This window comes from Jatrophihabitans sp. YIM 134969 (assembly GCF_054456675.1).
On record NZ_JBTJEQ010000036.1, the window covers coordinates 1 to 51,624 of the forward strand.

Annotated in this window: 43 protein-coding genes, 1 tRNA gene and 1 pseudogene; 27 read left to right on the top strand and 18 right to left on the bottom strand. The window is 72.3% G+C overall.

The genetic code is table 11. The features are described from left to right. Positions 1–614, bottom strand: a 614-nt coding sequence (locus ACXR2U_RS17210; protein WP_458826295.1) for a hypothetical protein, incomplete at its 3' end; no start/stop codon positions are given. Between the two features lie 72 nt (positions 615–686). Between ACXR2U_RS17210 and ACXR2U_RS17215 the strand changes: the two genes are divergently transcribed. The 6 genes from ACXR2U_RS17215 (at position 687) to ACXR2U_RS17240 (ending at position 6,700) form a co-directional block, all read left to right on the top strand. Then, a complete protein-coding gene (locus tag ACXR2U_RS17215; RefSeq protein WP_458826296.1) occupies positions 687–1,520 on the top strand; it encodes a DUF3097 domain-containing protein in 834 nt (277 codons plus the stop codon). A 197-nt stretch (positions 1,521–1,717) separates the two neighbouring features. Then, complete coding sequence (locus ACXR2U_RS17220; RefSeq protein ID WP_458826297.1) at positions 1,718–1,999, top strand: twin-arginine translocation signal domain-containing protein; 282 nt, start codon at positions 1,718–1,720, stop codon at positions 1,997–1,999. A 13-nt stretch (positions 2,000–2,012) separates the two neighbouring features. After that, a complete protein-coding gene (locus tag ACXR2U_RS17225) occupies positions 2,013–3,512 on the top strand; it encodes a DUF4331 domain-containing protein (RefSeq protein ID WP_458826298.1) in 1,500 nt (499 codons plus the stop codon). 32 nt (positions 3,513–3,544) lie between these two features. Continuing rightward, positions 3,545–4,750: a hypothetical protein gene (locus tag ACXR2U_RS17230; protein WP_458826299.1), complete on the top strand. Its 1,206-nt coding sequence runs from the start codon at positions 3,545–3,547 to the stop codon at positions 4,748–4,750. Positions 4,751–4,916: 166 nt separating this feature from the next. Continuing rightward, positions 4,917–5,381, top strand: coding sequence for an NfeD family protein (locus ACXR2U_RS17235; protein ID WP_458826300.1), 465 nt, complete (start codon positions 4,917–4,919; stop codon positions 5,379–5,381). Further along, on the top strand, positions 5,378–6,700 hold the full coding sequence (locus tag ACXR2U_RS17240; protein ID WP_458826301.1) for an SPFH domain-containing protein: 1,323 nt from the start codon (positions 5,378–5,380) through the stop codon (positions 6,698–6,700). Before ACXR2U_RS17235 ends, ACXR2U_RS17240 begins: the two co-directional genes overlap by 4 nt. 44 nt (positions 6,701–6,744) lie before the next feature. On the opposite strand, the gene ACXR2U_RS17245 is transcribed toward ACXR2U_RS17240, so the two are convergent. The 6 genes from ACXR2U_RS17245 to ACXR2U_RS17270 form a co-directional block, all read right to left on the bottom strand. Next, complete coding sequence (locus ACXR2U_RS17245) at positions 6,745–8,010, bottom strand: GNAT family N-acetyltransferase (RefSeq protein WP_458826302.1); 1,266 nt, start codon at positions 8,008–8,010, stop codon at positions 6,745–6,747. Between the two features lie 2 nt (positions 8,011–8,012). Beyond that, on the bottom strand, positions 8,013–8,978 hold the full coding sequence (locus tag ACXR2U_RS17250) for a DMT family transporter (protein WP_458826303.1): 966 nt from the start codon (positions 8,976–8,978) through the stop codon (positions 8,013–8,015). Positions 8,979–9,048: 70 nt separating this feature from the next. Beyond that, on the bottom strand, positions 9,049–10,122 hold the full coding sequence (locus tag ACXR2U_RS17255; RefSeq protein WP_458826304.1) for an ABC transporter ATP-binding protein: 1,074 nt from the start codon (positions 10,120–10,122) through the stop codon (positions 9,049–9,051). Beyond that, positions 10,119–10,958: a molybdate ABC transporter permease subunit gene (gene modB / locus ACXR2U_RS17260; RefSeq protein WP_458826305.1), complete on the bottom strand. Its 840-nt coding sequence runs from the start codon at positions 10,956–10,958 to the stop codon at positions 10,119–10,121. Before modB ends, ACXR2U_RS17255 begins: the two co-directional genes overlap by 4 nt. Then, positions 10,955–11,770, bottom strand: a complete 816-nt coding sequence (modA, locus tag ACXR2U_RS17265) for a molybdate ABC transporter substrate-binding protein (RefSeq protein WP_458826306.1) — start codon at positions 11,768–11,770, stop codon at positions 10,955–10,957. The genes modB and modA overlap by 4 nt, the downstream gene beginning before the upstream one ends. Before the next feature lie 27 nt (positions 11,771–11,797). Beyond that, the gene (locus ACXR2U_RS17270; protein WP_458826307.1) at positions 11,798–12,211 is read right to left on the bottom strand and encodes a TOBE domain-containing protein; all 414 of its coding nucleotides are present in this window, start codon (positions 12,209–12,211) and stop codon (positions 11,798–11,800) included. A gap of 97 nt (positions 12,212–12,308) precedes the next feature. On the opposite strand from ACXR2U_RS17270, the gene ACXR2U_RS17275 reads away from it, so the two are divergent. Continuing rightward, positions 12,309–13,346 (top strand): LLM class flavin-dependent oxidoreductase, encoded by a 1,038-nt coding sequence (locus ACXR2U_RS17275; protein ID WP_458826308.1) that lies wholly within the window; start codon positions 12,309–12,311, stop codon positions 13,344–13,346. A 26-nt stretch (positions 13,347–13,372) separates the two neighbouring features. Here ACXR2U_RS17275 and ACXR2U_RS17280 read toward each other — a convergent pair whose 3' ends face one another. After that, entirely contained in the window at positions 13,373–14,230 is an 858-nt protein-coding gene (locus ACXR2U_RS17280) for an alpha/beta fold hydrolase (RefSeq protein WP_458826309.1), read from the bottom strand. Between the two features lie 63 nt (positions 14,231–14,293). On the opposite strand from ACXR2U_RS17280, the gene ACXR2U_RS17285 reads away from it, so the two are divergent. Then, entirely contained in the window at positions 14,294–14,905 is a 612-nt protein-coding gene (locus tag ACXR2U_RS17285) for a TetR/AcrR family transcriptional regulator (RefSeq protein ID WP_458826310.1), read from the top strand. On the opposite strand, the gene ACXR2U_RS17290 is transcribed toward ACXR2U_RS17285, so the two are convergent. Beyond that, positions 14,906–15,640 (bottom strand): CPBP family intramembrane glutamic endopeptidase, encoded by a 735-nt coding sequence (locus ACXR2U_RS17290; RefSeq protein ID WP_458826336.1) that lies wholly within the window; start codon positions 15,638–15,640, stop codon positions 14,906–14,908. A gap of 155 nt (positions 15,641–15,795) precedes the next feature. Here ACXR2U_RS17290 and ACXR2U_RS17295 point away from each other — a divergent pair, with 155 nt between their 5' ends. From ACXR2U_RS17295 to ACXR2U_RS17310, 4 genes and pseudogenes are all read left to right on the top strand, one after another. Next, entirely contained in the window at positions 15,796–17,061 is a 1,266-nt protein-coding gene (locus ACXR2U_RS17295; protein ID WP_458826311.1) for an NAD(P)/FAD-dependent oxidoreductase, read from the top strand. After that, a pseudogene (locus ACXR2U_RS17300) lies at positions 17,058–17,735 on the top strand (DUF1365 domain-containing protein); the annotation flags it as partial. The gene ACXR2U_RS17295 and the pseudogene ACXR2U_RS17300, both read left to right, overlap by 4 nt. An 84-nt stretch (positions 17,736–17,819) precedes the next feature. Then, a complete protein-coding gene (locus ACXR2U_RS17305) occupies positions 17,820–19,160 on the top strand; it encodes a class I SAM-dependent methyltransferase (protein ID WP_458826337.1) in 1,341 nt (446 codons plus the stop codon). A gap of 97 nt (positions 19,161–19,257) precedes the next feature. Then, the gene (locus tag ACXR2U_RS17310) at positions 19,258–20,133 is read left to right on the top strand and encodes a DUF1295 domain-containing protein (protein WP_458826312.1); all 876 of its coding nucleotides are present in this window, start codon (positions 19,258–19,260) and stop codon (positions 20,131–20,133) included. 28 nt (positions 20,134–20,161) lie between these two features. On the opposite strand, the gene ACXR2U_RS17315 is transcribed toward ACXR2U_RS17310, so the two are convergent. From ACXR2U_RS17315 to ACXR2U_RS17330, 4 genes are read right to left on the bottom strand one after another with little or no spacing between them, the layout of a single operon-like run. Beyond that, positions 20,162–20,962: a hypothetical protein gene (locus ACXR2U_RS17315; RefSeq protein WP_458826313.1), complete on the bottom strand. Its 801-nt coding sequence runs from the start codon at positions 20,960–20,962 to the stop codon at positions 20,162–20,164. Next, the gene (locus ACXR2U_RS17320) at positions 20,959–21,546 is read right to left on the bottom strand and encodes an RNA polymerase sigma factor (RefSeq protein ID WP_458826314.1); all 588 of its coding nucleotides are present in this window, start codon (positions 21,544–21,546) and stop codon (positions 20,959–20,961) included. Before ACXR2U_RS17320 ends, ACXR2U_RS17315 begins: the two co-directional genes overlap by 4 nt. Positions 21,547–21,593: 47 nt before the next feature. Next, entirely contained in the window at positions 21,594–22,901 is a 1,308-nt protein-coding gene (locus ACXR2U_RS17325) for a citrate synthase (RefSeq protein WP_458826315.1), read from the bottom strand. A 44-nt stretch (positions 22,902–22,945) separates the two neighbouring features. Further along, positions 22,946–24,418: a diacylglycerol kinase family protein gene (locus ACXR2U_RS17330; RefSeq protein WP_458826316.1), complete on the bottom strand. Its 1,473-nt coding sequence runs from the start codon at positions 24,416–24,418 to the stop codon at positions 22,946–22,948. A gap of 44 nt (positions 24,419–24,462) precedes the next feature. On the opposite strand from ACXR2U_RS17330, the gene ACXR2U_RS17335 reads away from it, so the two are divergent. Genes ACXR2U_RS17335 through ACXR2U_RS17345 form a run of 3 tightly spaced genes read left to right on the top strand, consistent with a single transcriptional unit; the run spans position 24,463 to position 28,174 of the window. Continuing rightward, positions 24,463–25,665: an acyl-CoA dehydrogenase family protein gene (locus ACXR2U_RS17335; protein ID WP_458826317.1), complete on the top strand. Its 1,203-nt coding sequence runs from the start codon at positions 24,463–24,465 to the stop codon at positions 25,663–25,665. Between the two features lie 2 nt (positions 25,666–25,667). After that, entirely contained in the window at positions 25,668–26,510 is an 843-nt protein-coding gene (locus tag ACXR2U_RS17340) for a DUF72 domain-containing protein (RefSeq protein ID WP_458826318.1), read from the top strand. A 41-nt stretch (positions 26,511–26,551) separates the two neighbouring features. Next, positions 26,552–28,174, top strand: coding sequence for a cyclic nucleotide-binding domain-containing protein (locus ACXR2U_RS17345; RefSeq protein WP_458826319.1), 1,623 nt, complete (start codon positions 26,552–26,554; stop codon positions 28,172–28,174). An 81-nt stretch (positions 28,175–28,255) separates the two neighbouring features. Here the strand turns inward: ACXR2U_RS17345 and ACXR2U_RS17350 are convergent. Continuing rightward, a tRNA-Leu gene (locus ACXR2U_RS17350) sits at positions 28,256–28,340 on the bottom strand. A 307-nt stretch (positions 28,341–28,647) separates the two neighbouring features. Between ACXR2U_RS17350 and ACXR2U_RS17355 the strand changes: the two genes are divergently transcribed. The 4 genes from ACXR2U_RS17355 to ACXR2U_RS17370 are packed head-to-tail and all read left to right on the top strand — an operon-like array spanning position 28,648 to position 33,749. After that, entirely contained in the window at positions 28,648–29,802 is a 1,155-nt protein-coding gene (locus ACXR2U_RS17355; RefSeq protein WP_458826320.1) for a hypothetical protein, read from the top strand. Between the two features lie 58 nt (positions 29,803–29,860). Continuing rightward, a complete protein-coding gene (locus ACXR2U_RS17360) occupies positions 29,861–31,204 on the top strand; it encodes a M20/M25/M40 family metallo-hydrolase (RefSeq protein WP_458826321.1) in 1,344 nt (447 codons plus the stop codon). 23 nt (positions 31,205–31,227) lie between these two features. Next, positions 31,228–32,802: an ATP-dependent DNA ligase gene (locus ACXR2U_RS17365; RefSeq protein WP_458826322.1), complete on the top strand. Its 1,575-nt coding sequence runs from the start codon at positions 31,228–31,230 to the stop codon at positions 32,800–32,802. A 17-nt stretch (positions 32,803–32,819) separates the two neighbouring features. Continuing rightward, positions 32,820–33,749: an alpha/beta hydrolase gene (locus ACXR2U_RS17370; RefSeq protein ID WP_458826323.1), complete on the top strand. Its 930-nt coding sequence runs from the start codon at positions 32,820–32,822 to the stop codon at positions 33,747–33,749. A gap of 110 nt (positions 33,750–33,859) precedes the next feature. Here ACXR2U_RS17370 and metH read toward each other — a convergent pair whose 3' ends face one another. Together metH and ACXR2U_RS17380 are read right to left on the bottom strand one after the other, a co-directional pair. Beyond that, positions 33,860–37,657 carry a methionine synthase gene (metH, locus tag ACXR2U_RS17375; protein WP_458826324.1) on the bottom strand — a complete coding sequence of 1,266 codons (3,798 nt, stop codon included), beginning with the start codon at positions 37,655–37,657 and terminating at the stop codon, positions 33,860–33,862. Between the two features lie 49 nt (positions 37,658–37,706). Beyond that, the gene (locus ACXR2U_RS17380) at positions 37,707–38,636 is read right to left on the bottom strand and encodes an isocitrate lyase/PEP mutase family protein (RefSeq protein WP_458826325.1); all 930 of its coding nucleotides are present in this window, start codon (positions 38,634–38,636) and stop codon (positions 37,707–37,709) included. Between the two features lie 154 nt (positions 38,637–38,790). Between ACXR2U_RS17380 and ACXR2U_RS17385 the strand changes: the two genes are divergently transcribed. From ACXR2U_RS17385 to leuC, 8 genes are read left to right on the top strand one after another with little or no spacing between them, the layout of a single operon-like run. Then, the gene (locus tag ACXR2U_RS17385) at positions 38,791–39,435 is read left to right on the top strand and encodes a GntR family transcriptional regulator (protein WP_458826326.1); all 645 of its coding nucleotides are present in this window, start codon (positions 38,791–38,793) and stop codon (positions 39,433–39,435) included. 52 nt (positions 39,436–39,487) lie between these two features. Next, positions 39,488–41,554, top strand: coding sequence for a hydantoinase/oxoprolinase family protein (locus tag ACXR2U_RS17390; protein WP_458826327.1), 2,067 nt, complete (start codon positions 39,488–39,490; stop codon positions 41,552–41,554). A gap of 11 nt (positions 41,555–41,565) precedes the next feature. Next, positions 41,566–43,434, top strand: a complete 1,869-nt coding sequence (locus ACXR2U_RS17395; protein ID WP_458826328.1) for a hydantoinase B/oxoprolinase family protein — start codon at positions 41,566–41,568, stop codon at positions 43,432–43,434. Continuing rightward, positions 43,431–44,108 (top strand): isochorismatase family protein, encoded by a 678-nt coding sequence (locus ACXR2U_RS17400; protein ID WP_458826329.1) that lies wholly within the window; start codon positions 43,431–43,433, stop codon positions 44,106–44,108. The genes ACXR2U_RS17395 and ACXR2U_RS17400 overlap by 4 nt, the downstream gene beginning before the upstream one ends. Beyond that, complete coding sequence (locus ACXR2U_RS17405; protein WP_458826330.1) at positions 44,105–45,139, top strand: ABC transporter permease; 1,035 nt, start codon at positions 44,105–44,107, stop codon at positions 45,137–45,139. The genes ACXR2U_RS17400 and ACXR2U_RS17405 overlap by 4 nt, the downstream gene beginning before the upstream one ends. 54 nt (positions 45,140–45,193) lie before the next feature. Further along, positions 45,194–46,402 carry a sugar ABC transporter substrate-binding protein gene (locus tag ACXR2U_RS17410; protein ID WP_458826331.1) on the top strand — a complete coding sequence of 403 codons (1,209 nt, stop codon included), beginning with the start codon at positions 45,194–45,196 and terminating at the stop codon, positions 46,400–46,402. An 11-nt stretch (positions 46,403–46,413) separates the two neighbouring features. Next, positions 46,414–47,961: a sugar ABC transporter ATP-binding protein gene (locus ACXR2U_RS17415; RefSeq protein ID WP_458826332.1), complete on the top strand. Its 1,548-nt coding sequence runs from the start codon at positions 46,414–46,416 to the stop codon at positions 47,959–47,961. Continuing rightward, positions 47,958–49,391, top strand: a complete 1,434-nt coding sequence (gene leuC / locus ACXR2U_RS17420) for a 3-isopropylmalate dehydratase large subunit (RefSeq protein WP_458826333.1) — start codon at positions 47,958–47,960, stop codon at positions 49,389–49,391. Before ACXR2U_RS17415 ends, leuC begins: the two co-directional genes overlap by 4 nt. Here the strand turns inward: leuC and ACXR2U_RS17425 are convergent. Together ACXR2U_RS17425 and ACXR2U_RS17430 are read right to left on the bottom strand one after the other, a co-directional pair. Next, positions 49,381–49,623, bottom strand: a complete 243-nt coding sequence (locus ACXR2U_RS17425; RefSeq protein ID WP_458826334.1) for a DUF5703 family protein — start codon at positions 49,621–49,623, stop codon at positions 49,381–49,383. The genes leuC and ACXR2U_RS17425 overlap by 11 nt on opposite strands. Then, a partial coding sequence (locus tag ACXR2U_RS17430; RefSeq protein WP_458826335.1) for a hypothetical protein occupies positions 49,607–51,624 on the bottom strand: 2,018 nt, incomplete at its 5' end. The genes ACXR2U_RS17430 and ACXR2U_RS17425, both read right to left, overlap by 17 nt.

The following is a 51,624-nucleotide window of genomic DNA, read 5'->3' on the forward strand; positions in this document are numbered from 1 at the left end:
AGCACGGCCCGCAGCCGTCGCGCCTGCGCGAGCAGCGCCACCGCCGGACCGGGGTGACCCGGCGGCAGTTCCACCTGGTCGCCCGCGCGGCGTGCACCCGCCAACGCTGCCGGGTCGGCCCCGGCCGCGAGTGACTCGCGGGTGAAGATCCCGGCCGTCTCACGCATGGCCGCGCCGAGTTCGACCTGGGCCTCGCGCACGGTGAGGGGGTCCGGGCCGGCCTCGCCGACCTCGAAGGCGTGCCAGAGCAGCAGTTGGCCGGAGCCGACCGCCTCCGGCACCAGGCCGAGACCGCCGCCCACCAGCGCCTGGCCGGCGTCGAGCGCCGCCGCGGTGAAGGCGGGGTTGTCGGCCGGCAGCCCGCGGACGTCCCCGGGGACGGGCAGGACGACCCGGACGCCGGTCGCGCCGCGTCGGCGCCACGCGAGCAGGACCTCGGTGAACGCGGCCTCGCCGACGTCGCGGGTGTCGCCGGTGACCCGGTGGGCGCGCACACCGGGGATGGCCGCCAGCAGGTCGTCACCCGCCGCCGTCCCGCGCAGCCACGCGGTGACCCACGCGGCGAGCACCCCGATGTCGGGGCCGCGCGCGGTGAGGGTGCGTTCGTCGATCACCGATCCAGGATGCCTGACGCCCGCGGCGCGTCGGGACGCTCGCCCCCGCGCCGCCGCCTAGCGTGGCCCGACGTGCGTTACGCCGACGACGTCCTGTCCCCGGGAGCCCGCGATCCCCGCCGCCGTACCGTCCCGACCGTGCCGGCCGACCCGGGGACGGTCGTCGAGACGGCCGACGGCCGGTTCTGCGGCGCGGTCGTCGCCCTGGGGCGCGCGGTCGCGGCGGGGGAGAAGCGCGACGTCGTCACGCTGGAGGACCGTGACGGCCGTCGACGCGACTTCCCCCTGCTGCCCGCGGCGTTCCTGCTCGACGGTGCGCTGGTGACGCTGGTACGCCCCACTCCCGCCGCCGCGCCGAAGGGTCCGCGGGCGCGCACGGCGTCGGGGTCGTTCGCGGTCGCCGGTGCGAGTGCCCGTGTGGCGCGCGGCAGCCGCATCTGGGTCGAGGGCGTCCACGACGCCGCACTGCTCGAACGGATCTGGGGTGACGACCTGCGGGTCGAGGGCGTGGTGGTCGAACCGTTGTCGGGCATCGACGACCTGGTCGAGCACGTGCGCGAGTTCGGCCCCGGACCCGGACGCCGACTCGGGGTGCTCGTCGACCACCTCGTGCCGGGCTCCAAGGAGTCGCGCATCGTCGCCGGGGTCCGCAACCCTCACGTCCTCGTGAACGGCCACCCGTACGTCGACATCTGGCAGGCCGTCACCCCGCGGGCGCTGGGCATCACGGCGTGGCCGGTCGTGCCGAGGGGCGTGCCGTGGAAGGACGGGATCTGCGCCGCGCTCGGAGTTTCCGACCCACGGGAGATGTGGCGCCGGGTGCTCGGTGCGGTGGACACGATGCGCGACGTCGAGGTGCCGCTGCGGCGCAGCGTCGAGGAGCTCATCGACTTCGTGACGGCCTGATCGTCCCCACTGCTGCCAGGTCTTGGCGACAAACGTCCGCGGGCCTCGAAACCTGGCAGTGATCCGCCAGAAATCTCGGCAGATTCCGTGTTCTGATCCTTCTGGCGTCCGTCCCCCGGAAGGTGGGGCCGGCCGTTCCGTCCCCCTGTCGCCCGTCGACCGGGGCTCGCCGTCCCCATCCGAAGGGATCCACCCGCATGGAACACCTCTCCCGCCGGTCGCTGCTCGCGACGGCGTCCGCCACGGCCGCCGCCGCCGGCGTCGCGGCCGTCGTCGGGTCACGCACGAACGAGGCCGACGCCGCCCCGGCGCCGGCCGCCCCCGCCCCCGCCGCTGCCCTCACCGCGCACGTCGTCGCGCGCGTGCGCGACCTGCGCACCGGTGAGGTCGACCTGTTCCTCGGCGAGAAGGAGGTCACCGTGCGTGACTCCTCCCTCGCCCACGCCATCGCCCGCGCTGCTCAGCAGCACACCGCCTAGGAGAGCGCAGGACATGTCATCGCACCGCGAAGCCCCGGAGATCTCGAAGGACCCGGCGGCCGACAGCACCGACCTCTACGCGTTCGTCAGCCCCGACAACCCCGACACCGTCACGATCATCGCCAACTACGTGCCGCTGCAGGCACCGGACGGCGGCCCGAACTTCTACGAGTTCGGTGACGACGTGCTGTACGAGATCCACATCGACAACGACGGCGATGCCAAGGGCAACGTCATCTACCAGTTCAAGTTCACCTCGCGCCTGACGAACCCGAACACGTTCCTCTACAACACCGGCCCCATCGCGGTGAAGGGCAACGGCCGTCTGGACACCAGCAACTGGAACCGGCGCCAGTTCTTCTCGGTCACCCGGATCGTGAACGGCAACTCGCGGGAGATCGCGACCAACCTCGCCTGCCCGCCGTGCAACATCGGCCCGCTGTCCACCCCGGACTACGCGACCGACGGCCCCAACGGGGGGCCGGACAAGCTGACGAAGCAGTTCATCTACACGCTGCCCACCGGCGAGAAGGTCTTCGCCGGCCAGCGCGCGGAGGGCTTCTACGTCGACCTGGGCGCGATCTTCGACCTCGGTCAGATCCGGCCCATCAGCCAGGCGCACTTCGGCGGCCTCGACAAGATGCCGTCCGTGAACTCCACGGCGGCGGTCAACGTGCACTCGATCGCGATCCAGGTGCCGAAGACCCAGCTGACGCCCGGACGGATCAACCCGACCGACGCCAGCGCGCGCACCAGCGTCATCGGCGTCTACACCTCGGCCAGCCGGCAGAAGGTGAAGATGCTCGGAACCCAGGGTGTCGACACCTACAGCGGCGCGTACCAGCAGGTCTCACGTATGGCGAACCCGCTGTTCAACGAGGTCCTCGTGCCGATCTCGAAGAAGGACGCCTGGAACTACTCGCCGCCGTCGGCGGACTCCGCCTTCGCGGCGGGCGTCACCAACCCCGAGCTCGCCCAGTTGCTGCCGATCCTCTACAGCCCGGCGGGTGACGGTGCGGGCACGGCCTTCCCCAACCTCAAGGCGTTGGACGCCAAGGTGGCGGCGGGGACGGCGTCGCGCGCCGAGTTGGCCGCGATCCTGCTCACCGGCATCCCGGCGGGACTGATCGACGGGTTCCAGAACTTCACGGGCACGGTGCAGTCGGACCTGTTGCGGCTCAACATGGCGATCCCGCCGACGGCGACCGGGGCGGACTCGTTCAGCAACCTCGGGCTGGCCGGTGGCGACGCAGCGGGCTTCCCCAACGGTCGTCGGGTCTACGACGACGTCACCACGGTCGAGCTCAAGGCCGTGGCGGGCCTGCTGTACCCGCTCATCGACTCGACGTACAAGGTCGACGACGCGGTGGGGCTCGTCGACGAGTACCTCACGAACGACGCCAAGGACATCACCGCGAAGGGCAGCGTCCGCTACTTAAAGTCCTTCCCGTACCTCGGCACACCGCACAGCGGATACAAGACACCGACCACGACCCCGGCGGCGGACGAGTGACCGGCCCGGACGCGAACCAGGGAGCGACGACCATGACCGACATCTCCACCCGTCCCGCGACACGGGGGCGCGCGTTCCTGCGCACCGTCGTCGTCGGTGCGGCCACGGCGGCCCTCGTGGCGAGCGGTGCCGCGATGGCGCACGCCGCGACGACCGACGGCTTCAACCCCGACCCGACCCGACTGCTCGACACCCGCGCCGACCTGCCCGACCACCCCCGCGGACCGGTGCAGACCTTCACCCAGGTGACGCTGCCCGACTCCGTGGGCGACGGCGCCACGGCGCTGCTGTCGGTGACCGTGCCGAACCCGAAGACCCAGGGCTACATCAAGGTCTACCCGGACGGCACGGCCCCGCCGGCGACCTCGGACGTCAACTTCGTCAAGGGTCCGACCTTCGCGCAGGAGGTCATGGTGTCGCCGGGCGACGGCGGCCGCGTGAACCTCGCCGTGGGTGGCAACAGCGCGCCGATCGACATCGTGGTCGACGTCGTCGGGTCCTTCCCGAGCACGAGCTTCACCAGCTTGTCGCCCGCGCAGCGCATCTACGACACCCGCACCCCCGCGATCGGCACGACCACGGGGCGCAAGGGCACCGGTCAGTACCTCGTGACCCTGCCGGTCGGCGAGAACGGCGTGCCGGACGACGCCACGGCGGTGGCGGTCACCCTGACCCAGGCCAACGCTCTGGGCTCGGGCTACATCCGGGTGCAGTCGGACGCGACGGGTGGCACCACCAGCGCGATCAACTACACCTCCAGCACCATCGCCTCGAACCTGGTGTGGGTGAAGCCGACCGACGGCAAGTTCGTGCTCGGCGTGGTCGGGAACCCGACCAACATCATCGTCGACGTCAAGGGCTACTCCGTGAGCAACCGGGTGACGGCGCAGAACGCCACGCGTCTCGCCGACTCGCGTTCCGGGCTCGGCGGCATCACCGGGCCGCAGTTCGGCACGGTCGCCGTCACGCTCCCGACCTCGGCTCCGGCCGGGGCGGACTTCGCCGCGCTCAACGTCACGGCCACCGGGTCGAAGAGCAGCGGCTGGATCGCCAGCTACAAGGCCGACGCCGGGAAGTTGCAGACCAGCAACATCAACTTCTCGACCGGCCAGACCATCGGCGGGTTCCTGCTCGTCCCGATCGTCGACGGCAAGGCCACCTTCTACGTCGGGTACTCCCCGACGCAGGTCGTGGTGGACCTCGAGGGCTACGTGACGAACGCCCCCGAAGCCAAGTGATGCACTCTGCAACATCTCTCGGCTGACGCCGGGAACAGCACACCGTCTCGAAGGGCCGGGTCCGACATCGACGTCGGGCCCGGCCCTTCGTCGTGCTCGACCGTTCGTCGTGCTCGGCCGTTCGTCGTGCTCGGCGCCGATCACCACCACGGTGCAGGATGGGGTGGTGGAGCCCTGGCTGATCTGGCTGCTCGCGGCCGTGGTGCTGGCGGGTGCCGAGGCACTGTCCGGCGACCTGATCCTCGTCATGCTCGCGGGCGGGGCCGCGGCCGGCGGGATCACGCAGGCGGCGACCGGGAACTTCGTCGCCGCCGTGGTGGTCGCCGCCGTCGTCGCGACCGTGCTCATGTTCCTGGTGCGCCCCTACGCCCGCCGCCGGCTGCTCAAGGGCGACGGCGGACGGTTCGGTGTCGACCGCATCGTGGGCTCCGAGGCCGTCGTCCTGGAGCCGGTCGACCAGTACGGCGGGCGGGTGCGGGTGCAGGGCGCCGAGTGGACCGCGCGGACGGCCGACGCCGCCGACTGGTACGCCGCCGGCACGCCGTTGCGCGTCGTCGGCGTCGACGGTGCCACGGTCGTCGTGCGCCACGACGTGAAACTCCCTGACCCGGGTGGAAGGCTGACACCATGAGTGCGGGCGCCGTCATCGGCATCGTCGTCGCGGTCTTCGCCGTCATCGTGCTGGTGCGGAGCATCCGGATCGTGCCGCAGGCGCGGGCCGCGGTGGTCGAACGGCTGGGCCGCTACACCCGCACCGCCACCCCCGGCCCGACCCTGCTCATCCCGTTCATCGACCGCATGCGGCCGATGCTCGACCTGCGCGAACAGGTCGTCTCGTTCCCGCCGCAACCGGTGATCACCTCGGACAACCTCACCGTCGCCGTCGACTCGGTCGTGTACTTCCAGGTGACGGACCCCCGCGCCGCCACCTACGAGATCGCCAACTACATCCAAGCCGTCGAGCAGTTGACGATCACCACGCTGCGCAACGTCGTCGGGTCGCTGAACCTGGAGGAGACGCTCACCAGCCGCGACGCCATCAACACGCAGTTGCGCGGCGTCCTCGACGAAGCGACCGGCCCGTGGGGCATCCGGGTCGCCCGCGTCGAACTCAAGGCCATCGACCCGCCGCCCTCGATCCAGGACTCGATGGAGCAGCAGATGCGCGCCGACCGCAACAAGCGCGCGCTGATCCTCACCGCCGAGGGCCAGCGCGAGTCGGCGATCAAGACCGCCGAGGGTCAGAAGGCCGCGGCGATCCTCGACGCCGAGGGCCGCAAGCAGGCGGTCATCCTCGCGGCCGAGGCCGACCGGCAGTCGCGCATCCTGTCCGCCGAGGGTGAGCGGGCCGCGCGGTACCTCTCGGCGCAGGGCCAGGCCAAGGCCATCGAGACCACCTTCGGCGCCATCCACGCCGCCCGCCCCGACCCGGCGCTGCTGGCGTACCAGTACCTGCAGACCCTGCCGCAGATCGCGCAGGGCGACGCCAACAAGATGTGGATCATCCCGAGCGAGTTCGGCAAGGCCGTCGAGAACCTGGCCTCGGCCTTCGGCGGCGGCGGTGGCGGTGGTGAGTCCGGTCCGTCCGGTGCGGCTGACGGCGGCTGGCTCGCCGGCGCGGCCACGGCGTCATCGGTCGGCGGCGAGGGCACCCCCGCCGGGGCCGAACCGGGCACCCGGATCGACACCTCCGACTGGTTCCAGTCGACCCTGCCGCCCGCCTACACCCAGCCCGAGGCGCAGAACCTGCGCGCCTCCGACGAGGACCCGGCGACCCAGGAGGCCCACGCCACCCTCAGCCCCGAGCCCGCCGTCCCCGCACCCCCTGCTCTCTCGCCCTCGGCCCCGCCCCCCGCTCCGCCGTCGAGCACGGGTTACTCCGGCCCCGGCTACAGCTACCCGCCCGACCCCGCCTACCCGCCGAACGACCCGGACCGCCCCGCCACCTGACCCGCTCCCGGGTCTCGGCGGGCGTCCGACCTCACGTCCCGCGGCTAGAAGTCGGTGGCGCGCCAGGGGGCGAGGGGCGTGGCGAACAGGGCGTCGAGGCGGGCGCCGGCGCCGGGGGTCTGCTCGTCGAAGCCGCCGGTGCGGCCGAGCAGGGCCGCCCGGACGCCGCCGAGGTACAGCGACGCCAGGGTGGACTGGGGGAGCCGGATGTCGGCGGTGGCCTCGGGCGCGGCGACGCAGGTGGCGCCCTCGGGGCCGGCGGTGAGGCGGAAGCGGCCGCCGGCCCAGTGGCCGACGGCTTCGTCGACGACATCGAGCACGATCTCGCCCTCCACGCCGTAGCCCCGCGCCGACAACGCGGCGGGAACGTCCAGGATCCGCAGCCAGGTCGCGTCCTCGCTGCGGGACGCCCCGGCGGTGCGGGCGTCGGCGAGCAGCCACGGCAACGGGTCGTCGACCGGACGGTTCGGGTAGTGCAGCCGGTCGATGAGGTCGATGCCGAGCAGGAACCGCCACACCTCCCGGTAACCGACCGGCGTCGAGGCCAGGACCTCGTGGACGTGCAGGGTGCCGAGGTCACGACCGTCATCCTGCTGGGCCACCGACCAGGTGACGAAGCCGTCCACCACGCCGCTCGGGTCGACGTGCACCGCGTGCCGCGGCAGCCCCCCTTCGGGCGGTGCCACGAACGCACGGTCCTCACCGACGCGGCGCAACTCGCGGTCCCACCAGATGTCGTCGCGGCCGATGACCCCAGCGCGCACGAGGGATTCCGCCTCGTAGACCGGCGGTGCGAGGTCGGACGCCTCGACCGGTTCGATCTCGCGCATCGCCCCGACCGGCTCGCCCAGCACCTGGGCGCCGGGCCGGAACCCGTTCACCTCGTACGTGGTCTCCCAGCACGCGGGCGCGTAGCCGAACCGGCCGTAGATCTGGTACTCGGCCGCCACGAGGATCGACACCGGTTCGCCGCGGTCGTGGGCCTCCGTGAGCGAGGCGGAGAGCATCTGCCGCAGCAGACCCTGACGCCGGTGTGACGGCGCCACCGACACCAGCGTGAGCAGATCGGCCGGGATCCGGGGGGACGGCCGACCGGGCGCCCCGGGGACCGAGAGCGAGTCCCGCACGATGCGCAGGGTGCCGACGACCCGGCCGGCGTCGCGGGCGACCCAGGCGAGGTCGAGGTCGACGGCCCGGCGGCGCCACGGAGAACTCAGGCCGGTGTCGGACGACAGGTAGGCGCGGGTGGCCGCGGCGTACATCGGGTCCAGCAGCTCGGGCGGCAGCGGGTGGACGATCTCGGCGGCCACGGTCAGCACCTCTCGGGAGTGGGGTCGGGGTCGAGGACGGTGGCGGCCGGCACCACCGGCGCGGCACCCGGCACGGCGGGCTCGGGGGAGCCGTCCCGCCGGCGGGCCCGGGCCGCGCCGAGCGCGCACCCCAGCAGGATCAGGGGGCAGCCGACCGCCATGCCGACGGTCACCGGCTCGCTGAGCACGACGACGCCGAGCAGCAGCGCGACGGCCGGGTTGACGTACGTGATGAGCACGGCGCGGGTCGGGCCGACCTCGGCGATGAGCGCGAAGAACCCGACGAACGCCAGCGCCGTGCAGACCACCGCAAGCCCGGCGAGCGACGCGATGCCACCGGCGCTCAGGTGGGACCACCCGACCGCCGGACCGAGCAGGACGACCGGCACGTAGATGACGGCGGTGAGGGCCACCGAGGCGGTGACCACCCCGAGCGCCGGCAGGTCGGCGAGGTACCGGGTGAGCAGCATCGGCCCCAGGGCGTAGCAGATCGTCACGCCGCCGATCTCGGTGACGGCGAGCCACGACACGCCACCCAGGTCGACCCCGAGCAGCACGATCACGCCGGCGAAACCGACCACCAGACCGAGCGTGCGCCCGCGCCCCGGCCGGTCGGCCGTGCCGGCCACCCAGCTCAGGACGGCGGACACCAGCGCGGTCGCGGCGACCAGGATGCCGGCCAGCGAACTCGTCACCCGGGTCTCGGCGTGCGTGAGCAGCAACCACGGGACGGCGATCTCGACGACGGTGTACGCGAGCAGCGGGCGCCAACGCCGGAACGCCGGCAGCAGCGTGGTGCGGGCGCCCCGGGCCAGGCACAACGGCACGAGGAGCAGCGTCGCGACCGCGACGCGCACGAACACCACCGCGGGCGGGGTGATCTCGTCGACCGCGACCCGGATCAACAGGTAGGGCAGCCCCCACACCACCGACATGAGGGCGAACAGCCCCCACCCGCGCCGTGACACAGACCGCCCCCACCTCGTCGACGATGACGGGTCCCAACCTAGGGGGACCCACCGACAGAGCGCGCCTGACTCACCGCCGCGGGTACGCCTGCAGCGCGGTGGCCTTGGCCGCGACCCACACCCGGCGCCCGGCCGCGAGGTCGAGGTCCGCGACCGCGGCCGGGGTGAGGTCGACGGCGACGTCCGGACGTCCGCGCAGGTGCGCGCGGATCAGACCGGAGGCGGCGTCGCCGACGACCGTGAGCGACTCGACCGTGGCCGGCCACGCGTTGCGCTCACTGGTGTCGCGCGGTTCGTGGGTGTGCAGCGTGAAGGCCGACGGGGGAGCCGACACCGACACCTCACCGTCGACGGGGTCGGCGACCACGAGCGTGCCGCCGCCGTCGAGGACGACCGTCGCGCCGTCACCGCGTCCGGTCCAGAGGTTCACCCCGACCACCCGCGCGACGTACGGGGACGCCGGCCGGTTGGTGATCTCCACGGGCGGCCCGGACTGCACGACCCGGCCGGCCTCGAGCACCACGATCTGCGACGCCATCAGGACGGCCTCGAGCGGATCGTGGGTGACGAGCAGGGCCGGACCGGCGAACCCCGCCACGTGGGCGGTGAGGGCCGCCTGGACGTCGGCACGGGTCGCGACGTCCAGCGCCGCCAGGGGTTCGTCGAGCAGCAGGACGTCGGGTTCGCAGGCGAGGGCCCGCGCGATGGCGACGCGTTGCGCCTGCCCGCCGGACAGTTGTCGGCTGCGTCGCCCGGCGAGGTCGCCGATCCCCATCCGGTCCAGCCACGTCGCCGCGGCGGCACGGGCCGGCTTCAGGGGGACGCCGCGGGCCCGCAGTCCGAACGCGACGTTGTCGAGCGCGGACATCGACGGGAAGAGGCGGATGTCGGAGAAGACCACACCCGTGCGGCGGTCCCGGGCCGGGACGAACGTCCCGCGGCCGGGGTCGTCGAGCGTGCGGTCACCGAGGGTGATCGTGCCGGTGGTCAACGGCTGCAGACCGGCGACTGCTCGCAGCAACGTCGACTTGCCCGAGCCGTTCGGGCCGATCACGGCGACGACCTCACCGTCGGCCGCCGACATCTCGACGTCGAGAGAGAACGTCCCGACGTTGCAGCCGGCCGCGACGTGCAGCCCGCTCACGCCGTGGCCGACGGCGTCCGCAGCCAGCGGTCGCGCAGCGAGGCGAGGACGACGACCGAGATGACCATGAGGACCAGAGCCAGCGCCTTGGCGCGGTCGAGCGAGACGTCGAGCGAGAGCGACACCAGCAACGGCATGGTCTGGGTCGTACCCCGCAGGTTGCCGGCGAAGGTGATGGTCGCGCCGAACTCGCCCAGCGCCCGCGCCCAGCACAGCACCGAGCCCGCGACGAGCGCCGGTCCGACCGTCGGCACGACCACCCGCCGGAACACCACCGCCCGTGACGCGCCGAGGGTCGTCGCCGCCTCCTCGAGCCGGGAGTCGACCGTGCGGAACGCCCCCTCAGCGCTCACGACGAGGAAGGGCATCGCCACGAAGGCCTCGGCCACCACGACGCCCCAGGTGGTGAACGGCAGTTGGAACCCGGTGGCCCGGTAGACCGGCTGACCGACCAGGCCCAGGCGTCCGAACGCCGAGAACAGGGCGACGCCACCGGCCACGGGCGGCAGGACGAGGGGCAGCAGCACCGCGGCCCGCAGCAGACCGAGGCCGCGGAACCGGACCCGGGCGAGCACCCACGCCAACGGCACACCGACGACGAGCGACAGTGCGGTGGCACCCGTCGCGCAGATGAGCGACAACCGCAGAGCGTCACGGACCTCGCCGGTCCGGAGGATGTCGGGCAGCTGGGTCCACGGGGCGTCGACGAGCAACGCGATCGACGGCAGCAGCAGGAACGTTGCACCCAGCAACGCCGGCAGCACGAGGACGGCAGGGACACCGGTCGTCACCCCGGACGTCCGGCGACGGCCGGCCCGCGCCGCCAGCACCGTCACGGGGCGGCGAACCCCGCGTCGGTGAGCACCTTCTGTCCGTCCGCGGAGAGCACGTACGCGGTGAAAGCCTCGGCCAGGTCGGCGTTCCCCGACCCGGTGAGGGTGGCGATCGGGTACTCGGTGGTGGAGTTCTGGTCGGCGGGGATCTCGATGCCCTGCACGGCGTCACCCGCGGCCTTCACGTCGGTCACGTAGACGATCCCGGCGTCCACGGCGCCCGCGGTGATCTTCGCGAGCGTCGACTTGACGTCGGCCTCCTGGGTCACCGGCTTCACCGTGATCCCGGCGTTGCTGAAGATCGTGGTGGCGAGCTTCCCGCACGGCACCTGCGGCTGGCACACCGCGACGGTCACACCGCTCTTCGCGAGGTCGGCGAGCGACGTGACCCCGCCGGGGTTGCCCTTCGCAACCGCGATCTCCCCGGAGTTGCTGACGAAGTTCGTGGGGGTTCCGGCGGCCTTGGCGTCGACGACGGTCTGCATGGTGGTCGGCGACGCCGAGGCGAACACGTCGGCCGGCGCTCCCTGGGTGATCTGGGTGGCGAGCGTCGAACTCGCCCCGAAGTTGAACGTCACCTTCGTGCCGGGGTTGGCCTGCTCGAACTGCTCGCCGAGCGTCGTGAACGAGCCGGTGAGCGACGCGGCCGCGAAGACCGTGATCGCCCCGGAGACCGCGGACGTCGACGACGACCCCGACCCGGCCGCCGACACGGAGTCCGTGGTGGCGTCGGAACCGGAGGACGAGCAGCCGGCGAGGGCGGCCGTGAGGGCCGTGGCCGCGGTGAGGGCCAGCGCGAGACGGCGCAGGTGCACGGGTGGTTCTCCAGACGTGGTGGACGGTCAGCGGTCGACGGCGGGGATCTCGACCACGACGTTGGTGGACTTGATGGAGGCGACGGCCCGGACGCCGGGTTCGAGGCCGAGGTCGTCGGCGGACTCGCGGCTGATCAGCGAGCTGATCCGGTGGGGCCCGGCCTGGATCTCGACCAAGGCCATCACACCGTCGCGGACCACGCGGGTGACCAGACCGGTGAAGCGGTTGCGGGCGGACTCGGCGACCGCCCCGCTGGTGGGTGCGAAGGCACCCTCGGCCGCGACCTGTTCGGCGAGGGCGGCCAGGGCCGCGCCGTCGACGGTCAGTCGACCGCCGCCGTCGTTCGCCGCGGTGAGCCGGCCGGCGTCGATCCAGCGCCGGACGGTGTCGTCGCTGACGCCCAGCAGGCCAGCCGCCTCGCGGATCCGGTATCTCGGCACGTCCCGGACTGTAGCCGCACCCACGGCGCCAACGGCAGTCTCCGACCGCAACTGCCACTGTCGGAATCCTGAACACTCGCGAGCGCGTTGCGACGACGTGACCCGTGACCTGCCGCCACTGTCCGTGCTCGACGTCGCCCCCGTGTCGTCCGACCAGAACTCCTCCGACGCACTCGCGGCGTCGTCGACCCTGGCCCGGGCGGCGGACCGGTTGGGCTACCGCCGCTTCTGGGTCGCCGAGCACCACAACTTCCCCGGCGTCGCGTCGACCTCGCCCGCGGTCCTGCTCGGACACCTCGGCGCCGTCACCGAACGCATCCACCTGGGCTCGGGCGGCGTCATGCTGCCGAACCACCCGCCGCTGGTCGTCGCCGAGCAGTTCGCGTTGCTCGAGGCGCTCTACCCCGGACGCGTCGACCTCGGGATCGGCCGCGCGCCCGGCACCGACGGCATGACGGCCGCGATGCTGCGCCGCGCCGCGCACCAGGGCGCGATCGAGGACTTCGTCCGTGAGATCTCCGACGTCCAGGCCCTCCTCGGCGCCGGCTGGGGCGACGACGACCTCGCCGTCAGTGCCGGGGACCAGCGGTTCGCGGCCACGCCGTCGCCGCGCGGGGTACCGGAGGTGTGGGTGCTGGGGTCCTCGACCTCGAGCGCGCACGTCGCCGCCGCTCTCGGCCTGCCGTACGCCTTCGCCCACCACTTCGGCCGGGCCGCGGGGTCGGTGGAGGACGCGGTCCAGCTCTACCGCGACCGGTTCACGGCGTCGGAGACCCTGTCCGCGCCGCACGTCCTGGTGACGGCTTCGGCCGTCGTCGGCGAGGACACCGCGCACGCCCACGCCCTGGCCCTGCCGGCGGCGCTGAGCTGGGTCGACATCGTCCGCGGTTCGCGCCGCGCCCAGCGCACCCTGGCCGAGGCCGAGGCGACGACGTTGGACCCGCAGGCCCGCGCCCTGGTCGACGACCGGATCGGCGCCACCGCCGTGGGGACCGCGGCCGAGGTCGCCGACCACCTCGCCGCGCTGGCCGCCCGCACGCAGGCCGACGAGCTCATGCTCGCCGTGCAGTCACCGACCACCGAGACCCGCATCGCCGCACTCGAGGCCCTCGCGCCCGCGTTCGTCGCCGCGTGAGCCGGCGGCACCCGCGGGGGCCGAGGTCACCGCACCGGTACCGCGGCCAGCACGGCGTCGACGACCGCGTCGGGGGCGTCGAGGGGGACGAACGTGCGCGACCCCTCGACCTCGACCACCCGTGACCCGGGCAGGGCGGCCGCGAGCCGCCGGCAGAGCGCGGGGGAGAAGGCGCGGTCGCGCTGCCCCCACACCAGCGTCGCGGGCGGGGCGCTCGCCCCGATCCGCCGGGTGACGACGTCGAGGTCGGTCGGGTCCACCGCGCGCAGCAACCGCACCAGGTCCCGTCGGATGTCGCGACGGGTGGCGACGGCCTCCGCCCACCCCCAGGTCAGGGCCGGGTCCGGTCGCGTGACGAGCAACCCGTAGCCGAGCGCCGAGTGCCGCACCGTGCGCAGCCGCAACGGCACGGCGAGCGACGGCAGCAGCCACCGCGTCCGCAACAGGCGGAACACGAACCCGAACGGGGCGGGCGGGAACGACGTGAACGCGTCGCAGTTCGTCAGCACCACCGCGGCGGCGACGTCGGGGCGTTCGTCCAGCAGGAACTGGGTGATCGCGCCACCCGTGTCGTTGCCGAGCAGGACGACGTCGCCCCGGCCGAAGGCGTCGACGACCGCGCCGACCATCCGTGCGACGCCTCGGGGCGAGAGCTCGTCACCGGGCGCGACCGGTCGTCGGTGCGAGCCCAGGGGCAGGGTCGGGACGACCGTCCGCACGCCCTGCGCCGCGAGCCGGCGCGCGACCGGGTGCCAGAGGGTGCCGTCGACCAGGGCGCCGTGGACCGCGACCACGGTGGGGCCGGCGGGGTCGTCCGGTCCGAAGACCTCGACGTCGAGTGTCGTGTCGCCGACCGTGAGCGTCGTCGTGTGCACCTGGTCCATCGCCGGTACCGTCCGTCCCGTGGGAGTTCCGTGCTGGGTGTACGTAAGTTACGTACAGACTGTATGAATGTCAATCGTCGCTCGCAGGCCGAGCGCACGGCCGCGACCCGCGGGGCCCTCGTGGCGGCGGCGCGCACCCTGTTCGGCGAACGCGGTTACGCCGACGTCGGGACCGCCGAGGTGGTCGCCGCGGCCGGCGTGACCCGCGGCGCCCTCTACCACCACTTCGGCGACAAGCTCGGGCTGTTCCACGCCGTGGTCGAGACGGTCGAGAGCGACCTGCTCGGCACCGTCGGCGAGCGGGTCGCGTCGACCGAGGCCGCTGACCCGCTCGGCGCGCTGCGGCAGGGCGTGGGTGTCTTCCTCGACGAACTGCGGGATCCCGCGCTGCGGCAGCTGCTGCTGGTCGACGCCCCCGCCGTGCTCGGGTGGGCGGAGTGGCGCGAGATCGGTCAGCGGGCCGCTGTCGGCATGGTCGAGGGCCTGCTGCAGATGGCCGTCGACAGCGGCCAGGTCGCGCCGCAACCGTTGCACCCGGTCGCGGTCGTGTTCATGGGCGCGGTCGACGAGGCGTCGCTCTACATCGCGAACAGCGACGACCCGGACGTCGCCCGCGCCGAGATGATGAGGGTCGTCGACCGGATCATCTCGGCGTTCGTCGTCGACCGGAGCTAGCTAGATCCAGCTGACCTTGCCGGCCAGGTAGACGTAGCCGATGAAGCTGACAGCGTCGAGGATCGTGTGCGCGACGATCAACGGCACGACCCGCTTGGTGCGGGTGAACCACCAGCCGAAGACCAGGCCCATCACGAAGTTGCCGAAGAACCCGCCCAGCCCCTGGTAGAGGTGGTAGCTGCCCCGGACCGCCGCCGCGACGACGACTGACGTCGACGACCGCCAGCCCATCTGGGCGAAGCGGGTCAGCAGGAACCCGATGACGATGACTTCCTCGTTGAAGCCGTTCTGGAACGCGGCGAGCAGCGACACCGGGATCCGCCACCAGACGTCGGGCAGACCCGAGGCGACGATGCTCGCGTTGACCCCGAGCTCGTGCGCCCCCCAGACCAGCACCAGCCCGGGGATGCCGATCAACGCCGCGAATCCTGCGCCCTGGGCGAGGCTGCGCCCGAACCGGTCCCACGTGATCCCGATCCCGAAGCCCGGTCGCGCGGGGTCGCGCCACAGCAGCAACAACGCGAGTAGCGCCGGCATCACGCCGGTGACGACGTCCGCCAACTGGAACGCGAGGTCCAGCCAGTGCTGGGTCGCCGCGCTCTGGTTGAGGGTGGCCGTCGCCGCTCCGATCCCGCCCTTGATGGTGAGCTGCGCGCGGATGAGGTTCAGCAGCGCGTAGAGGCCGGAGGCCCCGAGCGAGACCCCGAGGACGAGGAAGACCTCGAGGCCGTACAGCGGGGCGCGTGCGACGGCGACGTCGTCGTCGTGCTGCAGGTCGTCCGTGGCCACGGCACCAGTCTGCCTGCGTGTCCCGGGCCGCGGACCGGAACCGCTGCCGGGACACTCTGCGAAACTCGTGTGTGGATCCAACAGAGGGTCGAGGAGGACGAGTGGACGACGAACGACGCCGGCGCATCGCGGTCATCGGCAGTGGTGTGGCGGGGTTGACCGCGGCCCACGTGCTGCAACGCGAGTGCGACGTGACGTTGTTCGAGGCCGACGACCGTGTCGGCGGTCACGCCCACACCCACGAACTCCTCGACGACGCCGGCGACGAGGTCGACGTCGACACCGGCTTCATCGTCCACAACCGCGTCACGTACCCGAACCTGATCCGGCTGTTCGACGAACTCGGCGTCGAGACGCAGGAGTCGGACATGTCGATGTCGATCCGCTGCGAGGGCTGCGGCCTGGAGTACGCCGGCGGTCGCGGGATCTCCGGGCTGCTCCCGACCTGGCGGACCTCGCTGCGGCCGCGGTACCTGCGCATGCTGGCCGACGTCGTGCGCTTCCACCGCTTCGCCCGTACCGCGCTGGTCGACGGCGACGAAGCCGAGACGGTCGAGCACTTCGCCCGCCGCCACCACTTCTCCGACTACTTCGTGGGCCACTTCCTCACCCCGCTGGTCGCGGCGGTGTGGTCGGTCGCCCCGGACCAGGCCGGCAGCTACCCCGCCCACTACCTGTTCCGCTTCCTGCAGCACCACGGGATGTTGCAGGTGACCGGCTCACCGACGTGGCGCACCGTCACGCACGGCTCGGCGCGCTACGTTGAGAAGGTCGCGAAGCAGCTGACGCAGGTCCGGGTGAGCACGCCCGTGCGTTCGGTGCGCCGCGTGGCCGACGGCGTCGAGGTCGAGGTCGAGGGCCGGGTCGAACACTTCGACGCCGCCGTGGTCGCCACCCACCCCGAACAGGCGCTCGGGCTGCTGGCCGAACCCACCGACGCCGAGCGGGACGTCCTGTCCCGCCTGCCGTACTCGACCAACCCGACCGTGCTGCACCACGACACCTCGGTGCTCCCGCGTGCCGAACGGGCGGGCGCCAGCTGGAACTACGTCATGAGCACCTGCGAGGTGCACTCGTCGCAGGTGCGGGTCAGCTACGACATGAACCGACTGCAACGGTTGAGCACGGCCACCCGCTACGTCGTCACCCTCAACGACGACGGTCTCATCCCGGCCGAGCAGGTCGTGGACCGGATGATCTACCAGCACCCGGTCTACACCCCCGACTCGACCGCCGCCCAGCGGTTGCTGCCGACGTTGTCCGACAGCCGACTGGCGTTCGCCGGCGCCTACCACGGCTGGGGATTCCACGAGGACGGCGCGCGTTCGGGTGCCGAGGCCGCACGGATCCTGGGCGTCGACTGGTGAAGTCCTCCGCCCGGTTGTACGACATCGAGATCCGGCACGTCCGGGCCGCGCCGCTGCGTCACGACATCGCCCACCGCACCCACTGGTGGCTGGTCGACCTCGACGACCTGCCCCGCGTCCCCGGGCTGGTCCAGTTCGAGGCCCGCGACCACCTCGGCGATCCCGGTGCCACGATCCGCGCCAACGTCGACACCCTGCTCGCCGCGCACGGCGTCGAGCGCCCCGCGCGGGTGACCATGCTCGCCAGCGCCCGCTCGCTCGGGTACGTCTTCAACCCGCTGTCGGTGTTCTGGGCCCACGACGAGAGCGGCGCCGTCACGGCGACGATCGCCGAGGTGCACAACACCTACCGCGACCGCCACGCCTACGTCGTGCACACCGACGACGCCGGCCGGGGCGAGGTCGAGAAGGACTTCTACGTCTCCCCGTTCTACGACGTCTCCGGTCACTACCGGATGAGCCTGCCGGAGCCGGACGAGACCCTCGCGATCACCGTGACCCTGCACCGTGACGGCGAGCCGCCGTTCGTCGCGTCGGTCCGGGGGACCGGCCGCCCGGCCACGCCGACCGTGGTCGCCTCCGCCCTGCTGCGCGATCCGCTCGTCACCCGCCGGGCCCGCGCGGCGATCACCGCACACGGCATCCGGCTCTGGGCGCGCCGCCTGCCGATCGCCGACCGCCCTGACCACGACCCCGGCCCGCTGGTCGGGTCACCTGCGTTGCACCGTGCAACACCCGTCACCGAGAGGTCCACCGCGATGCCGACCACCGCCGAGAAACTCACCACCATCGTCAAGGACGTCGCGGGTGTCGACCTGCCCGTACGCATCCGCGCGTGGGACGGCAGCGAAGCCGGACCGACCGATGCCCCGACCGTTGTCGTGCGCAACCGTCGCGCCCTGCGTCGTCTGTTGTTCGCGCCGGGCGAGATGGGCCTCGCCCGCGCCTACGTCACCGGTGACCTCGACGTCGTCGGCACCGACGGTGTCAACAGCGGACAGGTGCTCGAGGACGGCTTCCGGCGCGTCTGGGCCCTCGCCCGCACCCAGGACGTCCGCAAGCCCACCGCCGGCGCCGTGGCCCGGGCCGCGCGGTCGGCCCTGCGGCTCGGGGTGGTCGGGCGGCCGCCGAAGCGGCCGGCGTCGGAGGCCGTGCTCTCCGGTCGGCTGCACACCCGCGGTCGCGACCGCGCCGCGATCAGCCACCACTACGACCTCTCGAACGACTTCTACCGGCTGATCCTCGACCCGAAGATGGCCTACTCCTGCGCCTACTACCCCGACCCCGCCGGCAGCGAGGCCACCGACGGGACTGGCTCCTCCTCCTATGGGGTCGCGGACGCCCAGCGCGACAAGCTCGACCTGGTCTGCCGCAAGCTCGGACTGCAGCCCGGCATGCGCCTGCTCGACATCGGCTGCGGCTGGGGTTCGATGATCCTGCACGCAGCGGAGCACTACGGCGTGACCGCCGTCGGCGTCACGCTCTCGGCCCAGCAGCGCGACGAGATCGAGAAGCGCATCGCAGAGAAGGGCCTCGCCGACAAGGTGACCGTGCGCCTGCAGCACTACCGCGAGTTCGCCGACGACCCGACGTTCGAGCAGGGATCGTTCGACGCCGTGAGCTCCCTCGAGATGGGCGAGCACGTCGGCGAGGAGCACTACCCGGACTACACGCAGATGATGTTCGACGCGCTCAAGCCGGGTGGACGCCTGCTGCTGCAGCAGATGTCGCGCCACGCCGGCACCGCGCCCGGCGGCGGCGCGTTCATCGAGTCCTACATCGCACCCGACATGCACATGCGCCCGTTGCCGCAGACCCTCGGGTTCGTCGAGGGTGCCGGCTTCGAGATCCGGGACGTCGAGGCGATGCGCGAGCACTACGTGCGCACCGTCCGCGACTGGATCGCCACCTTCGAGACCAACCGCGACGCCGCGATCCGCCTGGTCGGCGAGGAGGTCTACCGCGTGTGGCAGCTCTACCTCGTCGGGGGAGCCATGGCCTTCGACGAGAACCGCATGGGTGTCGACCAGATGTTGGCCGTCAAGCCCGACCGTTCGGGCGGCGCCTCGATGCCCGGCCGTCGTCCCTGGGTGCTCTGACCTTCACGCGTCGAGCGGCGCGGACCCGTGTCGAGTGGCGCGGTTCCGCGCGCCACTCGACAGGTCCGCGCGCCACTCAACGGGGTATCACCGGCATGTGAACACGTTCGACACCTCGGGATTCGTCGCCGCGCTGCCCTGGACGGCGGGCGCCGTCCTGGCGCTGATCGCCGTCACCTTCGTCGCGGCCCAGCTCACCCACCGCAACAACGTCGTCGACGCCGTGTGGGGGTTGCTGTTCGTGGCCGCCGGCTGGGCCGCCTTCGCCGTCAGCGGCGACTCCGGCGACGACCTGCGCCGCTGGCTGCTCGTCGGCATGGTGACCCTGTGGGGCGGCCGGCTCGGCGTCAACATGCTGATCCGCTCCCGCGGCAAGGGCGAGGACCCGCGCTACGAGAAGTTGCTGGAGCGAGGTCACGGCAACCCGACGGTCAACGCCGTGCTGAAGATCTTCCTGCCGCAGGCGGTGCTCGCCTGGCTCATCAGCTCGCCGCTGCAGGTCGGGCCGTTCCAGTCCGGGCCGGTCGGCTGGCTCGCGTGGGTCGGCGTGGCCGTCTGGGCCGTCGGCCTCTACTTCGAGGCCGTCGGTGACGCCCAGATGAACCGCTACCGCGCCTGGAAGTCCCAGCAGCCGAAGGACGAGGTGAAGGCCTCGGTCATGGACCGCGGCCTGTGGCGCTACACCCGCCACCCCAACTACTTCGGCGACGCCTGCGTGTGGACCGGCATGTTCCTCGTGACGGCCGAGCACTGGCCCGGGATCCTGACCCTGCCCTCGTTGCTGATCATGGTGTACCTGCTCGTCTTCGGGTCGGGCAAGCGCAACCAGGAGCGCACCATGAGCAAGCGCCCCGGCTACCCGGAGTACATGGAGCGGACCAGCGGCTTCTTCCCGCTGCCGCCGAAGAAGCGTCCGCAGGGTCCGGAGAGCAAGCAGCCGACTGGTGAGGACGTCAGCGTCACGAACCGCTGAGCCGCGTGCGGCGCGCCCTCGCTCGAACTCAGAGCGAGGCGCGCAGCACGCTCGTGCCGGACGGCGCCGGGTCCCCGTTGTTGTCCTGGACGGTGACCTGGAGCGTCGGGTACTGGGCCATGACATCGGCCGGCACCGAGAAGGACGCCTTGCCGTCGCTGCCGAGCGGGCCGAGGGCGAGCACGCCGGTGTAGTCCGCGCTCACCAGCCAGGCCTCGTAGAACTGGTCGGACGACAGCTTCTTCAACGACGACGCGTCGAGCTTCATCCAGCCGTCGCCGACCTGGGCCGTGGCGTTGACGGTGCCGGTGTCGAAGGCCGACACGGTGACGGTGCGGCCGTCGTCGCCTCCGAGGGTCGCGACGGCCACGCCGGTGCCACCACCGATGACCGCGACCGCGGCGGCCGCGGTGAGCGCCCGCCGGACACGGCGGCCGCGGCGGGCCGCCAGTTCGTCGACCGCGACGGGCGCGGTCTGCGACTCGGTGCCGGCGGCCTCGGCCCGGATCTGGGCGAAGACGGGGCCGAGGTCGACCCGCTCGGTCGCCGGCGTCGCCTCGGCCATCTCGTCGAGGCGGGCGGGCAGGTCCGGCAGCACGAAGGGCAGCCGACCGCCGGTGGCGACGTCGGGCGCGGTACGGGCGGCCGAGCGCAGGGTGGCGTGCGAGACCACGGCGTCGACGAGGTCGTCGCGGCAGTCGGTGCAGGCCCGCAGGTGGGACCCGACCCGACGCACCGTCGCGCGGTCGGCCTCACCGGTGAGCAGCGAGGGGATGTCGTCGACCACGTGGTCGACGGGCTGGGCGTTGTCGGCGTCCATCGTGGTCACCCGTCCTTCCGAGGGTCGGCGAATCGTCCGGCGTCTGGGTCCTGCAGGAGGGCGGCGAGCTTCTGGAGCCCCCGGGCGGTGCGGGTCTTCACGGTGCCGAGCGGGATCTCGAGCGACTCGGCCACTTCGGTCTGGGTCAGGCCCTCGAAGTAGGCGAGCTCGATGACCTGGCGCTGAGGCTCGGGGAGCGAGTCGAGGGCGGAACGCAGTTCGTCGGCCCACACCAACCGTTCGGCGGTCTCGCGACCGTCGTCGCCGGTGACCTCGCGCACAGCGTCGAGCGGCACGACCTGGTCGCGGCGTTTGCGCAGGTGGTCGATGGCGCGCTTGCGCGCGATCCCGATGACCCAGGTGCGGAGGCTGTAGCGCGGATCGAACCGCTCGTGCACCCGCCACAGCTCGTAGAACACCCGCTGACAGACGTCCTCGACGTCGTCGGCGGGCACGTAGCGGCGCAGGTAGCCCAGCACGAGCGGGCCGAGCATGCGGTACGCGTCCTCGACGGCCGTCGGCTCGCCGGCGATGAGCCGGGTACCGACGTCCGCGAGTGCCGGGTTCCCGGCGTCGGCGACAGCAGCAGTCACACCAGGGGCTTCGTCGCCCGTGGTGCCGTCGGTTCCGTCGGTCGGGGTCAGCGCTTCCCGATCGCCACGAAGTCGCGCTCGGTGGCTCCGGTGTAGAGCTGGCGGGGGCGGCCGATCTTGGTCTGCGGGTCCTCGATCATCTCGCGCCACTGGGCGATCCAGCCCGGCAGCCGGCCGAGCGCGAACAACACCGTGAACATGCGGGTGGGGAAGCCCATGGCCCGGTAGATCAGGCCGGTGTAGAAGTCGACGTTCGGGTAGAGCTTGCGCTCGACGAAGTAGTCGTCGGCCAGGGCGTGACCCTCGAGTTCGATCGCGATGTCGAGCAGGTCGTCGCGGACCCCGAGCTCGGACAGCACGCGGTCGGCGGTCGCCTTCACGATCGTCGCGCGCGGGTCGTAGTTCTTGTAGACGCGGTGGCCGAAGCCCATGAGCTTGACCCCGTCCTGCTTGTCCTTCACCTTGCGGACGAACTCACCGACGTCGCCGCCGTCGCGCCGGATCTGCTCGAGCATCTCCAGCACCGACTGGTTGGCACCGCCGTGCAGCGGGCCGAAGAGCGCGTTGATCCCGGCCGACACCGAGGCGAACAGGTTGGCCTGGGACGACCCCACCAGCCGCACGGTCGAGGTCGAGCAGTTCTGCTCGTGGTCCGCGTGCAGGATGAACAGCATGTCCAGCGCCTTGCTGACGACCGGGTTCACCTCGTAGGGCTCGGCCGGGAACCCGAAGGTCATCCGCAGGAAGTTGTCGACCAGCGACAACGAGTTGTCGGGGTAGAGGAACGGCTGCCCGACGGACTTCTTGTACGCGTAGGCGGCGATCGTGGGCAGCTTGGCCAGCAGCCGGACGGTCGACAGCTCGACCTGGTCCTGGTCGAACGGGTCGAGGCTGTCCTGGTAGAAGGTCGAGATCGCCGAGACGGCCGAGCTCAGCACCGGCATCGGGTGGGCGTCGCGCGGGAAGCCCCCGAAGAACTCCTTCATCTCCTCGTGCAGCAGGGTGTGCCGCCGGATGCGGTCGGTGAACGCGGCGAGTTCGTCGGCGGTCGGGAGCTCGCCGTAGATGAGCAGGTAGGACGTCTCGACGAACGTGGAGTGCTCCGCGAGCTGGTCGATGGGGTAGCCGCGGTAGCGCAGGATGCCGGCGTCGCCGTCGATGTAGGTGATGGCCGAACTGCAGGCGGCCGTGTTCGCGAACCCGACGTCGTAGGTGACGTAGCCGGTCTTGGCGAGCAGCTTGGACACGTCCAGGCCGTCGTTGCCCTCGTGGGCCGGAACGCGCGTGAGCGGGTACGGCTCGCCCGTGGGTGGGACGAGCTCGCCGGTGGTCGCCTGGGTGTCGGCAGCAGTCATGGGGGCAGTCTTACCCGCGTCGGCGGTGTCGCGTCTGTGGGGTGTCACCCTTCCCACGTCCGGTACACCGTCAACGCACGCGGTCGGACCCGGAACCGGACGTCGGGACCTGCGACCGGCCCGATCTCGCCGTCGCGCGCCAGCATGGTGTGGCCCTCGACGTGCAGGTGCAGCTCCCGCTCCTCGGCGTGCACGAACGCGCCGGGGTGCAGGTCGCGCCGCGCGAGCAGCTGGATGAAGGTCAGCAGTCGCCAGCTGCGCCCGCCGATGTCGAGGTAGCGGACGTCGAGCACGCCGCTGTCCAACCGCGGACGCCGCGACGGCACGATCCCGGTCGGCCTGTAGCGGCCAGCGCCGACGAACAGCGCGGCGAGCGCCCGCCGGTGGCCGTCGACACGCGCGGGGAGGGCGTCCTCGCCCCGCAGCACCCGGTCGGCGGCGATGAGCGCGGCGAGCGGCTTCCCGAGCTTGTCCTGCCACTTCTCCCGGACCGCCACGAACGAGGGGTAGGAACCGAGGCTCGCGGTGTTGAGGAAGATGTCGCCGGCGACCTCACCGACGTCGACGGCCGTCGCCTCGCCCCGCACGACCGCCTCGACGGCGTCACCCACGGTGTCGAGACCGAGGTCGCGGGCGAAGTGGTTGAGCGTGCCGCGGGGCACGACCAGCAACGGCAGGTCGTGCTCCATCGCCACGGCGGCCGCTGCGTTGACGCTGCCGTCACCACCGGCGATCCCGAGGGCCAGGGCGCCCTCGGCTTCGGTGCGGAGCACCTCGAGCAGGTCCTCGTCCTCGGCCAGCACGCGGATCACGGCCTCGGGCAGCGAGCGGTGCAACCTGGTCTCGAACTGACGCTGGTCGCGCGCACCGACACCCGAACGCGGGTTGACGACGATGTGCACGCCGGAGCCGAGGCGCCGGGGCCGCAGCGTGACCCGGGTCGACGGCGCCGGCGGTTCGGGCGGGGTCGGGCGGGGGACCCACCACGCCCCGGCCGCGGCGATCCCCGCGCCCAGCGCGGCGCCGGCGAGGACGTCACCCGGGTAGTGGACCCCGGTGTAGACGCGGGAGAAGCCGACGGCGGCCGCCACCGCCGCGACCGGTGCAGCAAGCAACGGTGCCTCGATGCCCACGCCGACTGCGAAGGCGGCAGCCGAGGCGGAGTGGCCGGACGGGAACGAGCTCGACACGGGAACCCGCGAGGCGATCCGCTGCGTCGGCACCCCGCGGAGGTCCGGCCGCCGGCGGGGGAACACCCGCTTGCCGAGCTGGTTGACCAGCGCGCTCGAGACGGCGACCGAGGCGAGGCCGCGTACCGCCGCCCGGCGCAACCGCCGGTCGCGCGTCGCCCCGAGCCCTACCGCGATCGCGACCCACAGCCGCGACTTGTCGGCCGCGCGGGTCAACGGCGGCAGCACCGTGTCGAGGCCGGGGGAGCGGGACCGGCTGACGCGGTCGAAGACCCGCTGGTCGAACCGGGCGACCGGGTGGCGGCGGCCACCGCGGGATCGACTCATCGCGCTGACGCTAGCGGCACAGCCTGCGCGGGCACCCTGGGGCCATGGACGACGCCGACCTGCTGCCCGGGGACTTCTACGACTACCAGTCGCTGCTGGCGAAGGACGAGCTCGACACCGTCCTCGCGGTGCGCCGGTGGGCGCACGAGGAGCTGGAGCCGGTCGCGCTGCAGTGCTGGGCCGACGCGCGCTTCCCGCACGAGATCGTGCCGGGCTTCGCCGAACTCTCCGTGGCCGGTCTGAACTTCGAGAGCGACGACCAACCGGGCTCGTCCCGGCTGCTCACCGGGTTCATCGCGATGGAGCTCGCGCGGGTGGACTCCTCGTTCGGGACGTTCTTCGGCGTCCACACCGGGCTCGCCATGGGGACGATCTTCTACTGCGGGTCGGAGGAGCAGAAGCGGCGATGGTTGCCGGACATGCGGGCGATGCGCAAGATCGGCGCGTTCGGGTTGACCGAGCCGCACGGCGGGTCGGACGTCGCCGGCGGCCTGGAGACCACGGCGCGGCGCGACGGTGACGAGTGGGTGCTCAACGGCGCCAAGCGCTGGATCGGCAACGCCACCTTCGCCGACCTGGTCGTGATCTGGGCCCGTGACGTCACCGAGCCCTCCGACGACATGAGGAAGCAGCCGGTGCTGGGCTTCGTCGTCGAGAAGGGCACGCCCGGGTTCACCGCGACGAAGATGGAGGGCAAACTCGCCCTGCGCGCCGCGCAGAACGCCGACATCACCCTGGTGGACGTGCGCGTGCCCGAGGCGAACCGGCTGGAGAACGCCCAGTCGTTCAAGGCGACCAACACCGTCCTGCGGCACACCCGCGGCGGGGTGGCGTGGAGCGCGCTCGGCGGCATGCTCGCGGTGTACGAGCTGGCGCGGAAGTACGCGCTGGAGCGCGAGCAGTTCGGCAAGCCGATCGGCTCCTTCCAGCTCATCCAGGACCTCCTCGCGCGGATGCTCGGCAACGTCACCGCCTCGTTCGGCATGGCCGTGCGGGTCGCGCAGTTGCAGGACGCCGGGATCTTCCGTGACGAGCAGGGCGCGCTCGCCAAGTCGTTCTGCACGTCGCGACTCCGCGAGAACGTCGCCTGGGCCCGGGAGCTGTTCGGCGGCAACGGCATCCTGCTGGAGAACAAGGTGACCAAGTTCTTCAACGACGCCGAGGCGCTCTACTCCTTCGAGGGGACGCGCGAGATCAACTCGCTCATCGTCGGGCGGTCGGTGACCGGCATCAGCGCGTTCGTGTAGCCGTGCCCGACGTCCGCATCGGCATCTCGGGTTGGCGGTACCCGCCGTGGCGTGGGGTCTGGTACCCGAAGGGGTTGCCGCAGCGCCGCGAGCTCGAGTACAGCGCGTCGCGGCTCGCGACGGTCGAGATCAACGGCACCTTCTACTCGCTGCAGAAGCCGGAGTACTTCCGTGACTGGGCGGCGCAGGTTCCCGAGGGCTTCGTGTTCTCGGTGAAGGGCCCGCGGTTCGTCACCCACATGAAGAAGCTGCGCGACGTCGAGGTGCCGGTCGCGAACTTCTTCGCCTCGGGGGTGTTGGCGTTGCGGGAGCGACTGGGGCCGGTGCTGTGGCAGCTGCCGCCCAACTTCGGCTTCGACGGCGCGCGCCTCGACGACTTCCTGGCGTCGTTGCCCAGGACAACGGTCGCCGCCGGTCGCCTGGCGAAGGGGCACGACGAGCGGCTCGACGGCCGCTCCTACACCGGCCCGGTGACCCGGCAGCCGTTGCGCCACGCGGTGGAGTTCCGGCACGACTCGTTCAAGGACCACCTCGACGTCTTCGCCCGGCACGACGTGGCGGTGGTCGTCGCGGACACGGCCGGCAAGTGGCCGCTGGTCCTGGAGCAGACCGCGAGCACCCACGCGTACGTCCGGCTGCACGGCGACGCCGAGCTCTACACCTCGGGTTACACCGACGCGGCGTTGCGGACCTGGGCCGACCGGATCGCCGGCTGGCGCGACTCGGGACGTGACGTCGCGGTGCACTTCGACAACGACGTCAAGGTGCACGCGCCGTACGACGCCGTGCGCCTCGCAGAACTGCTCGGGGCGACCCCGCCGTGGGCGGCCGACCCGGCCGGCTGACCGCGTTCCCAGCAGCCCGTCCGGCTGACATGATCACGCCCGTGCAGCCACGGGCGCGGCGGGGACCGTTGCGTCGCGCCGCGGTCAGCTTCGGCGCCGTCTGGGCGGGCGAGGCCATGGTGACCGTGGCGCTCGCCGTGGTCGCCTACCTCGCGGGCGGACTGACGGCGGTCGGCGCGGTCACCGCGGCCCGGATGGCGGCCGCAGCCCTGCTCGCTCCCGTGCTCGGCACGGTCGGCGACCGCGTCCGCCGCGAACACGTCCTGACCGCCGTGGGCGTGGTCCGGGCGGCCACCCTCGGTGCCGCCGCGCTCGTCATCGGCTCGGGCGGCCCGCCGGCCGCGACCTACACCCTCGTGGTGGTGGCGACCACCGCCCTCACACTGTTCCGCCCGGCCCACTCGGCCTTGCTGCCGGCCCTGGCGTCCTCACCCGCCGACCTCGCGTCCGCCAACGCCGTGCGCGGGATGCTCGACTCGGTGGCCGTCCTCGGCGGCCCCGCCGCTGCCGCCGCGCTGCTCGCCGTCACGGGCCCCGCCGCGGTGTTCGCGGTCGCCGGCGCGCTGTCGCTGCTCGGCGGACTCGTGGTCGTCCGTCTCCCGTACGACACGCCGCCGCGCGCGGCCACCACCCGTGGGCCCGTGGTCCGCGAGCTCCTCGCGGGCCTGGTCACCGTCGTGCGTGACCCCACCCCTCGGTTGATCGCCGTGCTGGGCGTCGTCCAGACGTTCACCCGAGGCGCACTCAGCGTCCTGGTCGTCGTGCTCGCCGTCGACCTGCTGGACCTCGGCGAGCCCGGCGTCGGGGTGCTGAACGCCGCGGTCGGCGCGGGAGGGGTGGTGGGCTCCGCGGCGGCGTTCCTCATCGTCCGACGCGGCGGCCTGGGAACGTGGTTCGGCGTCGGGGTCGCGCTGTTCGGTGCGCCGGTCGCGCTGACCGGCGTCCTCCCGACGCCGGTGGCGGCGGTCCTGCTGCTCGCCGTGGTGGGAGTGGGGAACGCCCTCATCGACGCGAGCGCCTTCACCGTCCTCGCGCGGACCACCGACGAAGCGGTCCTGGTGCGGATGTTCACCGGGTTCGAGGCCGTGCTGACCCTCGGCGTGGCCGCCGGTGCGGCCGTCGCCCCGTGGGCCGTGCGCGCCGTCGGCACGGTCGGCGCCCTGGCGGTGGTCGGTCTGCTGGCCCCGGTGACGGTCGTCGCGGCCCTGCCGGCCCTGCGCCGCCTCGACCGCGCGCTGCGGGTCCGCGACACCGATGTCGCGTTGCTGCGGTCCGGACCCCTGTTCGCGACGCTGCCGGTCGCGACGCTCGAGAGCCTCGCCGCCCGCCTCGACCGGGCGAGCTACCGCGCGGGTGTCGCGGTCGTGCAGGAGGGCGACCCGGGGGTCGCGTACTTCGTCGTCGAGTCCGGTGAGGTCGTCGTGGAGCGGGGCGGTGCCGTGGTGAACCGGCTGGGGCCCGGGGACGGCTTCGGTGAGATCGCGCTGCTGGACGACCGACCACGGACGGCCACGGTGCGGGCCGTGACCGAGGTGCGGGTCGCGGTCCTCGCCCGACCGGCCTTCCTCACCGCCGTCACCGGCTACCCCGCTGCCGCCCGGGTCGCCGCCGCCGAGGTGGGCCGTGTGGCGGACCGCGACGCCGTGAACGACCGACGCCGGTGAGCGGCCCGGCGACGGGTGCGGAGCCCGGGAACGACAGAAGGCCCCGGTCACCCGGGGCCTTCCCACTGTCTCAACACAGCGTGTCCGAGGGGGGACTTGAACCCCCACGCCCGATAAAGGGCACTAGCACCTCAAGCTAGCGCGTCTGCCATTCCGCCACCCGGACGAGCGGTTGACCACGATAGCCGACGGGGTCGGGCGCCCCGACCAGTGGTCCGGCCCGGCCCGTCCGACCGGTCCTCACCGTGCAAGAGTCACGACACGCGACATTCGTCACCCGGAGAGTCCGGGCGGGTCAGGAACGCTTCACATCAGGCGGAACGGGGCGTACAGGGCGGTTCGCCGGTGCGACCCCCGTAACGGCGGGGCCGGCTCGGTGGTGACGGTGCGACGAGGTCTCGTGACGTTTTCGTAATCTGGACCACGAGACGCTTGATCCCACACCGCTCACACACGCGTTATGCTGAGGTGAAATGAAATCCGGACGAGGTACGCATCGCGCCCCCGCCCAGCGGCGTCCGCTGGTCCGGGCGCTGTGGTGCGTCATGGTCGTCGCCCTGTTCGCCCTGCCCGGGGTCGCCGCGGCCGCGCCGCGGTGGTCCGGAGGACACGGCTCGAGCGGGTACCCCGGCGGTCACGGCGGGTACCCGGGCGGCCACGGCGGCACCGGCAGTCCGTCCTGGACGAGCGGTCCGGCCGGTTCGGACTCCCCGAGTGGGTCCGGTTCCCCGAGTGGATCGGCGTCGCCGACCGGCACGCAGACCTACGCCCCGACCGACAGCCCGACCGGTTCCGGCAGCCCGACCGACACGGGCACCCCGAGCGACACGGCCAGCCCGACCGACACGGTCTCGCCGACCGACACGACCAGCCCGACCGACAGCCCCAGTGGAACGACGAGCCCGAGCGACGGCACTTCGCCGCCGCCCACGGAGACCTACGGCCCCACCCCGACCGGTAGCGAGACGGTGAGCCCCACCCCGACCGGCAGCGAGACGGTGAGCCCCACCCCGACCGGCAGCGAGACGGTCAGCCCGACCCCCACCGACTCGGCCACGGACCCCACCGACACCGACACCCCGCCGGCCGTCACCTCGCTGCCGGCCACCGGCTCGCCCGACCCCGTCATCACCACCCCGAACGCACCGCCGGTCGGCGGCATCTCGGCTCCGCCCGGTGGCAACGTCGGCGCTCCCGGCAACGGTGGCACCGGGGGCAGCACCGGTGGCGGCGGTGGCAACGGTGGCGGCGGCGACACCGGCGCAGGCGGCGGGAACGGCGGAACCGACGCCGGCGGCACCGGCAGCGAGTCGACCGGCGACGCCGGTACCGGCACGGGCGGCACCGGCGGCGGATCGACCGGCGGTGGTTCGACGGGCGGTGGATCGACGGGCGGCAGCACGGGCGGCAGCTCGAGCGCCCCGAGCGTGACCACCCAGAAGCCGCCGAGCACCGACGCCCCGTCGTCGTCACCCCGGCCGACCCCGACCACGCCGAACGGCTCCGCCCTGGCCGAGCCGGGTCAGGTCTCCGGTCTCAGCTCCGGTGTCCTGCTCGCGGCCGTCGTCGGCATCGCGCTCATCGGGGTGCTGTTGAGCCTGCTCATCACGCGCCGCCGCTCACGCTGACCGCGCCCGCGGCACCGTCGCGGCGCAGACCGTCGGACCCATGGGGTAGGACAGACGCATGACCGACCCCGCCAGCACCCCGAGCACCCTCGACACCGCGGGACCGGCCCAGGCCGAGGTCGTGGACCTGTTGTCCCAGCTCATCGCGATCAACACCTCGAACCCCACCCACCCCGAACGCCCCGCGGCGGAGTGGGTCGCGGAGAAGCTCGCCGAGGTCGGCGTCGAGTCGCAGATCATCGAGGCCGCGCCCGGCCGGGCGTCGGTCGTCGCGCGCATCGAGGGCGAGGACTCCTCGCGGCCGCCGATGCTCATCCACGGTCACCTCGACGTCGTGCCGGCCGAGGCGTCGGAGTGGTCGGTCGACCCCTTCGGGGGCGAGGTCCGCGACGGCTACGTCTGGGGTCGCGGCGCGGTCGACATGAAGGACATGGACGCGATGACCCTCGCGCTCGTCCGGTCCTGGAAGCGGGCGGGGCGCAAGCCCCCGCGCGACATCGTCCTGGCGTTCGTCTCCGACGAGGAGGCGGGCGGACAGCAGGGGGCGCACTTCCTCGTCGACCACCACGCCGACCTGTTCGCCGACTGCACCGAGGCCATCAGCGAGGTCGGCGGGTTCTCGGTGTCACTGGCAGACCCGGGCGTCGCGCCGGACCTGCGGATCTACGCCATCCAGACCGCCGAGAAGGGCATCGACTGGCTGCGGCTGCGGGCCGAGGCCCGCCCCGGCCACGGGTCGATGGTCCACGCCGACAACGCCGTCACCCGCATCGCCGCCGCCGTGAGTCGCATCGGCGCGCACGAGTGGCCGTTGCAGCTCGACGACTCCGTCCGCCGCTTCCTCGAGCAGGTCAACGAACTGACCGGTCTCGACATCGACCCCGACGCCCCCGACGAGAAGCTGCCGCAGCTGGGCGGCATCGCGCGCATGATCGGCGCGACCCTGCGCAACACGGCGAACCCCACGATGCTGCAGGCGGGGTACAAGGCGAACGTCATCCCGTCGTCGGCCGAGGCGACCGTCGACTGCCGGTTCCTGCCCGGCCGTGAGGACGAACTGCTCGCCACCATCGACGAACTGGCAGGTCCCGGCATCACCCGTGACTGGGTGGCGCGTGACATCGCGGTGCAGACCGACTTCGACGGCCCGCTCGTCGACCACATGGCGGCCTCGCTGCGGGCGGAGGACCCGGGCGCGCACGCCATCCCGTACATGATGAGCGGCGGCACCGACGCGAAGTCCTTCTCCGAGCTGGGGATCCGCAACTTCGGTTTCGTCCCGCTGCGGCTGCCGCCCGATCTCGACTTCACCGCCCTGTTCCACGGGATCGACGAGCGGGTCCCGGTCGACGCGTTGGAGTTCGGCGTGCGCGTCCTCGACCGGTTCCTGGCCGGGATCTGATCGTTGCATCCTGCATCGTTGTCATGACCTCCCTGGCCCTGCTCGTCGAGACCGCAGGTGTCGTCGGGGCGACCACGAAGCGCCTGGCCAAGCGGGCGGCGTTGGCCGACCTGGTGCGGCGGGTCGACCCCGCCGACGTCGCGACGGTGGTGGCGTGGCTGTCGGGTGACCTGCGGCAGCGGCAGATCGGGGTCGGCTGGGCGTCACTGCGGACCGTCCCGCCCGCGGCGGACTCCGCCAGCCTGACCGTCGCGGCCGTCGACGCCACCTTCGACCGGATCAAGGCGACCACCGGCGCGGGCTCGCAGGCGCGGCGGGCCGACGACCTCGCCGCGCTGTTCGCGGCCGCGACACCGCGGGAGCAGGCGTTCCTGCGCGCCCTGCTGGGCGGCGAACTGCGGCAGGGCGCGCTCGCCGGGGTCATGACCGACGCCGTGGCGGCGGCCACCGACCTGCCGCTCGCCGACGTCCGGCGCGCGGTCATGCTCCGGGGTGATCTGCCGGCCGTCGCCGCGGCGGCGGTCTCCGACGGCGCCGCGGGGCTCGCCGGGTTCCGGCTCGAGGTCGGCCGCCCGATCGCGCCCATGCTCGCCCAGCCGGCCACCGAGTGCGCCGACGCCCTGGAACGCCTCGGCCCGGCCGCGGTGGAGTGGAAACTCGACGGCGCCCGCATCCAGGTCCACCGCGACGGTGACGACGTCGCGGTGTTCACCCGGTCGCTCGACGAGATCACCGGGCGCGTGCCGGGGGTCGTCGCCGCCGCGCGGGCGTTGCCGGCGCGCTCGCTCGTGCTCGACGGCGAGTCGCTCATGCTGCGCTCCGACGGTTCGCCCGCGGCCTTCCAGGACACCGCCTCGCGGTTCGGGCGCCGAGGGGCGGGCGGCGGCCGAGACGTCGCCGCAGTCGACGGTGTCGAGGCGCCCGGCGGGTTGCAGCCGTTCTGGTTCGACCTCGTTCACCTCGACGGCACCGACCTGCTCGACGCCCCCCTGCGGGAACGGGTCGCCGCGCTCGACGCGCTCGCGCCGGAGTCCCAGCGGGTGCAGCGGGTCGTGACCGACGACCCGGCCGTGGCGCAGGCGTTCTACGACGACACCGTCGCCGCCCGGCACGAGGGGATCGTGGCCAAGGGCCTCGACTCACCCTACGAGGCCGGCCGCCGCGGCGGGGCCTGGCTGAAGGTCAAGCCGGTCCACACCCTCGACCTGGTCGTGCTCGGCGTGGAGTGGGGGAGCGGCCGTCGTCGTGGGTGGCTCTCGAACCTGCACCTCGGCGCCCGCGCGGACAACGGCGAGGGTTTCGTCATGCTCGGCAAGACGTTCAAGGGTCTGACCGACGCGACGTTGCAGTGGCAGACCGAGCGCTTCCTCGCCCTGGCCACGGGACCCACCGACCAGTACGTCGTGCAGGTCCGCCCCGAACAGGTCGTGGAGATCGCGTTCGACGGCGTCCAGCGCTCGACCCGGTACCCCGGCGGCGTGGCGCTGCGCTTCGCGCGCGTGCTGCGCTACCGCGACGACAAGACCCCGGCCGAGGCCGACACCCTGGCCACCGTGCGCGCCTTCGGCGCGGCCGCCGCGGATCCGGGCGGCGGCTGACGTACGAACCTGCCCACATGGGTGAGCCCGCTCCGGAGACGGTCAGCTTCCACAGCCACGGCGTGCGGTGCGAGGCGTGGTGGCTGCCGGCCGTCGGCGACGGCCTCCGCGTCGATGCACAGGGCAACGATCGGGGCGCCCCGTGCGTCGTCATGGCTCACGGGTTCGCCGCCAGCCGCGACACCGGACTGTTGCCGTTCGCCCGACGCTTCGCCGCGGCCGGGATGCACGTCCTGGTCTTCGACTACCGCGGCTTCGGCACGTCCGAGGGTGAGCCGCGGCAGGACGTCGACCACCGCAAGCACCGGCAGGACTACCACGCGGCGCTGGCCTTCGTGCGTGGCCGCAGCGGCGTCGACCCCGACCGGGTGGCGATCTGGGGGAGCTCGTACAGCGGCGGGCACGTCGTGGTCGTCGCGAAGCAGGACCCGCGGGTCGCGGCGGTGGTCTCGCAGGGCGCGGCCATGGACGGTCTGAAGGCGCTGTTCGGCAACTCGACCTCGGAGGGGTCGGGCAAGGCGCTGCGCATGGTCGGCCACGTGGCGCGCGACGTGCTGGCCGCCGTGACCCGCCGGCCCCCGCACGGGGTCGCCGTGGTCGGCGAACCCGGAAGCGACGCCGTGATCACCGGCGAGGACGCCGAGTCCGGCTACCTCACCCTCGCCGGGCCGACGTTCCGCAACGAGATGTGCGCGCGGGGGTTGCTGCGGGTCGGGTTCAACCGGCCGGTGCTCGCCGGGAAGGACGTCCGGGTGCCCGCCCTGGTCGTCATCGCCGAACGTGACAACGTCGCCCCGCCGTCGGCCGTGCACGAAGCCGCCCGCCGCATGCCCCACGCGGAGACGCTCGCCTTCGACTGCAACCACTTCGACATCTACGTCGGTGACGTGTTCGAACAGTCCGTCGCCCGCCAGGTCGAGTTCCTGTCCGGCGCCCTCGCCCCCTGACCCCCAGGCCCGGTGACGCCGAGTGGTCACCTCCTCCGGTAAGTGGGCGGAAAGATCCGACCACTCACCGGGAAAGGTGACCACTCGCCAGATCAGGCAGCGGTGACCGGCTACTCGTTGTCGGAGCGGTAGCCGAGGTTCGGCGAGAGCCAGCGTTCGGCCTCCTCGACCGTCCAGCCCTTGCGCTTGGCGTAGTCCTCGACCTGGTCGCGGCCGATGTGGCCGAGCACGAAGTACTGGCTCTGCGGGTGGCTGAAGTACCAGCCGCTCACCGACGCCCCGGGCCACATGGCCATGCTCTCGGTCAGCTCGATGCCGACGTTGCGCTTGACGTCGAGCAGCTCCCAGAGGGTCTGCTTCTCGGTGTGCTCGGGGCAGGCGGGGTAGCCCGGGGCGGGCCGGATGCCCACGTAGCGTTCGCGGATCAACGACTCGGGGTCGAGCGCCTCGTCGGGCTGGTAGCCCCAGAACTCGGTGCGGACCCGCTCGTGCAACCGCTCGGCGAACGCCTCGGCGAGGCGGTCGGCCAACGACTCCAACAGGATCGCGTTGTAGTCGTCGAGCGCCGCCTTGAACTCGGCGACCTTCTCGCTGCTGCCCAGGCCCGCGGTGACGGCGAACGCCCCGACGTAGTCGCGCAGCCCGCTGCTCTTGGGGGCGACGAAGTCGGCCAGCGACCGGTGGGGCACACCGGGCCGGTGCTCGGTCTGCTGCCGCAGCTGGTGCAGCACCGCGAGCGGTTCACGCCGCGCTTCGTCGGCGTAGACCTCGATGTCGTCGGCACCGTCGAGCGTGCTCGCCGGGAACAGCCCGAAGACCCCCGAGGCCCGCAGCCACTTCTCCGCGACGATCTGGTCGAGCATGACCTGGGCGTCGTCCCACAGCTTGCGCGCCGCCTCGCCCGACGCGGGGTTGTTGAGGATGTCGGGGTACTTGCCCTTCATCTCCCACGCGTTGAAGAACGGCTGCCAGTCGATGTAACGGCGCAGCTCCGCCAGCGAGTAGTCGTGGAACGTCTTGACGTACTGCACGCCGCTGGTCGGCGGCACGTAGTCGTCGGTGTGGGCGTCGCGCAGCTGCTTGGAGATCAGCTTCGGCCGCGGCGGGCGGTAGCCGGTCCAGTCGATCGGGGTGGAGTCGGCGCGCGCGGCCTCGACCGGCAGCAGCTTCTTGGCCTCGCTGCGGGCGGCGTACCGCTCCCGCAACGAGTCGTAGTCGGTGCGGACGTCGGCGAGCAGCGCGGGCCGCTGCTCCGGCGACAGCAACGCCGCCACGACCGGCACCGACCGCGAGGCGTCCTTCACCCAGATGACCGGGCCGTGGTACTTCTGGTCGACCTTGACGGCGGTGTGGGCGCGCGAGGTGGTGGCGCCGCCGATCATCAGCGGGATGTCGAGACCGTGCCGCTCCATCTCGGCCGCGAAGTTCACCATCTCGTCCAACGACGGCGTGATGAGCCCGGACAGGCCGATGACGTCGGCGTGGTGTTCCTTGGCGGCGTCGAGGATCTTCTGCGCCGGGACCATGACGCCGAGGTCGACGACGTCGTAGTTGTTGCACTGCAGCACGACGCCGACGATGTTCTTGCCGATGTCGTGGACGTCGCCCTTGACCGTCGCCATGATCACGGTGCCGTTGGACCGGCCGGCGTCCTCGGGAGACTTCTCGGCCTCGATGTAGGGGATCAGGTAGGCGACGGCCTTCTTCATGACGCGGGCCGACTTCACCACCTGCGGCAGGAACATCTTGCCGGCGCCGAACAGGTCGCCCACGACGTTCATCCCGGCCATCAGCGGGCCCTCGATGACCTCGATGGGGCGGCCGCCGCGGTCGGCGATGAGCGCGCGCAGTTCCTCGGTGTCGGTCTCGGCGTACGCGTCGATGCCCTTGACCAGCGCGTGGGTGATGCGCTCGTCGACCGGCAGTTCACGCCACGCTTCGTCGACGGTCTCGGTCTTCGAGCCGGTCCCGGCGAAGCGCTGGGCCATGTCGAGCAACCGCTCGGTGGAGTCCGGGCGGCGGTTGAGGATGACGTCCTCGATGGCCTCGCGCAGTTCGGGGTCGACCTGGTCGTAGACCACGAGCGCGCCGGCGTTGACGATGCCCATGTCCATGCCGGCGGCGATGGCGTGGAACAGGAACACGGCGTGGATCGCCTCGCGCACGGCGTTGTTGCCGCGGAACGAGAACGACACGTTCGACACGCCACCGGATACGAGCGCACCCGGGAGGTTCTGCTTGATCCAGCGGGTGCCCTCGATGAAGTCGACGCCGTAGGTGGCGTGCTCCTCGATGCCCGTGGCGACGGCGAAGATGTTGGGGTCGAAGATGATGTCCTCGGCGGGGAAACCCAGTTCCTCCACGAGGATCCCGTACGCCCGCGCGCAGATCTGCTTGCGGCGCTCGAGGTTGTCGGCCTGACCCTGCTCGTCGAACGCCATGACCACGACGGCCGCACCGTACTTGCGGCACAGGGTCGCCTCGCGCCGGAACTTCTCCTCGCCCTCCTTGAGCGAGATGGAGTTCACGATCGGCTTGCCCTGCACGCACCGCAGGCCGGCCTCGATGACCTCGAACTTCGAGGAGTCGATCATCAGCGGGACCTTGCTGATGTCGGGCTCGCTCGCGATGAGCTTGACGAAGCGGTCCATCGCGGCGACGCCGTCGATCATCCCCTCGTCCATGTTGATGTCGATGACCTGCGCGCCGTTCTCGACCTGCTGACGCGCGACGCTCAGCGCGGTGTCGTAGTCGCCGTCGCGGATGAGATTGCGGAACCGGGCCGAGCCGGTGATGTTCGTGCGCTCACCGACGTTGACGAACAACGAGTCCGACGTGATGGTCACCGGCTCCAGGCCGGACAACCGCGTGGCGACCTCGACGGTGGTGGGCACCCGGGGAGTGAGACCCCGCACCCGCTCGCTCATCGCGCGGATGTGGTCGGGGGTCGTGCCGCAGCAGCCGCCGAGCAGGTTGAGCAGTCCGCTCTCGGCGAACTCCTTGACGATGTCGGCGGTCTGCTCGGGCGCTTCGTCGTACTCGCCGAACGCGTTGGGCAGGCCGGCGTTGGGGTAGCAGGACACGAAGGTGTCGGCCACGCGGCTGATCTCGGCCAGGTAGGGCCGCATCTCGTCGGCGCCGAGCGCGCAGTTCAGCCCGACCAGCAACGGCTTCGCGTGCCGCACCGAGTTCCAGAACGCCTCGGTGACCTGACCGGACAGGGTGCGGCCGGAGGCGTCGGTGATGGTGCCGGAGATGACGATCGGCCACCGCCGGCCGTGCTCCTCGAACAGCGTCTCGAGCGCGAAGATCGCGGCCTTGGCGTTCAGGGTGTCGAAGATGGTCTCGATGAGCAGGACGTCGGCACCGCCGTCGACCAGCCCCCGGGCCTGCTCGAGGTAGGCGTCGACCAGCTCGTCGTAGGTGACGTTGCGGGCGCCGGGGTCGTTGACGTCGGGGGAGATCGACGCCGTCCGGTTGGTGGGGCCGAGGGCGCCCGCCACGAACCGCGGTCGCGACGGGTCCGCGGCGGTGACCTCGTCACAGGCCGCCCGGGCCAGCTGGGCCGAGCGCAGGTTCAGCTCGTAGGCAAGCTCCTCCATGCCGTAGTCGGCCATGGAGATCTTCTGGGCGTTGAACGTGTTGGTCTCGACCAGGTCGGCGCCGGCCTTGAGGTAGGCCTTGTGGATACCGGTGATGGCGTCCGGCTGGGTCAGCGACAGCAGGTCGTTGTTGCCCTTGAGGTCGCGGTGCCAGTCCGCGAAACGTTCGCCGCGGTACTCGTCCTCGCTGAACTCGTGACGCTGGATCATCGTGCCCATCGCGCCGTCGAGCACCAGGATGCGTTCGCGCAGCAGCGCGGTCAGGGCCTCGGTGGCGTCAGGGCGGAACGGGTGATCGGCAGGCACACCACATTCTCTCACCCGAGGCACACAGATGCCCGTCAACGCGGGCCGGTCAGGCCGGGGTGGCGTCGACCACCCGCTGCTCGAAGCGCTCGGTCGCGCCCAACCCGACCAGTTCGTTGAGGTCGTCGAGGGTCGCCATCCGGTCGGCCCACCCGCGGGAGTCGCCCTTCGCGCGGAGCTCGGTGAAGAACTCGCCGACCACCCGGCTCGCGAGGCGCAGCGCCGAGGTCGGGTAGAGCACCACGGCGAACCCGAGTTCGTGGAAGTCCGCGGCCGACAGGTGCGGGGTGAGCCCGGACTCGCTCATGTTCGCCACGAGCGGCAGGTCCGGCAACGCCGCAGAGATCGCCTCGAGGTCGGCCAGGCTCGACGGGGCGTCGACGAACAGCAGGTCGGCCCCGGCGTCGGCGTAACGCTTCATCCGCTCGAGGGTCTCGGTCATCCCCAGCGGGGCGAGGGCGTCACTGCGGGCGATGACGAGGGTGTCGGGGCTCCGACGCGCGTCGACCGCGGCCCGGATCTTGCGGGCGTGCTCGACCGCCGGGACGACGGTCTTGCCGGTGAGGTGACCGCACCGCTTGGGCCAGGTCTGGTCCTCGAGCTGGATCGCCGCCGCGCCGGCGCGTTCGAGGCGCAGGACGGTGCGTCGCACCCCGGCGACGTCGCCGTAGCCGGTGTCGGCGTCGCAGATCACCGGCAGCGGCACGGCCTCGGTCACCCGGGCGAGGCTGTCGGCCATCTCGGCCAGCGCGACCAGGCCGACGTCCGGGACCCCGTGCACCCACGCCGCCACGGCGTACCCGCTCTGGTAGAGCGCCTCGAACCCGGCCTCGCGGGCGAGGTGGGCCTCGAGCGGGGTGCCGACGCCGGGCACCACCAGCGGCCGGTCGTGGTGGGCCGCGAGCAGTGCGCCCAGGGAGGTGCCGGAGAGGGCGGGTGACGGACTGACCTCGGCGAACTCGCTCGCCCCTGCATGCATGCGTACATCCTGACCTGTGACTCGAATGCATGCAAGAACGCAGATCCAACTGTCGGAAGGCCTTGTGGACCGGAAGTACCGCCCTTAGATTGCACCCACTTCGGTTCGTCGGTTCGAGGAATGGATGCAAAACGTGGCGGCGGTGGATCTTGCGGTGAGCGCTCTGCGCGACCGCATCCTGTCCGGGCAGGCGCCCGGCGGGAGCCGTCTGGGCGAGGTCGAACTGGCCCGCGAACTCGGCATGAGCCGCACCCCCGTCCGGCAGGCCCTGCTCCGCCTCGCCGCCGAGGGTCTGGTCGAGGTCGCGCCGAACCGCGGCGCGCGGGTCATCGTGCGCTCGGAGCGCGAACTGGAGTACGTGTTCGAGCTGCGGGCCCGGCTCGAGGGGCTCGCGGCGCGCCGATCGGCCACCCGGGCCACCCCGGAGCACCTCGACCTGCTGGACAAGCTCGCGGCGGAGATCGCGGTGGCCGCGGAGCGCCGCGACATGGACCAGGTCACCCGGCTCAACGGCCAGTTCCACGGCCTGCTCATCGAGATCGCGGACAGCGCGACCCTGGCGGCCGCCGTCGGCGGGCTGCTGCACGCCTCGGTGCTCGCCCGCACCCAGAGTTCGTTCGACGAGGCCGCGCACCGCCGCAGCAGCAACCACCACATCGAGATCGTCGCCGCGCTCCGCGCGAACGACCCCGACTGGGCCGAGAGCGTCATGCGCAGCCACCTGCTCTCTGCCCGCGCGTCGCTGCTCGGGCCCCGCCGACGCCCCGACGAACCCGACCACGACGAGGACACCCCGTGAGCCGACGACCGCACGCACCGAGGACGCACCACCGATCGAAGGGGAAGCGCTGATGACGTACCGGGTGGGAGTCGACGTCGGGGGCACGTTCACCGACGTCCTGCTCGTCGACACGGTGTCGGGTGACACGTGGCGGGCCAAGACCGCCTCGACGCCGGAGGACCAGTCGGTCGGGGTGCTGCGCGGCATCGCCCGTGCCTGCGAGGCCGCGGGGATCGATGCCGCCGGCATCGGTGAGGTGCTGCACGGCACGACCGTGGCCACCAACGCGATCCTCGAGGGCAAGGGCGCGAAGGTCGGCCTGGTCACCACCCAGGGCTTCCGTCAGGTCCTGCAGATCGCGCGCTCGTACGTCCCGGGCGGGCTCGCCGGCTGGATCATCTGGCCCAAGCCCGAGCCGCTCGCGGCACTGGAGAACACCGTCGAGGCGGTCGAGCGGGTCGACACCCACGGCGAGATCGTCATCCCGCTCGACGAGGAGCAGGTGCGCCGGGCGCTGCAGGGTCTCGCCGACCGCGGCATCGAGGCGCTCTGCGTCAGCCTCATCAACTCCTTCGCCAACCCCGAGCACGAGTCCCGGATCGCGAAGATCGCCGAGCAGGAGCTCCCGGGCGTCCCGGTCTCGTTGTCGTCCGCGGTGCTGCCGGAACTGCGGGAGTACGAGCGGACCATCACGACGGTCGCGAACGGGTACGTGCAGCCGCAGGTGCGCCGCTACGTCTCGTCGCTGGCCAACCAGCTGCGCGACAACGGGATCGCGGGCGACCTGTCGATCCTGCGCAGCGACGGCGGGCTCGCCACCGCCGAGGTGGCAGCCGAGAACCCGGTGTCGATGCTGCTGTCCGGCCCCGCGGGCGGGGTCACCGGCGCCGCGTGGGCGGCCGAGCAGGCGGGCTTCCGTGACTTCCTCACCTTCGACATGGGCGGCACGTCGACCGACGTCTGCCTGGTCCAGGACCTCAAGCCGCGCATCGGCCGCGAGACGAGCGTCGGTGACCTCAAGGTGCGGGCCACCTCGGTCGACGTCCGCACGGTGGGCGCGGGCGGTGGCTCGATCGCCCACGTGCCGCAACTGACCCAGGCCCTGCGCGTCGGGCCCCAGAGCGCCGGCGCGGTGCCCGGGCCCGCGGCGTACGGCAAGGGCGGCACCGAACCGACCGTCACCGACGCCAACGTCGTGCTCGGCTACCTGCCCTCCGACCTCGCGGGCGGGGAGATCACCCTCGACGTCGAGGCCGCCCGCACCGCGGTGCAGGCCATCGCCGACGCCACCGAACTCGCCGACGTCCACGCGGCCGCGGCCGGGATCATCGACATCGTCAACGAGAACATGTTCGGCGCGCTGCGGCTGGTCTCGGTGCAGCAGGGCTTCGACCCGCGGGCGTTCGCGCTCGTCGCGTTCGGCGGCGCCGGGCCGCTGCACGCGAACGCCCTGGGCAAGCTCATCGGCTCGTGGCCGGTGATCATCCCGCCGTCGCCGGGGGTGCTCAACGCCTACGGCGACGCCATGACCGGCCTGCGCGACGAGGCGTCGCGCACGGTCATCCAGGGCCTCGACGGGTTCACCGACGCCGCCCTGCGCGAGGTCCTCGACACGCTCTCGGCCACGGTGCGCGAGACCCTCGAACGTCAGGGCGTCGCCGCGGCCGACCAGCAGCTGACCTTCCAGGTCGACATGCGCTACCACGGCCAGGGGTTCGAGATCCCGGTCGACCTGGACGCCGACCGGCTGCAGCCCGAGGGCCGCGCCGGGCTCGACGCGCTGGCGGCCGACTTCGACGCCGAGCACGAACGGCTGTTCTCGTTCCTGCTCGACAACGACCACGAGATCGTCAACGTGCGCGTCACGGCCAGCGGCCCACGGCCGACGATCGCCGCGCCCACCCTCCCGGAGGGCGACGGCGACCCGTCCGGTGCGGTGCGCTCCACGACGTCGGTGTGGGTGGACGGCGCCCACCGTGACGCGAACGTCTACGACCGGGTGGCCCTGCGGGCAGGCGACGTCGTCGTCGGCCCGGCGGTGGTCGCCGACATGGACGCCACCACCGTCGTCCTGCCCGACCACGCGGCCGTCGTGCACCCCAGCGGCAGCCTCCTGATCCGCCCGACCGAGGACTGAGGACACCCGCCATGGCCGAGATCATCGAGACCAACCACACCCCGCTGCAGGCGGTCGACGTCGACGTCGTCACCCTCGACCTCATCGAGAACGGGCTGCGCAACGCCCGCTACGAGATGGACGAAGTGCTGTTCCGCACGGCGTTGTCGCCCGGCATCCGCGAGCAGCACGACGAGTTCCCGCTCATCGCCGACCGTGAGGGCCGCATGGTCGTCGGCCAGTTCGGGCTGTCGGTGCCGGCGCTGCTCGGACGGTTCCAGGACACCGTCGAGGAGGGCGACGTCCTGCTGACGTCGGACCCGTACGCCTGCGACGCCGCGATCAGCCACGCCAACGACTGGCTGGTCGTGACACCGATCTTCCACGACGGCCGGCTGGTCGGCTGGGCCGCGATGTTCGGCCACATGTCCGACGTTGGCGGCAAGACCCCGAGCTCCATGCCGACCGACGCGCGGACGATCTTCGAGGAAGGCGTGGTCATCCCGCCGTTCAAGCTGTACCGCAAGGGGGTCCTCAACGAGGACCCGCTGCGGATCGTGCTGAACCAGGTCCGCCAGCCGGACTGGAACCGCGCCGACCTCAACGGCCTGGTCGCCGCGTGCCGCACCGCCGGTCGCCGGGTCCAGGAGATGTGCGAACGCTTCGGCCCCGACACCTACGCGGCCGCCCTCGACGACCTGCTCGAGCGCAACCACCGGGCCATGAAAGCCCTGCTGACCATGGTGTTCCGCGACGGCGAGACCATCTCGTTCAGCGACTACATCTGCGACGACGGCGTCGGCTACGGGCCGTACCAGCTGACGCTGAGCCTGACCCGACAGGGCGACCGGGTGACGCTCGACTTCACCGGCAGCTCCCCGCAGGCCGCAGGCCCGATCAACTACTACATCAACGAGAACCTCGTGCGGATGTTCTTCGGGATCTACATGATCACCGTGGCCGACCCGCAGATCCTCTGGAACGACGGCTTCTACCCCCTCATCGACGTCGTCATCCCCGACGGCTCGTTCTGGAAGCCCGAGTACCCGGCGGCGTTGAACGCCCGCAACCACGGCATCGGCCGGGTGTTCGACCTGTTCGGCGGCCTGCTCGGTCAGACCAACCCGGCGCTGCTCAACGCCGCCGGCTTCTCGTCGTCACCGCACTTCATGTACTCCGGCAACTACAGCGAGGGCGAGCGCAAGGGGGAGTGGTTCCAGCTCTACTCGATCGGCTTCGGCGGCATCCCCGGCCGCCCGATCGGCGACGGCCCCGACGGCCACTCGCTGTGGCCGAGCTTCGTCAACATCCCCTGCGAGTACCTCGAGAGCTACTACCCGCTGCGCATCGAGAAGTGGGAGACGGTCGCCGACACCGGCGGCGCCGGCCTGCACCGCGGCGGCAACGGCGTCGACGTCGCGTACCGCTTCCTGGAGTCCGGCACCATCGCGATCCACGACGACCGCTGGTTGACCTACCCGTGGGGTGTCAACGGCGGAACCCCCGGTGCGCGCGGCACGAAGTGGGTCGACCGGGCCGACGGTTCGCGGGAGGTGCTGCCCAGCAAGGTCCACGACGTCGCGGTCGGACCCGGCGACGTCCTGCACTTCGTCACCTGGGGCGGCGGCGGGTGGGGCGACCCGCTCGAGCGTGACCCGGCCCTGGTGGCGTTGGAGGTCGAGCGCGGGCTGGTCACGGCCGAGGGCGCGCGCCGCTACGGCGTGGTGGTCACCGGCGCCGGTCTCGACGACGCCGCCACGGCCGATCTGCGCGCGCAACTGCGGGCCGGACGGCCGGACGAACTGCCGGTCTTCGACATGGGCCCGCCGCTGGAGGAGATCCTCGCCAACGCCCTGGCCGAGACCGGGCTGCCCGCGCCGCTCGCCCCGGTGGCGCGGTGACCGGCGGACCGGGCGACCCCGCGGACGAACCCACCGCGGACTCCGACCTCGTCGCGGACTACGGCAGCGCCGGGTTCGGCAACCGGCTGCCGCTCGGTTCGCGCCCCGCGCTGGTGGTCATCGACATGGTGCGGGCGTACTTCGAACCCGGCGCGGAGCTCCACCTGGGCGACGACTCCTGCCTGAAGGCCGCGGCCGACCTGCTCGACGCGGCCCGGCAGGCCGGGATCCCCGTCGTGCACACGAAGGTCTCGTTCAGCGGGGGCGGCGCGGACGGCGGGGTGTTCTTCCGCAAGGTCGGCGCGCTCAAGCACTTCGTCGGCGACGGCCCGCTCGGGCAGATCATGCCCGAGGTCGCGCCGCGCGAGGACGAGGTCGTCGTGGTCAAGCAGTACGCCAGCGCCTTCTTCGGCACCTCGCTGGTCGCCACGCTGACCGCGGCGCACGTCGACACGCTGATCGTGGCGGGTGTCTCGACCAGCGGGTGCGTGCGCGCCACCGCGGTCGACGCGATCCAGCACGGGTTCGTGCCGGTCGTGGTGCGCGAGGCCGTCGGCGACCGTGACGCCCGGCCTCACGAGGCCAACCTGTTCGACCTGCAGGCCAAGTACGCCGAGGTGCTGCCGGCCGCCGACGTGCACGACTACCTCGCGACACTCGGGGAGCAGCGATGACGACGACCCTGCGCGAGGACGGCCGGGACGACCGGGACGAGACCGCCGTGGCCCGCCCACGCCGGTCACCCGCCGCGGCCACCGGTCTGCTGGTCGAGCGCTACGGCGTGGTGGTGGCCTGGCTCGCGGTGATCGTCTTCTTCTGCATCGTCCGCCCCGACACCTTCGCCTCCACCTCGACCATCAAGCTCATCGCGGGCACCCAGACGGTCATCCTGGTCGCGGCGCTCGGGTTGATGCTCACGCTCGCGGTCGGCGAACTCGACCTGTCGATCGGCAGCGTGGTCGGGTTCGGCGGGGTGCTGGTGACGGTGCTCAACGGCGTGAACAAGGTGCCGAGCGTGCCGTCGATCCTCATCACCGTCGTGGTCTGCATGGTGTTCGGCGCGGTCAACGCGTTCCTCGTCGTGTACGTCGGCGTCGCCTCGATCATCGTCACGCTGGGCAGCGGCACGTTGCTCGCCGGCCTGACCCTCGCGGTGTCGAACTCCGCAGTGGTCACGGGGTTGTCGTCGTCCGTGATCACGTTCATGACCGACCCGAAGCTGTTCGGCATCCCCACGCCGTTCTACCTCGCCGTGGTGCTGACGATCGTGCTGTGGTTCGTGCTGCAGCACACGCCGCTCGGACGCCGCATGGTGTTCACCGCCGAGAACCGCGAGGTCGCCCGCCTGGCGGGTGTGCGGGTCAACGCCCTGCGAGCCGGGGCGCTGATCGCCACCGCCGGTCTCGGCGGTGTCGCCGGCATCGTGCTCGCGGGCACCAACGGCGCCGCGAACCCGCAGTCCGGTGCGTCGTACCTGCTGCCGGCGTTCGCCGCCGTGTTCCTCGGTTCCACCACGGTCATCCCCGGGCGCTTCAACGCCGTCGGGACCTTCGTGGCCGTGTACTTCCTGGTCACCGGCATCACCGGCCTGCAGTACATGGGCTACGCCGGCTGGCCGGAGCAGGTCTTCTACGGCGCGTCGCTCGTCGCGGCCGTCACCCTCAGCCACCTGGTCGCCCGCCGCCGACTGTCGAAGGCGATCTGACCGTCCGTCCGCACCGCACTGCACTGCGCTGTCCCGCCCACCACCGGAGGAACCATGACCACCACCACGACGTCCCGCGGTCGGCTGCGGCCGATCTCCCTCGGCGCCGCCCGGCGCGCCCTGGCCCTCACCGTCGTCGGCATCGCCACCGCGGCGTTGACCGCCTGCGCCGGCAGCAGTGACGGCGGCGCCGCCGCCGACACCTCCTTCGGACCGACGGCGGCCTCGGCGGCCGACGGCGTGGCCGAGGCCAAGAAGATCGTGGAGCAGTACAGCGCCCCGCCGACCTGGCAGGGGCCGGACGCCACGGTCGACGTGTCGGGCCTGCAGGGCAAGAAGGTCGTCTACATCAGTGTCTCCAACGGCATCCCGGTGCTGAAGTACTGGTCGGAGACGGTGAAGCAGTTGGTGAAGAGCGTCGCGGGCATCGACCTGACGATCGTCGACGCCAAGGGTTCGGTCGACGAGGCCAACAAGGGTTTCCAGCAGGCCATCGCCGAGAAGGCCGACGCCGTCGTGCTGGTCGCGTTCTCCACCAGCCTGTTCGCGGGGCAGATCTCGCAGGCCAAGGCCGCGGGCATCAAGGTCATCACGGCGCAGAGCGGCGTGCCCGGCAAGGTCGACGGCGGCCAGGCCGCCGAGGTGAGCTTCGACTACGTCAAGGTCGGTCAGCTCATCGGTGACTGGGTCGTGGCCGACTCCGACGGCAAGGCCAAGGCGCTCATCGTCACCTCCGACGACGTCCCGGCCTCGCAGCCGCAGGCCCAGGCCACGAAGTCCGAGATCGAGCGACTGTGCCCGGACTGCGACGTGAAGATCCAGGACGTGCAGATCGCGCAGTGGGAGACCTCGATCCCCACGCTGTTCCGCACGACCATCGCCTCGGACCCCACGCGCACCTACATCCTCCCGCTCTACGACGGTCAGGCCCTGCCGGGCCTCGGCGCCATCCGCACCGCGGGCGCGGGCGACAAGGTGTCGGTCGGGGCGTTCAACGCGACGCCGGGCATCGTCGAGCAGCTGAAGGATCCGGCGAGTGGTCTCAAGCTCGACGTCGGTGGCCAGAACGAGTGGTGGGCCTACGCCTGCAGCGACACCATCATGCGGGTCCTCGCCGGCAGCGACCCGATCGAGAACTACAACGTGGGCCTGCGGATCTTCGACACCCAGAACGCGGACCTCATCAGCGGCAGCGACGAGTTCACCTGGTACGGCGACGCCGCCGACTACAAGGCCGAGTTCACCAAGCTCTGGACGAAGTAGGAGCGTCACCGGTGAGCGAGCAGACGGTGGGGGAGACGGCGACGCCCGGGACGCGGGCGTCGCTGACGGTGCAGCACGCGGCGAAGACCTTCAGTGCGGCCAAGGTGCTCGACGACGTGTCCTTCACCCTCGGTGCGGGCCAGGTCTGCGCGCTCATCGGTCAGAACGGGTCGGGCAAGTCGACGCTGATCAAGATCCTCTCGGGGTTCTACGAGCCCGATCCGGGTCTCACCGTCAGCGTCGGCGACCACGACGTCACCTCCGACCTGCGCGGCGGCCCGGCCCGCACCGGCCTGGCGTTCATCCACCAGGACCTCGCGCTGGTGCCGTCGATGACCATCCTCGAGAACCTGCGGATCACCCGCTTCACCACCGGGTTCGCCCGCAGGATCCGGTGGCGCGAGGAACGGGCGACGGTGCGGGCCGCGTTGGAACGGGTCGGGCTCGACGTCTCACCGGACCGGCGTCTGGGCGACCTGTCGGTCACCGAGCGCGCCCTGGTCGCGATCGCCCGCGGCCTCGCCGACGTCGACGCGGGTGATCCCGACGGCCAGCACGTGCTGGTCCTCGACGAGCCGACCGCGTACCTGCCGCGCAGCGGCGTCCTGCGGCTGTTCGAGACCGTCCGCGCGCTGGCCGCGGACGGGGTGAGCGTGCTGTTCGTCTCCCACCGCCTCGACGAGGTGCTGGACAACTGCGACCGCGCGCTGGTCTTGCGGGGTGGCCGGTTGGTGGCCGACGTGCCGGTGGCGGGGCAGACCAGCCGATCGTTGGTCGAGCTCATGATCGGCCAGCACCTCGACCGGCTCTACCCCGACCGCGAGCCCGCCGGGACCGACGTCGCGCTCAAGGTCACCGGCCTCTCGGCCCGCTACCTCGACGACGTCGCGTTCACCGCGGCACGCGGCGAGATCGTCGGGTTCGTGGGGCTGCCCGGCGGCGGGTACGACGAGATCCCCTACGCCCTCGCCGGGGCGGTGGGGTGCACCGCCGGGCAGGTCACGGTGAACGGGACCACCGTGTCCGCCGCGGGGTTGACGCCGGGGCGGGCGCTGAAGCACGGGGTGGCCGCGTTGCCGGGCGACCGCAAGGGCCTCGGTGGTGCGATCACGCTGTCGACGTCGGAGAACATGACGCTGCCGACCCTCGGCGCGTTCACCGGCGCCGGCGTGCTCCGCGGCCGGGCCGAACGCTCCGAGGTGGCGGAGCAGTTGCGCCGCTACGACGTCCGCCCGCAGCGCGGCGACCTCGCGCTCGCGCTGCTGTCCGGCGGCAACCAGCAGAAGGTGCTGCTGGCCAAGTGGATCATGGCCGGCCCGCAGGTCCTGGCGTTGCACGAACCCACCCAGGGCGTCGACGTCGGCGCCAAACGTGAGGTGTTCGCACACCTCGCCGCCCTCGCCGCGAACGGGACGACCCTGCTGGTCAGCAGCGTCGAGTACGAGGACCTCGCCCACCTGTGCCACCGGGTGCACGTGCTGCGCGACGGCCGCATCCTGCGCACGCTCACCGGCGACCAGCTCACCGCGCACGACGTCGCTGCCGCGGTCTACGAGTGAACGGGCGCACGCTCGCCCGCAAGGTGTGGGACGAGCACGTCGTCCGCGCGGGCGGTGGCACCGAACCGGACCTGCTCTACATCGACCTGCACCTGGTGCACGAGGTGTCGAGTCCGCAGGCGTTCGAGGGGTTGCGCGCCGCGGGGCGACCGGTGCGCCGCCCGGAGCTCACCCTCGCCACCGAGGACCACAACGTCCCGACCGACACGCTGGTGCTGACCGAGCCCGCGAGCCGCGCCGCGGTCGAGGCCCTGCGGCGCAACTGCGCGGAGTTCGGTGTGCGGCTGGACGGGATGGGTCAGCCCGGGCAGGGGATCGTGCACGTCATCGCGCCCGAGCGCGGGCTCACCCAACCCGGTATGACGATCGTCTGCGGTGACAGCCACACCAGCACCCACGGCGCGTTCGGCGCGTTGGCGTTCGGCATCGGCACCAGCGAGGTCGAGCACGTCCTCGCGACCCAGACCCTGCCGCAGTACGTGACCCGGCAGATGGCGGTGACGGTCGACGGCGTGCTCGCGCCGGGTGTCACCGCCAAGGACGTCGTGCTGGCGTTGATCGCGAAGGTCGGGACCTCCGGCGGTCGCGGGCACGTCGTCGAGTACCGCGGTGAGGCCGTGCGGGCGATGAGCATGGAAGCCCGCATGACGCTGTGCAACATGTCGATCGAGTTCGGGGCGCGCGCCGGGCTGGTCGCACCCGACGACGTCACGTTCGACCACCTGCGCGGGCGGCCCGACGCACCGTCGGCGGACCAGTGGGACGCGGCCGAGGCGTACTGGCGCTCGCTGGCGACCGACGACGACGCGGTGTTCGACACCGAGGTCGTACTGGACGCCGCGGACGTCGCGCCGTGGGTCACGTGGGGGACCAACCCGGCCCAGGGCGTGCCGCTCGACGGCACGGTGCCCTCACCCGACACCTTCGACGACCCCGTGCTGCGCGACGCCGCCCACCGCGCCCTGGACTACATGCAGTTGACGCCCGGGACCCGGATGCGGGACGTCGGTGTCGACGCCGTGTTCGTCGGCTCCTGCACCAACGGCCGGATCGAGGACCTGCGGGCGGTGGCCGACGTCCTCCGGGGCCGGCGCGTCGCCGCCGGCACCCGGATGCTGGTCGTGCCCGGCTCCACCGCCGTCAAGACGGCGGCCGAGGCCGAGGGCCTGGACGAGGTCGTGCGGGCGGCGGGGGCGCAGTGGCGTTCGGCCGGCTGCTCGATGTGCCTGGGGATGAACCCGGACTCCCTCGCGCCGGGCGAGCGCAGCGCGTCGACGTCGAACCGGAACTTCGAGGGCCGTCAGGGCCCCGGGGCCCGCACCCACCTGGTCTCGCCCGCGGTGGCGGCGGCGTCGGCCGTGGCCGGACGGTTGGCCGCACCCGCCGACCTCGAGGTGCCGGAGGCTGAGCCTCGGCGAGTCAGACGGTGAGACCGGGCAGGGGCACGGCGTCGAGCTGGTTCGGCCGGCGCCGACGACGCAGCAGGACCTGCCGCCGCCCGTCGGTCCAGCGCAGGGTGCGGGCGAGTTCCCAGCCGCCGTACTCGGCGTGCAGGGCGAGGCGGACGGCCGCGTTGACCCCGCTCACATCCGCGGGGATGCGCAGCGGGGCGTACTCCCACGCGTCGTCGGGCTCCGGGAGGTCCTCATCGTTCGCGGCCATCACCACCATTGTGCTCCGGTGCCGGTCCCGCCGTCACGCGTCGTCGCCCGGCGCGTCCCGCCACGACCGGCTCGAGCCGACGCCCGTCCGGTGCGGCGAAACCGCGGACGGGCGGTGTCGCCGGTGGCGCCAGGACCGACCGGAGCTCCTCCTCCAGCCGCGCCACGTGGGCCTTGCGCTCGTGCAGCACCGTCTTGCTGTCGGTGAAGAACGTGATCTCCAGGCAGCGCTCCAGGACCTCCCACGCCCGCCGTCGGCGGGCGTGGAACCGCGCCCGCTCCGGCCCGGACGACGCGGCGACGAACGCGGCGTCGGCGGACCCGGTCGCGAGGAACCGCGCTGCGGTCTCCTGGATGCGGACCAGCTGGTCGACCCGTTCCTGCCGGGCGTACCGGCCGGCGATCGTGAGCAACCGGGAGTCCTGCCGGTTCGACACGTCCGCGAGGTCACCGATGAGCGGGGAGGGGAAGCTCGGGTACTCGACGGCCAGACGAGACGAGCGACCCACCGTCCGGACGAACTGCAACAGCTCGCGGCGGGCCCGCCAGTCACGTTGTTCCTGACACGCGTCGCGCACCTGCTGCCAGGCGCGGTGGTCCCGGTCGAGGCACGCCAGGACGTGCTCGTCGTCCCGGGCCAGGGCGGGGTCGTCGTCACAGGCGCAGCGGGCGAGCTCGCGGGCGAGGGCCCGCAGCATCCCCGTGACGTAGGCCGACAACTGCAGGACGTGGACGTTCTTCGGCACGGGCACAGCCGGAGACGCGGACGCGAGGTTCCGCGCGCGGAACAGGGCGTAGGCGTCGCTCGCGCGAAACCCCACCAGATCCGGGTCGGCGAACGTCACCCAGGTGCGCTGCCCGGCCGTGAAGTGGCTGTCGCTGCTGTCGGCGGCCCGCTCCAGCGCCCGGACGGCCTGACGGGAGAAGCGCGCGAGCTCAGCTCCGATGCGGGGGTCCGCGAAGCGCCAGTCGTTCTGGACCGCGAGCTTGTGGCCCGTGCGCTGTCCCGCCCAGTTGTTGAGCGGTAGCAGGGGGATCGACGACACGCACGCCGCGTTGTAGAGGTCCTGCCAGTCCAACACCGCGAACGGGTTGCGACCGAGCGCGCGCTGCACCTGCTGGTTGACCACCCCGGCGTCGGGCGGCCAACGACGCGGGCTCGAGCCGTCAGCGGGCGGAGACGGGTCGCCGGCAGCCTCGGCCGCGATCAGCCACTCGACCCGCGCGAGCCGCAGCGTCGCCGCCACCCGGCCGACCCGCAGGGACCGCTGCGTGAGGGCGTTGCCACGTCGACGCCGGCCCGTGAACCAGCGATGGTCGCGCCGCAGCTGCTCGACCTCGACGAGAGAGGCCCGCTGGAAGGCTCGTTGCGCCTCCAACACCTGGGTCACCCCCAGCTGCGGCGCAGGTCGGGGCCGGACCTCACCCAGGACACCGAGGGCAGCGTCGCGCAGCTCGCCCCAGTCCTTCGCCGGGCACAGCTTCATCGCCGCCAGCAGCGACTTGGTCGCGCCGTGCAGGACGAGGGCCGACGCCGGGCGGGGGTCCTGCTCGAACTCGGCGGCGACCCTGACCCTTGCTGCGAAGCCGTCGTGCTCCGTCGCGCAGCGGTGCCCGCGGTCGGCCAGACGCAGCGCGCGCCGTGCCACGCCCCGCAGGGAGGCCTCGACGTGGGCGAGCCGGCGCCGCTCCGCGTCCGAATCCGGCAACACCGGTGTCACCGGCTCCAGGGCAGCCGCCGCGCCCGGGTAGTGGGCGAGGCGGGACGCCAGTCGCACCCGCAGTCGCTCCCGCTCCGCGTCGCGGCGTGAGGCCACCTCGTCCTCGGTGACCTGGATCCACTGCGCGACGACGACCTCGGAGAAGCCCAACACCATCGCGTACCGGTACCGGCCGATCAGGAGCGCGTTGTGGCGGTCGGCACTGCGCGTGGGCCACGCCGCCGGCCGCACGCCGCGGGCGGCCCGGCGGCCACGCCAGCCGTCGCCCACGAGCCGACTCG

Excerpts from the sequence above, each read along its gene's own strand:
- ACXR2U_RS17220 (WP_458826297.1), top strand. The coding sequence starts at position 1,718 with ATGGAACACCTCTCCCGCCGGTCGCTGCTCGCGACGGCGTCCGCCACG.
- ACXR2U_RS17225 (WP_458826298.1), top strand. The coding sequence starts at position 2,013 with ATGTCATCGCACCGCGAAGCCCCGGAGATCTCGAAGGACCCGGCGGCC.
- ACXR2U_RS17230 (WP_458826299.1), top strand. The coding sequence starts at position 3,545 with ATGACCGACATCTCCACCCGTCCCGCGACACGGGGGCGCGCGTTCCTG.
- ACXR2U_RS17240 (WP_458826301.1), top strand. The coding sequence starts at position 5,378 with ATGAGTGCGGGCGCCGTCATCGGCATCGTCGTCGCGGTCTTCGCCGTC.
- ACXR2U_RS17280 (WP_458826309.1), bottom strand. The coding sequence starts at position 14,230 with ATGGACCAGGTGCACACGACGACGCTCACGGTCGGCGACACGACACTC.
- ACXR2U_RS17285 (WP_458826310.1), top strand. The coding sequence starts at position 14,294 with ATGAATGTCAATCGTCGCTCGCAGGCCGAGCGCACGGCCGCGACCCGC.
- ACXR2U_RS17305 (WP_458826337.1), top strand. The coding sequence starts at position 17,820 with ATGCCGACCACCGCCGAGAAACTCACCACCATCGTCAAGGACGTCGCG.
- ACXR2U_RS17325 (WP_458826315.1), bottom strand. The coding sequence starts at position 22,901 with ATGACTGCTGCCGACACCCAGGCGACCACCGGCGAGCTCGTCCCACCC.
- ACXR2U_RS17330 (WP_458826316.1), bottom strand. The coding sequence starts at position 24,418 with ATGAGTCGATCCCGCGGTGGCCGCCGCCACCCGGTCGCCCGGTTCGAC.
- ACXR2U_RS17335 (WP_458826317.1), top strand. The coding sequence starts at position 24,463 with ATGGACGACGCCGACCTGCTGCCCGGGGACTTCTACGACTACCAGTCG.
- ACXR2U_RS17355 (WP_458826320.1), top strand. The coding sequence starts at position 28,648 with ATGAAATCCGGACGAGGTACGCATCGCGCCCCCGCCCAGCGGCGTCCG.
- ACXR2U_RS17360 (WP_458826321.1), top strand. The coding sequence starts at position 29,861 with ATGACCGACCCCGCCAGCACCCCGAGCACCCTCGACACCGCGGGACCG.
- ACXR2U_RS17365 (WP_458826322.1), top strand. The coding sequence starts at position 31,228 with ATGACCTCCCTGGCCCTGCTCGTCGAGACCGCAGGTGTCGTCGGGGCG.
- ACXR2U_RS17370 (WP_458826323.1), top strand. The coding sequence starts at position 32,820 with ATGGGTGAGCCCGCTCCGGAGACGGTCAGCTTCCACAGCCACGGCGTG.
- ACXR2U_RS17380 (WP_458826325.1), bottom strand. The coding sequence starts at position 38,636 with ATGCATGCAGGGGCGAGCGAGTTCGCCGAGGTCAGTCCGTCACCCGCC.
- ACXR2U_RS17390 (WP_458826327.1), top strand. The coding sequence starts at position 39,488 with ATGACGTACCGGGTGGGAGTCGACGTCGGGGGCACGTTCACCGACGTC.
- ACXR2U_RS17395 (WP_458826328.1), top strand. The coding sequence starts at position 41,566 with ATGGCCGAGATCATCGAGACCAACCACACCCCGCTGCAGGCGGTCGAC.
- ACXR2U_RS17405 (WP_458826330.1), top strand. The coding sequence starts at position 44,105 with ATGACGACGACCCTGCGCGAGGACGGCCGGGACGACCGGGACGAGACC.
- ACXR2U_RS17410 (WP_458826331.1), top strand. The coding sequence starts at position 45,194 with ATGACCACCACCACGACGTCCCGCGGTCGGCTGCGGCCGATCTCCCTC.
- ACXR2U_RS17425 (WP_458826334.1), bottom strand. The coding sequence starts at position 49,623 with ATGGCCGCGAACGATGAGGACCTCCCGGAGCCCGACGACGCGTGGGAG.